Here is a 53,932-nt window from a genome sequence, read left to right on the forward strand (position 1 = left end):
CTGCGCGCCCGATGGCTGCTACGCCGGCGACATCGCCGCCCGGCTGGACGTGCCGCCGGCGACACTGTCGTTCCACCTGAAGCAGTTGGAGCAGGCCGGATTGGTCCGCAGCCGGCGGGAGAGCCGGCACATCGTCTATGCCGCCGACATCGCCGGCACGCGCGCGCTGCTCCGGTTCCTGACCGAGGACTGCTGCGGCGGCCGGCCAGAGATCTGTTCGGACCTGAAGACTGACCAGGACTGCGAAGTTCACCAGCAACGCTAGACAACCATCGTGTCAGACCGGAGCCCCGCCATGACCGAACGCGTCTTCAACGTGCTGTTCCTCTGCACGCACAACTCCGCCCGCTCGATCATGGCGGAGTGCATCCTGAATAAAACCGGCGCGGGGCGGTTCCAGGCCTTCTCCGCGGGCAGCCATCCGGCCGGCCAGATCAATCCAGAGGTTTTGGATCTGCTGCAGCGCGCCGACTTCGATACCTCTCGCGTCCACTCCAAAAGCTGGGATGTGTTCGCTGGCAACGACGCGCCCCGGCTCGACTTCGTGTTCACGCTGTGCGACGGGGCGGCCGGAGAGGTTTGCCCAGTCTGGCCCGGGCAGCCGATGACCGCCCACTGGCCGTTCCCGGACCCGTCCGGCGCCAACGGTTCGGCGGCGGAGAAGCGGGCGTTCGTGGCCGACGTCTTCCGGCAGATCAACACCCGTCTGGGCATCTTCATCAACCTGCCGATCAGCACACTCGATCGCATGTCTTTGCAGGCCGAAATCGACCGTCTGGGCCAAGGGACGGCCGAAACCTCCGCCGACAGCTGATCTGTCGACCACCCTGACCGGATCATACCGCCATGGCTTCCGACAGCCGTCCGCGTCTGGCCTTGCTGGACCGCTTCCTGACCGTTTGGATCTTCGCCGCGATGGCACTCGGCATCGCGCTTGGCAGCGCCGTCGAAGGGTTGCCGGCGCTGCTGGAAAGCGCGCGTGTGGGCAGTACCAACGTGCCGATCGCAATCGGCCTGATCGTGATGATGTACCCGCCGCTCGCCAACGTCCGCTACGAGGCACTGCCGCGGGTGTTCGCAGATTGGCGGGTGCTGCTCTTGTCGCTGGTGCAGAACTGGCTGATCGGGCCGGTATTGATGTTCGCGCTCGCCGTCGCCTTCCTGGCCGACCGGCCGGACTACATGACCGGCGTGATCCTGATCGGGTTGGCGCGCTGCATCGCGATGGTGCTGGTGTGGAACCGGCTGGCGCGCGGCAGCAGCGAGTACGCCGCCGGGCTGGTCGCCTTCAACAGCCTGTTCCAGCTCGCCTTCTTCTCCGTCTACGCCTGGCTGTTCCTAAGCGTGCTGCCGCCGCTGTTCGGACTTGAGGGGCGTGTGGTCGAGGTCGAATTCGCCACCATCGCACACGCGGTGGCGATCTACCTCGGCATCCCCTTCCTGCTCGGCGTGGTCTCGCGCTACGGCCTGATCGCGCTCAAGGGCCGGGACTGGTTCGATCGGGTCTACGCGCCGAAGATCGGCCCGCTGACGCTGGTCGCCCTGCTGTTCACTATTCTGGCAATGTTCTCGCTCAAAGGCGGGATGGTGTTGCAGTTGCCGGTGGATGTCCTGCGGATCGCGCTGCCGCTGGCGATCTACTTCCTGGTGATGTTCCTGATCTCGTTCGCCATGGGACGGCTGGTCGAGGCGGACTATCCGCGCACCGTCTCGATCGCCTTCACCGCCGCCAGCAACAACTTCGAGCTCGCCATCGCGGTCGCGGTGGCGACCTTCGGGCTCGGCTCGGCGGTCGCGTTCGCCACCGTGATCGGCCCGCTGATCGAGGTCCCGGTCTTGATCGCGCTGGTGAACGTCGCCCTCTGGCTCGGCCGGCGCTACTTCCCGGACGCGCCCTGGCTGTCCGGCGCCCAAGCCCGGAGGACGACCACGTGAGTTGTCTGCCCGGCAACCTGGACCCGCGCGCCTTCAAGGTGCCCGGCATCGACGCCGGCGCCGAGGGACCGACGCATCCTCCGCGCATCCTGCTGCTTTACGGCTCGCTCCGTGAACGGTCCTACAGCCGCTTCCTGACCTACGAAGCGCAGCGGCTGCTGCAGGCGATGGGCGCTGAGACGCACGTCTACCACGCAGACGGCCTACCGTTACCGGACGATGCGGACGCCGACCATCCCAAGGTTCAAGAACTGCGCGAGCTGTCGATGTGGTCCGAGGGGCAGGTCTGGTGCTCGCCCGAGCGGCACGGCAACCTGAGCGGGGTGATGAAAGCGCAGATCGACTGGCTGCCGCTGGCGCTCGGCTCCATCCGGCCGACCCAGGGGCGCACGTTGGCGTTGATGCAGGTCTCCGGCGGCTCGCAGTCGTTCAACGCGGTCAACAGCATGCGCCTGCTGGGACGCTGGATGCGGATGATCACCATCCCGAACCAGTCGAGCGTGCCCAAGGCCTGGCAGGAATTCGGCGACGACGGCCGGATGTGCGCCTCGCCACTCTACGACCGCGTGGTCGACGTGATGGAGGAACTGGTGAAGTTCACGCTGCTAACCCGTGGTCATGCGGAGCATCTGGTCGACCGCTATTCGGAACGACGCGAAAGCGCCGAGGCGCTCGAACAGCGCACCGATCTACGTTCCGTCTAGAGGCTCCGCGCGGCCGCCGGGCCCTCCCCCAAATACAGCAAATTTATAAAGAACCGGCTCTACAGGAACCAGTGTGGGCGCTGGTCAGACCGCACCATGCTGGTACGCGTCCATGATGGCGCGGGCGCTCTGGCGATGCAGCTCCGCATCGGTCATATCATGGCGATTGGCAATGTCGGCGAGCGGGCGCATGCGCTCCAGCAGGCCGGCGATCTTCGCCGGCTTGACCAGCCATTGCGCCTTCATTTCGGCCTGTTGCGCCTGCTGGTCGCGCATATCCTCCAGCAGGCTCATAAGGTGGCGTTCGTCCCCCGTCAGCTCGCAGGACTCGACGTCCGCGAACCGCATCGTCCGCCGGCTGTCGCGCCGCAGGTATTCGACGATCCGATCGACCGACCAATCCGCGACGCGCCCCTCGGCGCGCCCTGGGTTTTCCAGCAGCCGTTCCTGCACCTCCTGACGGCGTGCTGTGTCGCGCTGCCAAGCCGCACGCAAACCGCGCACGATGGACCGCCCGAACCCGCAATCTCCGATCATCGTATCCTCCTCCACGACACGGGATAATATTGAGAATGAACTGCAGTAGCGTCAAGCCGTTTGGCGACTCTCGGCGAGCGATGCGACAAAACATCCGAGCGAATGCACCGCTCCGCATGCCCGGAAGCTGAACGCTTAAAACCCGAGCGCCGGGTCCGGGCGACACCAGGCGTTAGTCGTGCGATGCCTGGGCCGAAAGCATCCAGACGCTCTTCTCCAACGTCCGGATCTGCTCTGCTAGGCGATCCGCCGTGCGGGCATCGATCGTCTGGGCGATGGCATGGGTCGTCCGGCAGCTGGCGATCAGATGCCCAATGTCGTCGCACAGGCTGCGCACCTGGGCATCATGATCGCCATCCACGGCCTCCAGGCTGATCGACGAGTTCGCGCGGTCCCCCGTCAGTCCGATCGGCACCGTGTATCCCAAAGTCCGGAGCCGTACCGCGGCTGTATTCAGCAGACGGCTCAATTCGCCCTCGCGCTCGATCAGCAGGTCCTCCAGCGCGCGGCGCTGCAAGCCCGCATACTGCCAGCGCAGAGCCTGGATCTTGAGCCGCACCACGGCCGCCTCGCCCGCCACCCGGCTCAGGGCTTGGGCGACCTGCGCGCCCGGGTCTTCATTGCCCGCGGTGTCCAAGCCACTCGCTGTATCCAACTGCGTAATGACCGTCATGTCGTCCTCTCCAACAATCGAGAGCCAAGCCTTTTGAGGGCCACCGAACCGCTGGGCGCTTACCTGAGCGAAAGGCTGAAGACGCCCGCGACGAGGGCGCTGGTCGCAACGAGCGCCAGCATCACGCCAGTTGCCCAGACGCCAACGGGGTTCACAGCGACACGGGCGACAAGGCGGCGCCGGGCCGCGCGGTAGCCCTGGATCGACTGGCCCGGGTCGTCCGCCATGCTCGTTGCCGGCGCGCGCTGCCGTGCGTTCACGCCGTCACCCCGCCCCATGTAGGCCACCCTGCTGGATGGCCGCGAAGTCGTTCGCCAAGTCCGCCATTGGCGGCAGAGCGGCTTCGTGATGGGCCAGTTCGAGCATCAACGCCGAACGCGCATCGCTGGTCATTCGCCCAGCGAGCGACATCTGCAGCCCACGCCAGACCAGCAACGGCAGGCATGCTTGCGGCGCAACCTTGCGCGGCAGTGTTTGGGCATAAGCGAGCCCGCCATCCGTCGCATGAACACGACGCTCGGCCGGAAAGGCGTTATCGTTGGACACGCGCAGGAAGCTGCAGGCCACCAGCGCTTCGACCCGGCCGCGGATGACTTCGGTACAGGGACTGAACCAACCCCCGCTCAGCTGACGCATGTGGCAGGGAATCTCCCGGAGCCGCGGCGCCGCCTCGTCCGCCAGGAAAACGATGGCGAAGTCGAGGATGTCGTTGGTCGACAGTCTCGCCATCTCGGCACCTCCTTCAGTGAACCAATACGCTTGAGGGGACAGCGGCAGAGGGCGCAGCGCGTCGATCCTCCGGATGACGGCGCTCCGTCACGCACGCTTGCGGCTCTACGAGATCGATCGGCAGTTCCGCCTGCGTCAGGGCGCTTGCGAACTTGGCCGCCGTCGGCGCGGCGTGGAGGCACGCCACCCGCGGCATGAAGCATCCGAGCAGCAGCCGCCCCGAGGCGGCGTCCTGACGCTGGAAAGCGGCCAGGGCCGCGAGCAACAGACCCTCGTCCGGGGAAACCCGGCCGCATTTCAGGTCCCCGAGCTGAATCGGACGGGTGGCATTCTGGGCCAGCCACTTGAACAGCACTTCAAAGTCGCGCATGGCCGAACGAATGCCGGCCAGTTCGAAGCCGTGACCAAGGTTCTCTTGCGGATCTTCGCCCTGTTTCAGGCAATAGACCCGCTTGCGTAGGCACCAGAGCGCGAACATGCCGCCGCTCGACAGGTCCGCCGTCTCCCGGTTCTCGAAGGCCGTGCTGGTCATCTCGCTCTCGCACGCAGCTGTTGCGGTCCGCGGCGGCACGACGCTTGGCAGGCCGATACCGCGCAGCCCCAGATTAGTGCAACTGCAAATCATTCGCAATAAGGAAACGCACGCCGGCGCGCTTGACCCTCACGTCCGCCCTATTCGCCATGCGGTGGCCGACAAGGCAGGCGGGCAGAAAAAAGGCCCGACGGGCGAACGCGCCGGGCCCAGGATTTGCACATGAGAGAGCCCGACGACCTATCTGCCGGCAGGCTCACCGGGATGCTGACAAATCGCACCCGTTATTGCAACTGCTTCTCATGTGCATCTGCGCTTTTCAGCCGCACCCCGCCTTACAGCCAGCGGCCCGAACGAACGCGGGACCCAACAGATGCAGATTACCCGCCGACCTCTGGGCTGGTGCGATGGACCATTCGGCCACCGGTCCAGGTCGCCGAGACCCGCGGCACGCCAGGCACACTATCGTCCACGGCCAGAAGGTCGGCACGCTGACCAACAGCGATCATCCCCCGATCACTCAACCCGGCCGCACGCGCTGGACCGCCGGAGACCAAATCCCACGCTGCGGCGAAGTCGCAAACACCGCCCGCGACCAGCTGGAAGGCGGCGAGCAGCGGGGCGGGATAGTAATAGTCGGTGGTCAGCACATCGCACAGACCGGCACGCACGGCATCCTCCGCCGTCAGACGGGCATCATGGCTGCCGCCGCGCACCACGTTCGGGCTGCCCAGGATCACGGAATCGCCGGTGGCGGCCGCCGCCTCGGCGGTTTCCAGATTGCAGGGAAACTCGCACAACCGCGCCCCCAAGGCGTGGAAGTGCGCGCAGGCTTCCGGAGTCTCATCGTCGTGGCTTGCGATCGGGACGTCGGCCGCGCGTGCCGCCGCACACACCCGGGCGACGCCATCCGGTACCTCCGATCCGCGCCGGGCGACCTGTTGGGCGAGTTCTTGGTACTGCTCGATCGAAAGGCCAGTACGCTCAGCATATTGCGCAAGCTTGTCCAACCGCTCAAGCCGGCCGACGATCATCTCCAGGTGGTCGTTCAGCGAGAGCAGATCGATCCGCCCGGCGTCCAGCCACGCGGCCACCTCGTCGACCGCGTCGACGTTGTGCAATTCGAAGCGCAGATGCACGCGCGGCTGACAGGCCAACTCGTGGCCCAGACGGTCCAATGCCGCCATCAATTCGACCACCGTGTCGCGCCCGCGCAGCCCCGGCTCCCAGCTGTAGGTCAAGCTGTGGAAGGCTGTCGTGATGCCGTTTGCGACCAGCTGCCGGTCGATCTCGGCCAGCGCCACCGCCATCGGGAACCGCACGCCGGAACGCGGCATCAATACGTGTTCGAACGCATCGCCATGCAGATCGACGATGCCCGGCAGCAACAGCCGACCGGCCAGGTCGATCCGGCGCGCTGTCGGCCTGCCCTCGTCCGCATGTACGGACGCGATCCGACCGTCGGCTAAGGTGACACACGCATCCTCGAGGGACCCGTCGGGCAGCAGGGTTCGCCCGCCGACCAGGGTCACCTCGGATGCCTGCAACACCGATTGCGATACGTCGTCTGCTTGAAGGCTGTTAGTCGCGGCGTCCTGACCCTTCGCATGCATCAAGCAATTCCCTTCTCACGCCTTCTCGATGGGCTCGGGATTTCTATATTCTCCTTTGCGCGAAAGGTCATATTACAGTTATGTTGAATGTATTTTCTTATACTTAAATGATTAGACGATTTCGTCATTGGTATATTCATGTAGATTTAACGTTCCTGACACCGTTTCTTGGTCTTCCCGTCACGCCTCTTCGGCCATGGTCTGGGGTGCGCGACGCGGAGGTCGCGCCCCTGAAGACGGCGCCATAGCCATGCGCGCGGCCAGCCACGTGCAAAGCCGCGCGCTGACCAAAGAACGGGAGGATACTCCGATGCGTTGGATCACCTATCTGTCGGCCGCGGCCGTCGCGCTCGGGCTCGCCGCGCCGACGACCACGCCGGCCGAGGCCGCCGACGACACGATCACCATGACCGTAACCGACGTCTCCGGCCTGGAGCAGCTGCGCCGGGACTGGGACGCCTTCTCCAGCCTGCTCAAGGAGAAGACCGGCTACGAGGTTGAGTTCGCGCCGGTGACGAGCCGCACCGCATCGGTCGAACTGCTGAAGAGCGAAAAGGTCGATTTCATCCTGACCGGTCCGGCCGAGTTCGTAGTCATGAACAAGCTGACCGACGCCAAGCCGGTGCTGGGCTTCAGCCGGCCGGACTACTTCTCCGCCATCATCACGATGGCCGATAGCGGCATCACCTCGGTGCGCGACCTGAAAGGCAAGAAGGTCGCCGTGGGCGACGTCGGCTCGACCTCCTCGCACCTCGGCCCGTCGCAGCTGCTGATGGACTACGGCATTGACCCGATGGAGGACGTCGAGCTGGTGCACACCACCCAGAAGATCGGGCTGGAAAGCCTGCGCCGCGGCGACATCGCCGCCTGGGGCACCAACTACATGGACGACTACCTGCGCCTGCGCGCGAAGTCCGACCTGGCCCCGGGCGCCTTCCGTGTGATCGCGCGCGGCCCGGACCTGCCGAACGACGTCCTGCTCGCCGGCACCCATGTCGACGCGGAGATGGTCGACGCCGTCCGCACGGCGATCACCGAGAACTCCGATGCCTTCGTCAAGGCCGTGGTGCAGGACGGCGGCGAAGAGAACAAGAAGTACGGCGGCATGAAGTTCATCGCCAACGTGGACTCCAGCGACTACGAATACGTCCGCGAGGCGTATCGCACGATCGACCGGCCGAAGTTCGCCGAGTTCGTGGGCAACTGATGTCGGTTCAACCGGCCGAGACAGTGGCCGTCCCGGGTGCGCACGCACCGGGGGCGGCTGCTTCCGTGCCCCACGCCGAACGCGCGGCCCACCTGAACGTTCGCGGCCTGCGCAAGCGCTATGGCACGGACGAAGCCGACGTTCTGCAGAATGCCGGCTTCCTGCTGCACGAGGGCGAGAGCCTAGCCGTGATCGGCGCCAACGGCAGCGGCAAGTCAACCATGCTGCGCTGCTGCCTGCGCCTGATCGAGCCCGACGCGGGCGACATACACCTGCTTGGTCAGGATGTGATGGCCGCACGCGGTCCCAACCTGCGTCGGCTGCGCGCGCAGGTCGGCTTCGTTTTCCAGCGGCACAATCTGGTCCCTCGTCTGTCGGTGCTGTCCAACGTGCTGCACGGCGCTCAGGCCCGATTGTCGAGCCCGCGCAACTGGTTCCAGGCAACCGCGCCCGCGCGGCTGCGCGTGGAGGCGCTGGCCTGTCTGGACCGCGTCGGCCTGGCGGACCTTGCGGGCCGGCGGGCGGACCGCCTGTCGGGCGGGCAGTCGCAGCGCGTCGCGATCGCACGCACGCTGATGCAGCGCCCGCGCCTGGTGTTCGCCGACGAGCCCGCCGCCTCGCTCGACCCCACGGCCGGGGAGGAGGTGATGGAGCTGTTCGCCCAATTGATGCGCGACGAGGGAATCGGCGTGCTGTTCACCTGCCACGACCTCACCCACGCGCAGCGCTACGGCGACCGCGTGCTCGCGTTAAAGCGTGGACAGGTGATGTTCGACCGCCGGGTTGGGGAGGTCGACTTCGACCAACTGCGCGACCTCTACGCCCCGTCCCCATCCGCCGACCCGGCACAGCCGCAAGAGCCAAGACATGTCTGACCCGACCCGCGAAACCCGGCATACACGCGACCTGCCCGACCGTCTGGCGCGTCCGGACGCGCTGTCGTTCACACTCTACGTCGCCGTCGCGGCGTTCGTGATCTGGTGCTTCCAGGCCGCCGAGATGTCGGTCACCACCTTCGTCGAGGGCATCCCCTCGATGGGCCGGCTGGCCGGCGAGATGTTCCCACCAGCCTTCGGGCGTATGGAGTCGATCGGCGCCACCATGCTGGAGACCTTCCAGATGGCCGTCGTCGGCACGGTCCTGGGCGTGGCGCTGTCGATCCCCTTCGCGGTCATGGCCGCGCGCAACCAGACGCCCAATAAGGCGGTGTATTACCTGGCACGCGGGGTGATCACCTTCATGCGGACCGTGCCGGATCTGATCTGGGCGATCTTCTTCGTGATCACGGTCGGGCTCGGCCCGTTCGCCGGCGTGCTCGCGCTGACAGTCGACACGCTCGGCTTCTGCGGGCGCTTTTTCGCGGAAACGATGGAAGAAGCCGACCCCGGCCCCCAGGAAGCGCTGAGCGCACTCGGCGCCCGGCGCAGCGGCATCATCCTGGGCGCGGTGCTGCCGGCGGCGATGCCCTCGATGGTCGCCACCTCGCTGTTCGCGCTGGAGAAGGCGACCCGCTCCTCGGTCGTGCTGGGCCTGGTCGGCGCGGGGGGCATCGGCATCGAACTCAAGGCCGCGATGGACATGTTCGACTATAACGAAGCGGCGACGATCATCCTGTCGATCTTCGCCCTGGTGATCGTGGTCGAACGCACCAGCGCCGCCCTGCGCGCCCGGCTGATCTGAAGGTCTGAATCAATACCGTACGGCGGGGGTGGTCACGTTGGCGCCCCCGCCCTACAGGCCCATTGGGAACAGCGGGATCAGGCGACCCGGCGGCCGGCGCGCCAGACGGTGCAGACGACCGGGGCGTCGCCCTGGTCGCGTACGCGCAGCAGGTCCGCGCGCTGGCCGGCGGCGATCTCGCCGCGGTCGGTCAGACCGACCATGCGCGCCGGGTTACGGGTGACCAGCGCGAACACGTCCGACAGATCCCGCCCGGTCTGCCGATGCAGGACGAACACCGAATGCAGCAGGCTGACCGGCACATAGTCGCTGGAGAGGCAGTCCAGCACCCCGGCATCGACCAGTTCGTCGGCGGCAACGTTGCCAGAGTGGGAACCGCCGCGCACCACATTGGGCGCGCCGGCAACGGTGGCGATCCCCGCGCGATGTGCGGCCTTCCCGGCCGCCAGCGTGGTCGGAAACTCACAGACGCTCACACCGAGTTCTGCGGCTTCGGCGACGTGCTCTTCGGTCGTGTCGTCGTGGCTGGCAAGCGGGATGTAACGGTCGACGCAGAGCTTGGCGAGCGCCTTACGATTGTGCGTGCCGTGCCGGGCAGCGCGCTCCTGCAATTCCACGGCCAGCGTCGCCAGCTGCGCCTCGGTATAGCCGTGCTTGCCCTGGTAATAGGTTTTCCAGACATCGAGGTCCTGGAACTGCCGCTGACCGGGCGAATGATCCATCAGCGAGACGAGCCGCAGGCTGGGGTTCAAGGTGAACGGCTCGACGGTCTCCGCCAGGTTCGGCACCGGCAGCTCGGCGCGAAGGTGCAGCAGGTGTTCCGCGCGCAGTATGTTGCGCCGGCCGGCTTCCGCGATCGCGTCGACCAACTGGGCGGAATGGCCCGCCGCCCCGCCGACCTCGTCGTCATCCAGACGCAGCGCGTCGAGGATGGTGGTGATGCCGGCCCCGCAGATCTGCGCGTCGTGCGCCATGATCGCGGGCAGGAACGGCCAGCGCACCTTCGGCCGCGGTTGGACGTGATGCTCCAGGTTGTCGGAATGCAGTTCGACCAACCCCGGGGTCAGCAGATCACCTTCCAGATCCACCGCGCCGGGCATACGGACGTCGCCTTCGCCGAACTCGGCGATGGTTCCTTCGCGGACCACGACGTGGCCATGCCACACGCCGGTCGGCCCGACCACGCGGGCGTTGGTCAGGATCAGTTCGTCGTTGCCGCCGCGCCCGGCGATGCCGGCCGGCGCGTTACGGTTCGCTGGGGCTTTGGGGACGGTCATGCGGCCTCCGCCTTGCCGGGCAGATCGAAAATCCGGGTCGCGACGGCTTCGCGCACGCCTGGATCGTGGAAGATGCCAACGATCGCCGCCCCGCGTTCGCGGGCTGCGTTGATCAACGCAACCACCACATCGCGGTTGGCCGCGTCGAGCGAGGCGGTCGGCTCGTCCAGCAGCAGGATCGGGAAGTCGCGCGCGAACGCGCGGGCGACGTTGACCCGCTGCTGCTCGCCGCCGGAGAAGGTCGCCGGCGGCAGATGCCACAGGTTCTCGGGGATGTTCAGACGGGCCAGCATCGCCCGCGCGCGGTCGCGGGCCTGGTCGGGCGGCATCCCGGCGTCGATCGCCGGCTGGGCGACCACCTGCTCGGCCGGCACACGCGGGATCGCACGCAGGAACTGGCTGACGTAGCCGAGGTGCGTGCGCCGCAACTCCAGGATCCGGCGCGCCGGCGCCCTGGCCACGTCAACCCAACCGTCGGCCCCACGCACCTGAATCGTTCCGGACTGTGCCAGGTAGTTGCCGTAAAGACAGCGCAGCAGCGAGGATTTGCCGGCCCCCGAGGGCCCGCGCAGCACCACGCACTCCCCAGCGGCAACCTGGAAGTCGGTTGCGTCCAGAACCGGCAGGCGCACCCCGCCTTGATGGTGCAACGTGAACGCCTTGGACAGGCCGCGCACCTCGATCATCGGGCCGGCTGGCGCTTGAACAGTCGTGTCTTGGCTCATGGGTCTACACCGGCAGGATCGAGGAGACGAGAAGCTGCGAATAGGCCGCCTGCGGGTCGTCCAGCACCTGATCGGTCAGCCCGGTTTCGACCACCTTCCCGTGCTGCATCACCATCAACCGGTGCGCCAGCAGGCGCGCCACACCGAGGTCGTGCGTCACCAGCACGACCGCCAGCCCCAACTCGGCGACCAGCCCGCGCAACAGGTCGAGCAGCCGCGCCTGGACCGACACGTCGAGACCGCCGGTCGGCTCGTCCATGAACACCAACCTCGGCTCCGACACCAGGTTGCGGGCGATCTGCAGGCGCTGCTGCATACCCCCCGACAGCTTGGCCGGCGGATCGTCCAGGCGCGCCGTGTCGACCTCGACCCGCGCAAGCCAGTCGTGCGCGCTCTGCCGGATCGTGCCGTAGTGCCGCTGGCCGAGCGCCATCAACCGCTCGCCCACGTTGGCGCCGGCCGAAACGCCCATGCGCAGGCCGTCGCGCGGGTTCTGCTGCACCAGCCCCAGGTCGGTGCGGTGCAGCCGACGCCGCCGGCCTTCCGGCAGGGCGTGCAGATCCACGAGCGCGCCCCAGCGGTCGCGATACAGCACCGCACCGCTGTCCGGCGTCTCCTGCCCGGCGATCGTGCGCACCAGGGTCGTCTTGCCGGAACCGCTTTCGCCGACGATGCCCAGCACCTCGCCCGGAAACAGGTCGAAGGAGACGTCGTCGACCGCCTGCACGCGCCCGAAACGCTTACCGACATGGTGCACCGACAGGATCGGCTCATCCGCGTTGCAGGCGTCGTGCGCGCTCATGCCGTCTCTCCCGAAGCGCCGTCCTGGCGGCGCTGTGCGCAATAGTCGCTGTCGGAGCAGACGAAGCGCCGCCCCCCCTGATCGTCGGTCACGATCTCGTCGAGATAGCTGTCGGTGGCCCCGCACAGTGCACAGGGCGTGCTCCAATCCTCGACATCGAAGGGGTAGTCGTCGAAGTCGAGGCTGCGCACCTCCGTGTAGGGCGGCACCGCATAGATGCGCTTCTCCCGCCCGGCGCCGAACAGCTGCAGCGCCGGGTTGCGGTGCATCTTCGGGTTGTCGAACTTGGGGATCGGGCTGGGCGCCATGATGTAGCCATCCGCGACCTGGACCGGATAGTTGTAGGTCTTCGCGATTCGCCCGTGCTGGGCGATGTCCTCGTAGAGCGAAACCTGCATCAGGCCGTATTCGCCCAGCGCATGCAGCGTGCGCGTCTCCCGCTCGCGCGGTTCCAGCCAACGCAGCGGCTCCGGAATCGGCACCTGGTAGACCAGGATCTGCTGGTCGGTCAGCGGCGTTTCCGGAATCCGGTGGCGGGTCTGGATCACGCTCGCCTCCGTGGTCGCGGTGGTGGTCGCGACCCCGGCCGTGCGGGCGAAGAAGGAACGGATGTTGACCGCGTTCGTGGTGTCGTCCGCCCCCTGGTCGATCACCTTCAGCGTATCGTCCGCGCCCAGGATACTGGCGGTGACCTGGATACCGCCGGTGCCCCAGCCGTAAGGCAGCGGCATCTCCCGACTGGCAAACGGCACCTGATAGCCCGGGATCGCGACGGCTTTGAGCAGGGCACGGCGGATCATCCGCTTGGTCTGCTCATCGAGATAGGCGAAGTTGTAGCCTTCGACCGTCTGTTCGGTCGTGGCGGTTTCGGCATGCGCGGTCATTCCGCCGCCTCCCGCGTCGCCTGCTTGTCGTGAAAGCGTCGTCGCAGCTCCCGCAGCATCACCAGTTCCGACTGGAAGTCGACGTAGTGCGGCAGCTTCAGGTGCTGGACGAAACCGGACGCCTCGACGTTGTCGCTGTGCGAGAGCACGAACTCCTGGTCCTGCGCCGGTGCGACCAGTTGCTCGCCGAGTTCCTGTGACCTGAGCGCCCGGTCGACCAACGACATCGACATCGCCTTGCGCTCGTTATGGCCGAAGGTCAGGCCGTAACCGCGCGTGAACTGCGGCGGGCTGCTTTCCGACCCCTTGAACTGGTTGATCATCTGACACTCGGTGAGGGTGATCTCCGCGATCTCGATCTCGAAGCCGAGCTCTTCCGGTATGAAACCGACCGCAACCTCACCCAGCCGGATCTCCCCGGCAAAAGGGTGTGCGTTGCCGTAACCGCGCTGGGTGGAATAAGCGAGCGAGAGCAGATAGCCCTCGTCGCCACGCGCCAGCATCTGCAGCCAGGTGTCACGGTCGGCGGGATAGGTCACCGGTTCCCGGGTGATATCGGCCGGGCTCTCCGTACCGTCGTCGGCCGGAGATGGCTCGATCAAGCCGTCGCGGTCGAGGTGCTGCAGCACGCCCGGCATCTCCTCGGCAACCGGGTCCTGCGCGTCTTCCGGCGCCTGGGGAATCTGGCCATCGGCCAACAACTGGAAGTCCAGCAGGCGCTGGGTGTAATCGAAGCTGGGTCCGAGCACCTGCCCACCCGGCACGTCCTTGTACGTCGCGGAGATCCGACGGCGCACCGCCATCGCCTGGGTATCGACCGCGCGGGCGTAGCCGAAACGCGGCAGCGTGGTGCGATAGGCGCGCAGCAAGAACACCGCCTCCTGCACATCGCCGCAGGCCTGCTTCAGGGCGAGCGCGGCCAGCGCGCGGTCGTAGAGCGCGCCTTCCGCCATCACCCGGTCGACGGCCAGACCCAACTGCTCGCGGATCTGGTCGACGCCCAGGTCGGAGACCGTCCGGTCGCCGCGCCGCGTCTCGGCCAGCAACTGTAGGGAATTGGCGATCGCTTCCGCCCCGCCTTTAACGGCCACGTACATCGCCTTACCCCTCCTGCGCGTCGGTAATGCGAGTGGTGCGCGGCAGCGCCGCCAGGCGGCTGCCGTGGGTCAGGATCAGGTCGACCCCACAGGGAAAGGCCGCCCCGTTGTCCCGCCAACGGTCGACGAAGTCGCCGGGCAGCCCCTCGGTCGCCAGCCTGGCCGTGTCCTCGATCCCCGGGCCCGCCAGCGTCCAGGCGTCGGGCCCCTCGGCCTCTAGGCGCGGCACCTCGATAACCAGGGTGGCGCTGCGGTCCGGATAGCGATCGAGCCCCTGCGCACAAGCATCCAGCGCGGGCAAACCAGCAGCGTCCGTCAGGACGAAGGCCGCCTGCCCAACGTCGTCCAGCACCGGCGCGTTGCAGTGGAACTTCAGATAGCCAACCGCAGCCTCCGTCGCGATCGCCGGGGCCAGCCATAGCGGTGCGTCGGCATCGGCCAACGTTAGGCAAACGGCAGCCATCGCCGGCGACAGGCCGGTTGGGGGCGCCAGCTCCTGACCGCAGGTCTGGAGCGTCCCCGGCCGGGCCATCGCTTGCAGGAGACCACGGAAGGCCTGCTGCGCGCCGTGAACAGGATCGGCGAAGCCAGGCTGCAGGCCGGCATCTCCGGTGATTTGGAACGCGGGCGCCATGGTGTCAGTCATCTCCGCGGGTAACGGTGGTGAAGTTGACCTTGGTGGCGCCCGCCTTGCGGGCCGCCGCGGCGCGACGGGCGGCGGCAGCGTCCAACAGCGGGCGGATCACGACGGCCTCCAGCCGGTCGGCCCAGGCCGGGTCCTGTAGCAACGCGTCCAGCACCGCAGCGCGCTCGGCGTGCGTCTTGTCGCGCCCCATGACGTAGGCGTGTCCGGCGATGCCGTCGGCCGTCCCGTCGACGATCCGGACCGTGCAGCGGGTGATCGTGATCTCGCCCAGGTTGAAGCGGCGGCCATCGCCACCGATCCGCCCGCGGGTCATCACCATCCCCGTCTCCGGTGCGCGCAGCCGCTGCCAGTCCGGCAACGCGGGCAGGTTTGACCAACAGCCGGCTAGTTGACCCGGATCGGCTTTCGCCAACGCCCCCATCCAACGCTGCCGACGGGCGACAGGATCGGACGACGGCACACCGGGGTCGGCTATGCCCGCATCGTGGGCATGGGTATCAGGAGACGCGCTCACGGGCTCGACAACTCGCAGATTTGTCTAGATGTCTATATGACTAAATGCTAGCCTGCGGCGAACCGGTCCGGGTGTAAAGACCGGGGGTATGAAGCTTTCGTGAAGCCTTTCCCATCAAGAACTTAACGGGGATCATCTTGGCCGATCTGGAACGCCGCGGCGGGCTTGCGATCTGGCGACAGATCGCCCAAGAGCTGGAGGCCCAAATCGACGCGGGCGCCCTGCGACCGGGCGCTCAACTGCCAACCGAGGCGGCGTTGGCCCAGCGCTATGGCGTCAACCGCCACACCGCGCGCCGGGCAGTAGCCGATCTCGAGGATCGCGGCCTGGTCACGGTCGCGCAGGGCCGCGGGACCTTCGTGTGCACCGAACTGATCGACTACCGCCTATCCCGGCGTACCCGTTTTTCCGAGAATATCCGCCGCAACAAGCAAACGCCGGGCGGCAAGCTGCTCGCCGCTGCGGTAGTGCAAGCCGACCGGGCGATCGCCGAGCGTCTACAGATCCCGATTGGGGCCAACGTGCAGCGGTTGGACTCGCTGCGCACCGCCGACGGTGTCCCGATCAACCTGTCGCACCAACACTTCCCCGGCGATCGCTTTCCCGGACTGGCCGACGCGGTCGAACGCCACGGCGCGATCACGCCGGCACTCGCGGAGTACGGGGTGGGCGATTACACCCGCCGGGAAACCCGCCTGTCCGCCCGTCCCGCCAGCCGACGCGAGGCGCGCCTGCTCGCGCTGGCCGAAGGCGCACCGGTACTGGTTGCGGAGAATCTCAACGTCGACCCCGACGGCCGGCCGGTCGAGGTCAGCCAGACCCTTTACGCCGCCGACCGGGTGCAGCTGACGGTCGAGCCGTAGCGCCTACGGCTGCGCGCCCCGTGCCAGGGCGACCTCGATCGCGTCGAGCGCCGCCGGCAGGTCCGCGATCGTGTCGACCACCTGGTGGGCACCCGCACGCGCCAGCCGGGTGGCAGCAACCTCACGCAGCGCCGCCTGCCGCTCGGTGGGCAGCCCCTGCCAGTCGGCCAACGACAGCCCAACCTCGTTGCCGGAGATGGCAAGCGAGACGGTCCACATCCCGGCGTTCAGCCCTTCCTCAACGTCGCTCACCGTGTCACCGACCTTGACGCAGGCGGCGGCCGGCCAGACGTCCAAGGCTTCCATCGCCCGCTGCGCCATGAACGGGGCCGGGCGGCCGCGTGCGACCTCGTCGACCGCGACGACGACATCCGGCACGTACCCTTCTGCCGCCGCGCTGTCGCGCACGCGGTCCATCATCTCGCGGGTGTAGCCGCTGGTGGAGCCAAGCGCGATACCGCGCCGGCGCAGTTCCGCCGCCGTTTCCACCGCGCCCGGAATCAGCGCCCTGTGAATCTCCAACGCCGCGAGCTGCTGTGGGACAAAGGCGTCGAACAGACGGTCAACGTCCGCGGCTTCGGGCGCGCGGCCGTGCACTGCTTCCCAGCGCTGGCCGATCGCGGAGGTCCCCAGCATCGCCTCGATGTGGTCGCGCTTGTGCCGGCCCATGAAAGCACGCGCTTCTTCCACCGAGACCGCGACGCCCGCATCCTCGAAGATACGCTGGAACACCGCTGCCGGTGCCAGGCAGCCGAAGTCCACCGTGGTGCCCGCCCAGTCAAGCACCACGGCACGCACGGGCCCGGTGTAGCGGCGTTGATAGGCGAACATGGGGCCTCCCGTTGTCTCTTGGACTGCCCAGCGGCCGCGCCCTGCCCTCACACCGGCAGGGGGGACGCGCTGGGATCGCGATCGAACAGCTCGCCAACGCTTTCCTCGGCGAGCGCGAAAGCGGTGGACATGCCGGTGCCGGAGGTGATCACCACCTGCCGAACGTCGGGGCGCGGCCGGTCGATCAGATTCTCCCGCCCGGCGCAGGCGGCGTAGACCCCGGTCCAGCGCTCGGTCACGCGGACATCGTCCAGCGCCAGCGTGGCGCGCGCGACGTTCAGGATCGCGTCGTCGACCTCCGCCGGCTGGAAGGGATCGGGCGCGTCCGCGTAGGCGTGGCTGTCGCCCAGGACCAGCGAGCCATCGGCGCTTTGCACCGCGATCAGGTGGATGCCGTGGGCAAGCGCATGGCCAGCACTCGGCTCCGCTTCCAACCGCTCGGTCAGATCGGCGGCCTCCGCTAAATCGGCATAGCCCGGGTAGCGGACCAGCGACAGGTCGCCCATCACCGCCGCCGTCTGCCGGTAGGTGCCGGGCAACGGGGCGGCACGCAGCATGTGCAGCTTGCACTTGGACAGGCCATAATCCGCCAGCCGCTCAGCGAACGGGCCGGTGGCATCGCTGCCGGGGCAAATCGCGATCGCACCGGCCTCCACCGGTCCAGCGCTGGTCTCGACCCGGGGCGGATCGACCGCGCGCACGTTGACGCCGAAGGCGAACGTGACGCCCAACGCCTCGGCCAGCCAATGCGTCAGACGCGCGATCGCCTGCCTCGCTTCTACCCGGCGCTCGTGCGGACTTTCCAACACGCCTTGCAGCGCCTCAGGATTCAGATGCGGATAGCGCGCCAGCGCCGTGTCGGGATCGAGCAGCCGGCAATCCGCGCCCATTTCCGTGGCGAGGAAACTCTCGACCACCGCCAGACCTTCTTCCGTCTGCACCGCGAGCGTCAGGCCGGAATGCAGGTTGGCGATCCCGGCCGGACCGGCAAGTTCGTCCCAGACGTCACGGCTGCGCAGCGCCCGACACCACTGCGCGCCGCGTTCCTGGCCGGTAACAGTGACGAAACCGAAGTTGCGGATCGACGCGCCGACGTTGGCAGCCTCGCGGTCCAGCACGATCACCCGCTTGCCCAGCCGTCGCGCAGCCAGGGCATGCGCCAGCCCGACGATGCCCGCGCCGACGACTGCCAGGTCGTAGGGTCCCTGGCTCATGCCGCGCCCTGCTCCCGTTGCGCCGCCCGGCGCGGACCGCGGTAGATCGTGGGCCCGCCCTCGCTCAACAGGGTGTTCGTCCAGGTTCGGTCGGCGTGCAGAAGGCGCTTGGATAACAGCGCCTGGGCGCAATCCCGCTCGATCGCCGCATAGGCTGGATCGCCTGCCAGGTTCCGGCTTTCGTGGGGATCGACCTCCAGGTCGAACAGCAGTGGCGGCAGACCAGCACAGTGCACGTATTTCCAGCGCGACCCGCGCAGCGCGGCAAGCGCGCATTCGTCCGGCGCCAGCCCCAGATGCCGTTCAGCTTCCAGCTTGGCCACATCGCGGAAATCGAACTCGAACATTGCCGTCTCGCGCCAACCGGCCGGCGTGCGCCCCTGCCGAACGAAAGGACGCAGGCTGCAGCCGTCACACACCTCAGGGACGACGCCGCCAAGGGTATCCAGGATCGTCGGCACGACGTCCACCGCCTCGGTGATCGCCGCGACCTCTGTACCGCGGGTGGTCTCCGCATCAGGGTCGCGAATGATCAACGGTACATGGAAAGCGCTGTCGAAATAGCCTTCCTTGCCGAACAGCCAACGTTCGCCAAGCAGCTCACCATGATCGCCGGTGACCACGACAAGGGTCTCGTCAAGCTCGCCGGTCGCCCGTAGTTGGTCGAGAATCCGGCCGAGGTGATGATCGACTTCCGCCAGCAGGCCGAAGTATGTCGCAATCATCTGGCGCAATTCGGCCGCGCCCAGCGCGCACAAAGTCGTATCGTGGCCGGTGTAGATGTCGGGCGCATCGTGCTTGGCGTGCAACCAGTCGTGCAGCGGATGCGCCGCCCGCTCCGCAGGCAGGGACCGCGGGCGCGCGGGCAACGGCACGCTCTCAGGATCGATCAGGCTGGCCCAAGGCTCTGGCGCGATCAGCGGCGGATGCGGACGCAGGTAGCTGAGATGGATGAACCAGCCTTGACCCGTCCGCGGCCCCAGCCACTCCAGCACGCGATCGGTCAGGAAGGCCGTATCGCTATCCTCCGCCGTGTAAATGGGGCGCGGCGGGTGCCGCTCCGGTCCCGCGAAGCCGGCACCGCCGTCGACCGGCCGGTAGATGTCCGACGGTCGCGCCGGCAGGTCGTAGCCTTTGGCCTGAAGGTGGGCGAGCCAGGGCCAGGACACCTCGTTCATGGGGCAGCCGATATCGAAGCCTGGCAGCACCCCCGCATAGGATTGCAGCGCCGGGTCGCCTGCGGGCCGCGTGCGTGGGTCGGGCGTGGTGTCGGTGTACCCGAACAAGGTTGGCTGAAAACCGAGCCGGCGCGCCTCCAGCGCCAAGTTGGTGAACCGGCTGTCCAGCGGGACACCGTTGCGGACCGACCGGTGAACCATGGCGTACAGGCCGGTCATCAAGGAGGCCCGTGCTGGACCACACGGGCTCGCCTGAGCGAAGTGGTTGCGGAAACTCACCCCCTCGCCCGCCAGCCGGTCCAGGTTAGGGGTGCGCGCACACGGGTGACCATGCGCCGCCAGCGCGTCCGCGCGCCACTGGTCCAGGGTCACGAACAGAACTTTTTTCACACTCACGTCGCCTGTCTCAGCTCCCTTCCGCCGACCCGATCAGGCGCTTGCGCAGCCAGCCCGAGACCGAGTCCATCGCGATCACGACCAGCACGATGATCAGCACGATGTAGGCCGTGTTCTCCCAATCCTGACGGGTCTTGATCGTCTCCATCAGCTTCAGCCCGATGCCACCGGCGCCGAGCGCGCCGACGATGGTCGCCGAGCGGGTATTGGACTCGAAGAAGTAGAGGAGCTGCGAAACGAACACCGGCAGGATCTGCGGCAGCACGCCGAAGCGGTACTTCTGCAGCCGGCTGGCGCCGGTGGCCTGCACACCCTCCGGTTCCCGCCGGTCGATGTTCTCGATCGCCTCCGAGAACAGCTTCCCGAAGGTGCCGGTCTCGGTGAACATGAAGGCGAAGATGCCGGACAGCGGTCCGAGCCCGAAGGCGCGGATGAAGATCAGCGACCAGATCAGGTGGTCGACCGCGCGCAAACTGTCGAACAGCCGCTTGACGCCGAAGCGCACGCCGCCCAGCGGATTGACGTTGTAAGCTGCGGCGAAGGACAGCGGCAGCGCAATCAGGGCGGCGCACAACGTCCCCACGATCGCCATGACCAGCGTCTGCACCATGGCCCAGAAGATCACGCCATGTTGCCACTCCGGGTTCTCCCAGAACTCCGCCAGGATGAACTGCCAGTTCGGCATGTCGAAGGAGAGCTGTTCGTCGGAGAAGAAGGCCAGGTCGATCAACTCGCCCAGCGACTTGCCCTTCAGCTCGCTGTCGAAGGTGTAGAAGAAGTTCTCCCAGCCGAGGAAGTAGCGGTGGACCTCCACCTTCGACTTAGTGATCTGCACCCGCGCCCAGGTATCCAGCCGGCCATCGACCTTGGCCTCGCTGATCTGCAGCCAGTCCGGCACGTCGGCGGAGAGCACCTTGACGCCATCTTCGCGTGCACGCACCCGGATCGGCTCGCCACCGGCCGGGCGGATCGTCACCAGCCCCGGCTCCATCACAACCGAGCCACTATCGCCCAGGTCGACCGTCTGGCTGGCACCGGACAGGCTCACCCACTCGGGCGGCGTATCGTACTCGTTGAAGCGGCTGCCCTCGAGCTGGACCGTGACCTCCTCGGGCGCGCCGACCTCCTTGGTCACGTGCACCTTGTGGGCATACATGTCGAGCGCGTAGAGGCCGATCAGATCGCCGCGTGCCTCCCGCACGACCCGCGGCACCTCGAAGTAGAAAACCGAGAACACGAGGTAGGCGATGGCCGCAACCACCGCGCCGATCGGGATCAGACGCTGGCGCCAGCTGGTCTGGATCGCATGCGGCTGACTGGCTTCAAGCGCGCGCAGCCGGTCCTGATCGGGTGCTCCCGGGGCGGCGTGCGCGCTGTTGGTGCTGACGGTCATGGGAGACGTTTCCGCGCGGCCTAGATCACGCCCGCGCTGCCGGTAAGTTGCCGGCGCGCCCAGGTCGAGAAGTAATCGATGGCGATGATGGTTGCGATCAGCAGGAACATGATCGCGGCGACGTCGGCGCCGTGCTTCCAGCCGACGTTGGTCTTGAGCGCCTGCCCCAGGCCGCCGGCGCCGACGAAGCCGACGATCGCCGAAGCGCGCACGTTGATCTCCAGACGCAGCAGGCCATAGGACAGGAAGTTCGGCAGCACCGTCGGCAACACGCCGAAGCGCATCCGTTGGACCCAGCTGCCGCCGGCCGCCTGCAGGCCGTGCACCGGACGCATGTCGGCGTTCTCGTTCACCTCGGAAAACAGCTTGGCGAGCGCGCCGGTGGTATGAAAAGCGATCGCGAACACCGCGGCCAAGGCTTCCGGCCCGATCACCAGCACCGCGAACAGCGCCAGCACCAGTTCCGGCAGCGCGCGGGTGATGTCCATCACCCGGCGCATCGCCCAGACCAAGGGTTTGCTGCCGACCAGATTGCGGCTGGCGACGAAGCTGAGCAGCCCGCCGCCGACGAAGCCGATCAGGGTCGACAGGATTGCGATGTTGATCGTCTCGATCAGGGCAGGCACGTACTTCCAGACCACCGCGAACCAGCCCCAGCCGCGCGCCACCGCCTCGCCGATGATATCGGCGGGGTAGTCGAAGAAGGCGGTGATGCCGCCCCAGAAGGTGCCGCTATTGGCCTCTTCGGCCGTCTGGAAACCGCCGACGATGATCACCGTGCAGACCACAACCATCAGCAGGGTATAGAGGTTGCGGCGACGGACGACGCTGGCGTAGCTGGCCTCGATCTGATCGAGCCGCTGGTCGCTCAGCGTCCGCGCGGCGCTACCGGACAGCCCGCTGCCTGTCGCGGAGGAATCGCTGGCCATTAATTGGTGGCTCCGGGTGCGCGGATATCGGCTATTCGAAAAAGGGCGCCGGGAAGCCGACGGGGCACGGGATCGGACCGCGTCCCGCCGCGCTGACCGGCGAGCGGCGTTCAGTCGAGACTGATTAGTTCGCCTCGGCCTGCTCGATCTCCTTCCGCCGGGCGTTGACGATGCCCTGGTAGAAGTCGTGGTTGACCTCGAAGAAGCCGGCGTAATTGCCGCCGAAGGTCTGGTAGAAGCACTCCGGGTCATCCCAGGGCATGGTCATCAGCGAGCCCTTCACGGCCACCTTGACCTGCTGCGGCAGGGTGGTGCGCAGCACCGCCGGGCCGTTCGGGATCAGGTCGGACATCCAAACCTGCTGGACCTCGGACATGTCGAGCATGCCCTTGTCGACCATCTTGCGCAGGTTGCCGGAGGTGAAACCGTTCTCCCATTCGCCAACGCCGGAGGTCCAGGTCACGGCGACGTCGACGTCGCCGTTCAGCAACGCCAGGACGTTCTGCTCGTGACCGCCGGAGAAGGTGGTCTTGGCGAAGTAGTCGTCCGGATTGATCCCCATCTCGTCGAACGCGCTGACCGGGATCAGGTAGCCGGAGGTGGAGTTCGGATCGGCGTAGCCGAGCAGCTTGCCCTTGGCGTCCTCGATCGTCTCGATGCCGGAGCCCTTCCGGCTCAGCATGATCGAGTGGTAGCCCTTGGCGCCGTTGGTCTGGATGCGGCTCAGCACCGGCTCGACCGCGTCCGGGTCCTCGATGTGGATGCCGGCATAGCCGCTGGAGCCCAGGAAGGCGTAATCCAGAGTGCCGCCGAGCAGGCCTTCCATCGTGCCGGCATAGTCGGACGATGGGAACAGCTTGGTGTCGACGCCCAGCAGGCTCTCGAACCGGTCCTCCATGCACTGGTACTTGCGCAGGCGGTCCTGCTCGTTCTCGCCGCCGATGATGCTGACGCGGAAGCTATCGATGCCGGCTTCGGGACGCTCCTGAGCCTGTGCCACGCTCGCGCCGGTTACACCGATGACGGCAGCCGCAGCGGCCAGGCTGATCTTCTTCCAGGCGTTCATATGCCTCTCCTTGGGATGAAGCGGGGGGTACGTTCGTGGTTTTGGCGGGAAGGGTATTGTTATCGTCGCTGGGGGCGACGTGACGGGTCCGACGGCCGCGGCCGGCGCGGGCCCTCCTCCCGACCGGCGCCCCCTTTGTTCACGGCGTTCGCCGTCCCCGATTGCGGCTGGCGCGACAGTTCAGGCGGTGCCGAGCGCCGGCTCTCGCTCGAACGCCCCCGCGCGGCCGGGCTCTGCCTCTGGCATCGCGGTCCCTGGCATCGCGGTCCCTGGCATCGCGGTCGAGGTCGTGGCCTCGTCGAGCTCGCTGTCGGCGCCATAGATCTCGCGCACCTTGGCGTCGGTCAGTTCGGCGACCGGGCCATCGAACACCACGCGGCCATCAGCCATGCCGATCACCCGCTCGCAGTAGCTGCGGGCGGTATCCAAGGTGTGCAGGTTGCAAACGACCGTGATGCCGTCCTGGTCGTAGATACTGCGCAGCGCCTGCATCACGATCTGCGCGTTCAGCGGGTCCAGCGAGGCAATCGGCTCGTCCGCCAGCACCATGCGCGGGCGCTGCATCAGGGCACGGGCGATCGCGACGCGCTGCTGCTGTCCGCCGGACAGCGTCTCGGCGCGTTGCAGCGCGGTTTCGGCGATCCCCAGACGGTCGAGCGCCAGCAATGCCTCGCGCCGCTCGTCGGCGTCGAACAGCTTGAACAGGCTCTTCGGCGTCGCGGTGGTGTTCAGCCGGCCCAGCAACACGTTGGTCATCACATCCAGGCGCGGGACCAGGTTGAACTGCTGGAACACCATGGCGCAGTCGCGCTGCCAAGCGCGCTTGTCCCGACCGGTCAGACGGCTGACCTCAACGCCGTCGAACGTGATCGACCCTTCGGTGGCGTCGGTCAGGCGGTTGATGCAACGCAACAGGGTCGACTTGCCGGCACCGGAGCGTCCGATCACGCCGACCATACCGACACCATCGACCCGCAGACTGACATCGTCGACGGCGGTCACATTGGCGTAGCGCTTGGTCAGATTGCGCACGTCCAGCATTTTCGGCCCCCTCCCTTGGTGGCGGCAACAACCGATCCCTCAGCAGCGGCCCCTGGCCGCGCCGGATACGGCAGCGTTTCGCGTTGAGATGAGGTGCTACAGCCCGGGTGCGACAGCCCGCTTGCGGTTCGGTTAACCTTCTTTGACAGCCCGCTAGCTGTGTTGCAGCGCGATGACAGCGCTGCGGCCAAAACCGGACGAAAGTGGGCGCGGCAAACGGAAACATCGACGCCTGTCATCGAGGTTTCACCGCCGGCGGGCTAGAGAGGCGGGCCATGAACACACAATACGACGACCTGACCTACATCGCCGCGGCCGGTGATACGCAGGACCGGCAGCCGCCATTGCGCGGCGACGGCCCATCGATCCATCCCGACGCGGTCGTGCGGGAGTCGCACATGGGGTCCTGGACCCTGGTCGCCGCGCGGACGCTCGTCTCCGAAACGCGGTTCGGCGCCTACAGCTACGTCATGGACAACGCCGCGATCGAGCGGGCAACCGTCGGCCCCTTCTGCTCGATCGCCGCGCACACCTGGATCAATCCCGGTAACCACCCGACTTGGCGCGCCTCGCAGCACCATTTCCAGTACCGCGCCGACCAGTATGGCCTGGGGGAGCGGGAAGAAGCGTTCTTCGACTGGCGGCGCGACCATCCGGTGACCCTGGGGCCCGACGTCTGGATGGGCTTCGGCGCGGTCGTGCTGCCGGGTGTCACGGTCGGCACCGGCGCGGTGCTCGCGGCGGGCGCGGTCGTGACCCGCGACGTCGCGCCTTACCAGATCGTCGGCGGCACCCCTGCCAAGCCGATTGGCGAACGCTTTCCCGCCGACATCGCCGACGCCCTGCAGAGGATCGCGTGGTGGGACTGGCCGCACGAGCAGTTGAAGTCCGCCTTGCCCGACTTCCGCGCCCTCGACGTGCGTGCGTTCATCGCAAAGTACGGCGGGTAGCGGCAGGCCTTCTCCGATGGCAAGGCCATCTATGGCGTTGAGACCGACTTGACGAGCGGCTTACAACTGCCCGATTCATAAGGCGATGTGGGTTCGGTGTAGGAAGATACGCCACCACTACGCGCACGTGTATTGGCACGCCCATGAATGGCGTCCTACTAAGTCCACTTGCCTACTTTCGGAGCACTTGCGTCTATTCTTGACCAAGATGCTCAGTTTTTCCGCACGCCGCATACCGCATCGCAGCACACCTACACAGAATCCATAACCCAAGGTCTTGGCACACGCCTTGCGTCGACCCGATGGGTACAAAAACCACCCATCGGAGGCTTGGGACGATGCAACGTCGGGACTTCTTGAAGAATTCGATCGCCGGCGGGGCGGCGGTCAGCGTCGCCGCGCCCGCCATCGTACGGGCGCAGGAAAGCTTCACCTGGCGGATGACCAACGCCTATCCGCCGAACTCCCCGTTCTACGTCACCGGCCCCGGCAGCCCCGAGGACTTCTGCGCCAAGGTCGACGCGATGTCGGGCGGTCGGCTGAAGATCCAGCACTTCGCCGCCGGCGAGCTGATCCCGGCGATGGAGGGGTTCGACGCCGTCTCCCAGGGCACCGTGCAGGCCAACGCCGCCAACGCCTACTTCTGGGCAGGCAAGAAGTTCGCCGCGCAGTATTTCACCACCGTGCCGTTCGGCCTCAACTTCCAGGGCATGAACGCCTGGCTGTACCACGGCGGCGGCCTGGAGCTGTGGCACGAGATCTACGAACCGTTCGGCGTGGTCGCCTTCCCGATGGGCAACACCGGCGTGCAGATGACCGGGTGGTTCCGCGATCCGATCGAGAGCGTCGACGACTTCGACGGCCTGAAGATGCGCATCCCGGGCCTTGCGGGCCAGGTCTACAAGGAACTCGGCGTCGACGTCCGCCTGCTGCCCGGCGGCGAAATCTTCCCGGCGCTGGAGCGTGGGGTGATCGACGCGGCGGAGTTCGTCGGCCCTTACCAGGACCGCCGGATCGGCCTGCAGAACGCAGCCAAGTACTACTACACGACCGGCTGGCACGAGCCGTCCAACGCCACCGAACTGCTGATCAACAAGGGCGCGTGGGACGAACTGCCGGACGATCTCAAGGCGATCGTGCGCACCGCCGCGATGGCCTGCAACCTGGAGAGCCACGCCTGGTGCGAGGCGAACAACGCCGACGCGCTCAAAGACCTGGTGGAGAACCACGGCACGGTCGCCCAGACGCTACCGGATGAGGTCGTGCTGCGGCTCAAGGAGATCACCGCCGACGTGCTCGCCAGCAAGGCGAGCGAGGACCCGGAGACCAAGAAGGTGCACGACGCCTTCATGGCGTTCCGGGATAAGCACCGCTCCTGGGCGGCGATCAGCGAGAAGCCGTACCACAACCTGATCTCCAGCTGACCGGCCGGTCACGATGGGGACCGCCGCACGCACCGCCATCCGCGCCAGCCGGGTGCTGGGCCGGACGATCGACCATCTCGGCCAGGCGGTCGCCTGGCTGATGCTGGCGCTCGTCCTGCTGGTCGCGGGCAACGTGTTGGGCCGCTATCTGCTGGGCTTCTCCAGCGTGGCGGCGCAGGAGCTGGAGTGGCACCTGCTGGTCCCCATCGCCCTCTTGGGTATGGCCTACGGCATCCGCCGCGGCGGCCACGTGCGCGTCGACGTGTTCTACGAGCACTTCGGCGCGCGCAAGCAAGCGGCCGTGGACCTGCTGACGGCGGTGCTCACCGTCCTGTTGGCCGTCGTCGCGATCCAGCTTTCGATCCCCTACGTCGAGCAGGCCTACCGGATCGGTGAAGGCTCGCCCGACCCCGGGGGCCTGGCGAACCGCTTTATCATCAAGGCCTGCCTGCCGCTCGGGTTCCTATTGCTCGCCTTGCAAGGCGTCGAACTGGCGATCGAAAGCGCACTGCGCGTCGCCGGCCACAGGGTTGAGACGCGCTGACCGGCCGGCCCTTTCGCTCCTTCTCCCCGCCAACCACACGCGGACCTTCATGCTCACCGGCGAGATCCTGTCGCTCCTGATGATCGGCGGCTTTTTCGGGCTGCTGCTGCTCGGCGTGCCGGTCGGCATCGGCATCGCGGTGTCGGGCCTGGTGTTCGGCTACATCGGCTTCGGCCCGATGCTGTTCGGCCTGGTGCCCTCACGGATCTACGGCGTGGTGACCAACTACACGCTGATGGCGCTGCCGCTGTTCGTCTTCATGGGCGTGATGCTCGAGAAGTCGCGGATGGCGGAGGAACTGCTCGACGTGATTGGGCACGCCATGGGCGGCCTGCGCGGCGGCATGGGCTTGGCGATCATCGTGGTCGGGGTGCTGATGGGCGCGGCTTCCGGCATCGTCGGCGCGACCGTGGTCACCACCGGGCTGCTGGCGCTGGCCCCGCTGGTGCGCCGCGGCTACGACAAGCGGATCGCCTGCGGCACGATCTGCGCGTCCGGCACGCTGGGACAGATCATTCCGCCCAGCCTGGTGCTGATCCTGCTCGCCGACATCCTGGGCGAGAGTGTCGGTACGCTATTCGCCGCCGCGATGGTGCCGGGCCTGACGCTGGCGGTGATCTTCTGCGCCTTCCTCCTGATCATCGGGCTGCTGCGCCCGGAAAGCCTGCCGCCGATCCCCGCGGAAGAGCGCAACCAGCTCACCCGCGCGCAGCTATCGGTCAAGCTGTTCAAGGTCGTGCTGCCGCCGATGGCGCTGGTGATCGCCGTGCTCGGCTCGATCATCGCCGGCATCGCCGCGCCGACCGAAGCGGCCTCCATGGGCGCCTTCGGCAGTCTGCTGCTGGCGCTGGTGAGCGGCCGGCTGAATATGACGGTGATGCGGGAGGTCGTGCGCGCCTCGCTCACCACCTCCGCGATGGTCTATTTCATCCTGATCTGCGCCCAGCCGTTCGGCCTCGCCTTCCGGGGATTGGGCGGCGACGGCTTGGTGGAGAGCCTGTTCGCCGCCATTCCGGGCGGGGTCGAGGGGCAGCTGATCTTCATGATGCTGCTGCTGTTCGTGCTCGGCTTCTTCCTGGAGTGGATCGAGATCACCTACATCGCCCTGCCCCTGTTCCTGCCGATCTTCCAGAACGCCGGGATTGACATGGTCTGGCTCGGGGTGTTGGTGGCAATGAACCTGCAAACCTCCTTCCTGACGCCGCCCTTCGGGTGGGCGCTGTTCTTTCTGAAGGGCGTGGCACCGCCGGGCGTCACCACGGGCGACATTTACCGTGGCGTGCTGCCCTTCATCGGCCTGCAGATTCTGGGACTCGCCTGCCTGTTCTTCTTCCCCAGCCTGGCGACCTGGTTGCCCGACGCGATCGGCTGGTAACAGCTTCACAGGACCCTGAGACGCATGGAACTCGGCTACCTCGCCGCCTTCGCCGGCGGCCTGCTGGCAACCGGGGCGCTGGCCGGCATCCTTGCGGGCCTGCTGGGAGTGGGCGGCGGCATCGTGATCGTGCCCGTGCTCTACCAGGGCCTGACCTGGCTCGGCATCGACGCCGACGTGCGCATGCACCTCACCGTCGGCACCTCGCTGCTGACCATCGTGGCGACCTCGCTTGCCTCCGCCCGGGCGCACCGGCGGCGCGGCTCACTCGATACCGACCTGTTGAAGACACTGGCGGGCGGGGTACTGCTGGGCGCGCTCGTAGGCGTCGTCGTAGGTACGCGCGTCACCGGCGAAGTCCTGACGGCCGTATTCGCGGTCGTGGCGCTGCTGGTCGCGCTCAACATGGCGCTGCGCCCCGGGAACACGCAAATTGCCCAGGAACTGCCACGCGGCGCGGCGCGCTGGGCCGTGGGCGGCGTGATCGGGGCCTTCTCCGTGGTCATGGGGATCGGCGGCGGCACGCTGTCGGTACCGATCCTGAGCGCCTTCGCCGTGCCGATCCGCCGGGCGGTCGGCACCGCCTCGGCGATCGGCTTCCTGATCGCGGTGCCGGGCGCGCTGGGCTTCGCGCTCTCGGGCTGGGGCACGCCGGACCTGCCGCCGGCCAGCATTGGCTACGTCAACCTGATCGGCTTTGCCCTGATCACCCCGATGTCGGTGCTGTGCGCGCCGCTGGGCGCCAAGCTGGCGCACACGCTGCCCCCGAACGGCGTGCGCCTGGCGTTCGCCGCCTTCCTGCTGGCCACAGCCGTCCGGATGGGCTGGGGCGTGCTCGGCTAATAGGCCGCCACCCCGCCGTCGCTGCGCGGGTCGGTGGCGCCTTCCAACCGCCCGTCGGAATGGCGGACGACCGCGCCCGCGTGCCCCATCGTGCTGCTGAACGGCGCCAGCAGCTCGACCGCGTGGCCAGCCGCCCGCAGGTCAGCGACCACCTGCTCGTCGAACCGGCTTTCCAGCTTCAGCGTCGTGCTCTCCGCGCCCCAGGTCCGACCCAACAGCCAGCGCGGCGCGGTAACCGCCTGCTGCAGCCCCTGGCCGTAGCGGGCGTAGCGCGCGAACACCGCACCCATCGTCTGCGGCTGCCCCTCGCCACCCATGGTGCCGTAGACCAGCCGCCGGCCATCGTCGAACTCGGCGTAGCCTGGCACCAGCGTGTGAAACGGCTTGCGCCCCGGGGCCAGGCGGTTCTTGTTCGCGGGATCGAGCGAGAAGCTGGCCCCCCGGTTTTGCAGCAGCACGCCGGTCGACGGCGACACCACGCCGCTGCCGAACTCCCAGTAGATCGACTGGATGAAGCTGACGGCCGTGCCCTCGGCGTCGACCGCGCCCATCCAGATGGTATCGCCGACCTGCCCCGGCCGTTCCCAAGGCAACGCCCGAGCCAGATCGATCTGCGCCGCCAGCCCATCCAGACAGTCGGGAGCCAGGAAACCTTGCGCGGATTGGCGCATGATCGCTGGATCGCGCACCTCGGCGTTGCGAACCAGGAAGGCCTGCTTGGTCGCCTCCACCAGGCGATGGACGAAGGCGAAATCGTCCGCCGTCTCAGGGCGCACGCGATCGAACAGCCCCAGAATCATTAACTGCGCCAGGCCCTGGGTTGGCGGCGTCATGTTGTAGGCGGTGACCCCGTCGAGCCGGACTTGGAGCGGACTGCCCTGCTCGGCGGTGTAGCTGGCCAGGTCGTCGGCGCCGAGCGGGCTGCCCGCCATGGCCAGATCGGCCGCGAGATCGCGCGCCACCTGGCCACGGTAGAAGTCGTCCAACCCCGCAGCGGCCAGCCGCTCCAGCGTGCGCGCCAGGGCCGGCTGCCGGAACCAATCGCCAGGCGCCGGGACGTCGCCGTCCGGCAGGAACAGCTCAGCAAAGCCCGGGACGTCGCGCAGTTCGTCCAGCTTCGCCCGGCCAAATTCGGCCTGCCCCGTCGTGACCGGCACGCCGTCGCGGGCATAGCCGATCGCATCCGCCAGCAGACGCGCCAACGGCGTGCGCCCACCGGACAGGCTCAGCGCCGTCTGCCAACCGCCAACCGTGCCCGGAACGGTCAACGCTGCGCCCGGCCCGCGCGACGGGATCGCGGCCCGATCCGCGTAAGCCTCCGGCGTCGCGGCAGCCGCAGCCGGACCGCAGGCATCGATCGCCACCGGCGCCTGACCCGGACGCGAGACGATCCAGAAGCCATCGCCGCCGAGACCGTTCATGTGCGGGTAAGCCACCGCGATGGTCGCCGCCGCGGCCACCATCGCCTCGATCGCGTCGCCGCCGTCACGCAACACGGCAAGCCCGCTCTGCGCGGCCAAATGGTGCGGCGCGGTGACCATCCCGCGCGTCCCGGAAGGGGTGTTCAGCATCGCCGCGCATCTCCAATCGGTTCAAAAGGCTTTGCCGGCATTCGAGCACTTCCGCAGCGCGGAAGCGAGCATCGCGCCGCCACGCCCTGGGAAAAGCGGCCAATGCGCGGCCCCAATCCCCCAAACGCCAAGGGGCCAAACGCCGAGAGAGGGTCTAGCCGTACAGCTCGGGACGGCGATCGCGCAGGTAGGGGTTGGTCGAACGGGCCCTGTCGATCTGCGAGCGCGACAGGTCCGCGAACAGCAAGTCGGGGTCGCCGCCGGCAGCAGTCAGAACGGTCCCGTCGGGGCCGCAGATCACGCTGCCGCCGACGTACGTCAGCGTCCCTTCCTGACCGCAGCGATTCGCGTACGCGAGATAGACGCCGTTCTCACATGCGCGCACCGGCACCAGGGTGCGCGCGACGAAATCGAACGGCTGGAACAGCGCGGTCGGCACCAGCACGGCATCCGCCCCTTGGAGGGCGGCGGCGCGCACCATTTCGGGAAACTCGACATCGTAGCAGATCAGAATCGCCAGACGCAGGCCGTCCAGCATGCAATGCGCCGCGCCCGACGCGCCGGGGGCGAACTGGGCCCGCTCTGCCTCGCCGAACAGATGCGCCTTGCGGTAGCAGACGCGCGCAGCCCCATCCGGGGTGATCAGTTGCGCAGCGTTATAGATCGCGCCATCCGCCCGTTCGGGAAAGCCATAGAGGATCGCCAGATCGTGCTGGCAGGCAACCGCCGCGACCGCACGGGCGGCGTCGCCATCGGCCGGTTCCGCAAGCGCCGCCGTACGCCCGGCGATGTTGTAGCCGGTCAGCCACATCTCCGGCAGGACCAGCAGCCGTGCGCCTTGCGCGCGCGCCTGTCCGGCGATTTCCGGGAGCTGCGCCAAGGTCGCTTGCGGATCGCCCGAGACGCCAGCGGTTTGGGCGACGGCTAGGCGCATGTCCGGGCCTCCGCGCTCTCCTGCAAGCGCGCGGTCAGATCCGGGAAAGCGTCCGCCTGGAGGTTCGCGAACGCCAGACGCAGGTAGGCGCCCTGCCCGGGCCCGAACATATCCCCCGGCAGCGCCAGAACGCCGTGCCGGCGCACCAGCGTGCGCGCCACCTCGTGCGCGTCCACACCGTCGAAGGGGTGGCGCAGATAGGCGAAATAGGCACCGGCGCTGACCAGCGCGTAGCCGCATTCGGGACGCGCGGCAAACGCGGCGCGCAACGCATCGACGCGTTCTGCCATCTGCACACGCCGTCGGCGACGGTGCGCCTGCAAGTGCGACAGCGCATAGAGGCCAGCCGCCTGCGCCCCCACGGGCGGGCAAATCGCCACGCAGTCCGCCATCTTGGCCACCGCGCCCAACGTGTCGGGATGTGCCAGCATGGCGCCCAGCCGGTGCCCGGTCAGGCTGTAGGTCTTCGAAAAGCTGTACAACTGGATCAACGCCTTCGGCCAGTCGGACCGGGCCAGCAGGCCATGCGGCGCCCGGTCCGAGGGCAGGAAATCCTTGTAGGTCTCGTCGACGATCAGGGCGAGATCGTGGCGCTTGGCCAGTTCGAAGAACGCGTCGATCACCTCGGGGGGATAGACCGCGCCCGTGGGATTGTTGGGCGTAACCAGAACGATCGCGCGACTGCCCGGGCCGATCAGCGCCTCCGCCTGTGCGGGATCGGGGCACGCGCCCGCATCCATGTCGCACGGCAGGTGGACCGGCCGGATCCCCTGCATCTCCAGCCACATTTGATGGTTGAAGTAATAGGGGACGGGCAGGATCACCTCGTCGCCCGGCCCTGCAACCGCATCGACGGCGTAGCAGAAGGCCTGGTTGCAGCCGGCCGTGATGGCGACGTTTTCCGCTGCCACCTCGCCCGCGTACTGGTCCGCCATGTGGCGGGCGACCGCCGCGCGCAGATCGGCACGTCCCAGGATCGGAGTGTAGCCATGGCCGGCCGGCTCGCTCACCGTCCGCGCCAGATGTCGACGCAGCCCCTCCGGTGGCGGATCGGACGGGACCGCCTGGGCGAGGTCAAGCAGTGGACGGCCATCGTCCACCCGCTCGGCCAGCCACCCCTGCGCCTCGGCGATCGGCGGCGGCGTCACAGCATCCATGACGGGATTGAGCCGATAAGCCATGCGCCCCTACTCCCCCGACCAGCGGCCGAGCAGCCGCGGCAGGTTGCCGAACCGACCGATCACCCCGAATACCACCACCGCCGTCACCACGAACAGCACGGCCACCGCCGCCATCACCGGCGAATAGCCGTAACGCAGGGCATTGAAGATCTTGATCGGCAAGGTCTCCACCGTGAAGCCGGCGACCATATAGGCGATGATGTATTCGTTCAGCGAGAGGACGAAGGCGAACGCGTAGCCCGAGAGGATATAGGGGCGGATCAGCGGCAGCACGATCGTGAAGAAGATCGTGCGTTCGTCCGCCCCCATGGTCTCCGCCGCCTCAACCATTTCCGGGTCGATTGCGTCCAGCCCGAGCGACACGGTCAGCACCGGCAGCGTCACCAGGAAAATCCCATGCGCGATCACGACGTTCTCGAACTGACCGTAGTTCCCCACGGCCGCCCAGAACACCATGAAACCAAGCGCGGTGATCACCGGCGGCAGCATGAACGGTGCCACGCCAAGGGTATAGAGCAGCTTGGCGAGCCGGAGACGGTAACGCCACAGCACGTAAGCCAGCGGCAGCGCGACCGACACCGCCACCACGCCCGCGAGCAGCGCGATCGTCAGGCTGTTCAGGATCGGCCCGCGCCAGGCCGCCTCGGCAACCATGTCGCCGTACCACCTGAGCGAGACGCCGTCCGGCGGGAAGAACAGCCGCTTCTCCGCGTTCAGCGACACGCCCAGCACGACCACCATCGGCGCGGCCAAAAACAGCGCGATCGCGGCCAGGAACAGGCGACGGGCCAATGTCGTCATGACGTGCGCCCCACGGATTGCCGGCCACCCAAGGCAAATGTCAGCACGATCAGCGTCAGGCTGGTCAGCAGCAGGAAGACCGCCAGTGCCGCCGCGAACGGGACGTTCGATTGATAGATCGCCTGGTCGGTGATCAGCACCGACAGCGTCCAGTGCTGCGGCTGTCCCAGAATTTGCGGGATCAGGTAGATCCCCAGCGTGAAGACGAACACCAGGATCAGCGCCGCGACGATCGGTCGGCGCATCACCGGCACCAGCACATTGAAGAAGGCGCGCTGCGGGCTCGCGCCCATCGTGCGCGCGGCCTCCATCAATTCCGGGTCCAGGCGCGACATCTGCGGGTAGAGCATCAGCACCGTGTAGGGCAACGTCAGGTAGCCGTAACCGAACACCTCCGCGATGAAGCCCGGCGTGTAGGATTCCGGCTGGTCGAGCAGGCCTAGCCAGACGAACACGTTGGACACGCCGGCCGTCTTCGACAGCAGCACCGACCAGCTGAACGCGACGATCACCTCCGACAGCGACAGCACCGACAGCAGGAACACCAGCCAGAAGGTCTGCCAGCGCAGGCTGAGACGCGTCAGCAGATAGGTGAACGGGAACGCGAGCGAGACGCTGACGACCGCGACCAGCATGGACAGCGACAACGAGAACACGAGGTTGCTGAGGAACAGGTCGGAGAACAACCGGGCGTAGTTCGACAGCACGAACGCGGGCTCGTAGAACGCGTTCTCCACCCGCTGGAAGAAGCTGACGGCCAGCATGATGCCGAACGGGCCCAGGAAGAACACGCCCAGCATGGCCCCCGGATAGGCCAGCAGCAGATGGCGCGCACGCGCGGTGCCACGGGCGCTCATGGGCCAAGCACCCGGCATGCGGCCGCGGGCAACTCGACCGCGACCCGGTCACCCTGCCCGACATCGGGCTTATCGCGCGGCGGCACGTGACTGCTCAGGCGCAGATCGCCGCAATCGATGTAGAGCTCGACGCTCTGTCCAACATCGCGGATGAACGCCACCGTGCCATCCAGACACCCAGCCCCGCGATCCGGCAGGCCCCCGTCGCCCGTGGGCGCATGCACGCGCACATCTTCCGGCCGGATCGAGACGCTGGCCGCGGCGCCCGGCGCCAGTCCGTCGGGCAACTCCGCCACCGCCAGGGTATGGCCGTGCGCGCGGACGTGATGCGAGTCCACGACCTCGCAGTCGATCAGGTTGCTGGTGCCGATGAAGTCGGCGACGAACGCGTTCGCCGGACGCCGATAGATCTCCAGCGGCGTCCCCACCTGTTGCACCTCGCCGCCGTTCAGCACGACCACGCGGTCGGCCATGGTCATCGCTTCGCGCTGATCGTGGGTCACCAGGATCGTGGTAATGCCCAGGCGTTGCTGCAGCAGCTTGAACTCGACCTGCATCTCCTCGCGCAGCTTGGCGTCCAGGGCGGACAGCGGCTCGTCGAGCAGGAACAGGTCAGGCTCCAGCGCCAAGGCCCGCGCGATCGCGACGCGCTGACGCTGGCCGCCTGAAAGCTGGGAGATGTGCCGATCGGCCACATCCGGCATCTGCACGAGTTCCAGCAACTGCTGCGCCTTCTGCCGCCGCTCCGCCTTCGCGTGACCGCGCACACGTAGGGCGTAGCTGACGTTCTCCGCCACACTGAGGTGAGGAAACAGGGCCAGCGACTGAAACACCATGCCGAGCTGGCGTTTGTGCGCAGGCTGGTCGGTGATGTCCTGCCCGCTAAGGCGGATGCGGCCCGAGGTGGGCGCTTCCAGGCCGGCGATCAGGCGCAGCAGCGTGGTCTTGCCGCAGCCTGAAGGGCCGAGGAAGCAAGTCATCTCCCCGCGGGGCAGGTGCAGATCGACCGACGCCAGCGCCGTGAAGTCGCCGAAGCGCTTGGTAACCGCTTCTAGGCTGAGCGCGTCGTTCGCCAAATCGGTGCCTTCCGAATATACCTGGATCGCTGCACGCGGCCGGCCGGCGGCGGAGGCAAGCCCCGCCGCACGCGCCGCGCCCGCCCGTGCGTTTACGCCGACTAAGACGACCGCGGACTCAGCCCGTGATCATCGAAGTCCACTGGTCGGAGACCCAGTCTCCGCGATCGAGATACATTGCGTAGAAAGGCTGGATCGGCGTCCCTTCGCTCGCCACCGCGGCGAATTCCTGGTCGCTCAGATCCGTGTGCTTGCGCGGCATCGTTGGCGCGGTGCCGACCTTGCGGGCCAGCTTTGCCTGGATTTCCGGCTGGCACATGTAGTCGATGAAGACGTGCGCCTCGTCCAGCTTGTCCGACGCTTTCGAGACGCTCCAAGAGCCGGAATCCTGGACGCCGCCTTCCTTCGGGAAGGTGGAGCGCACCGGGAAGCCGTCCTGCGCGGCCAGCGTCGCGACGTCGTGGTAGTACTGGCCCATTGGGATCTCGCCACTCTGGAGCGCCTGCTGGAACTGCCCCTCGTCGCGATACCAAAGCTTCACGTTCGGCTTCACCTCGGCCAGCTTGTCCAGGACCTTCTTGATGCCCGCCTCGCTCTGCAGCGTCTTATGACCGTCGAAGAAGGTAGCCGCGGTGATCTCCAGCAGGAAGGAGTTCGATGACAGCGCCAGCAGGCCTAGGCTGTCCTCCTTCTCCGGATCCCACAAATCGGCCCAGCTGGTCGGCGCGTCCGGGTAGACGTCGGTGTTGGACACCAGTGTGATGTACCAACTGACCGCACCGATGCCGGAAATGCCGCCATCGTCGTAGGTGTGCACGAAACGGTCGAACAGGTAGTCACTGTTCTCCAGCTTGCTCTTGTCGAGCGGCGCCCACAGCCCGGCGTTCTGCCCCTTCATGCGCGGCACCTGGGCCATCATCGACACATCGGCCGCGGCCTGGCCGGCCCGGGCGGCGTTCTGAAGCTGTACCAGCCACGCTTCGCCTGTCGGCTCGGCGATCGACTGGACCTCGATCCCCGTTGCCTCTGTGAAGTCGGGGAAGATGTGCTTGTCGAAGGAATCCTTAAAGTAGCCGCCGTAAACGCCGATCTTCAGGCTACGCGCGGCGCGCGGCGCGCGCGGCAACACCGTGAAAGCGGCGCCGGCGGCTGCGGTGGCGCTGGCGCCGGCCAGAAAACGCCGGCGTGTCGTGGTGCGGAAATCGGTCATGGTCGAAGTCTCCCTGTTCGCGACTGGAACGCCCCCCGTGTTTTCGCGCGGGTGCGCCCCTTTCTTGCTTGCCGGTCCCGGCATCTCCGGCCGCGACCGCGTCTGGGGCGTCTTCCTCCAGCCATGCGCAGCGCCGTTCCCCGCAATCCCGCAAATGGGGCCCGCCGGCTGCTCTATTCTTGATTTCCGGGAAGTTTGAAAGCCGCCATGGTTTCTGTAAAGCTGGAAAAATCGAAGCCAACTTAGAAAATCATCTAACCAAAGAAATGCAATGGCGACCTCGATTGGCGATGCGGAAATCCGTCTTCTGCGGGTCTTCGCCACAGTTGCGCGATTCCAGGGCCTGGCGGCAGCGCAGCACGAACTGAATCTGAGCCTGCCGACGATTTCCGCGCACATCGCCAAACTGGAGGAGCGCGTGGGCGTGCGCCTGTGCGAGCGCGGCCGACGCGGTTTCCGGCTGACCGAGGAAGGTCGGCGCGTGGTCGAGTTGTCCCAGGGCCTGCTGGGCGCGGTGGAAGACTTCGCAAGCGAGGTCGACGCGCTGAAGGATCGCCTGACCGGCAACCTGCGCATCGCGATCATCGACAACATCGCCAACAATCCCGGATGCGCGCTGCCACAGACGCTGGCGGAACTGGAACAACGCTGCGATGCGGTCGACGTGCACGTCGAGGTGATCGCGCCCAACCAACTGGAAAGTGCGATCAGCGAGGAACGATTTCATCTCGGCATCGGACCGGCGATGAAGGAGTTGCCCAGTCTGTCCTACGCCCCGCTGTTCACCGAACAGCAGCGTTTGTACTGCGGCCCCGGCCACCCGCTGTTCGACCGACCCGACGCCGAGGTCGGCGAGGCAGACCTCGCGGCCTGTCGCTACGCCGCCCACCTTTTCCCGATCCCGCAATTCCACGCCTGCGGGCGACCGCTGCCGGAAGCGGCGAAAAGCCAGTACATGGAAAGCATCGCCATGCTGGTGCGCTCGGGCGGCTATATTGGCTTCCTGCCCGTGCACTATGCGGAGGAGTGGGTGCGCAGTGGCGGGCTGCGGGCGCTCTGCCCGGACACCTACCGCTACACCAACACCTTCTACGCCATCACACGCACCCACCGTCAAACGACCCGGCTGATGGCTTTGTTCGGGGAAATCCTACGCCGCCACCACACGGCATCCGCCGGACCGGTGACCAGGGCGCGTTAGTCAATCGGTTCGTCTGGCTTAGAACCCAAGTTCGACGCGTCGCCACTTGAAAGCCCCACCGCGAGGTCGCATCGTTCGCGGACGCCAGACACGGTGTTCGCTTTCGGGGGGAAGGGTGTGATGGATCGTAACGGTGGTGGCGGGAGCGACCCCGCAGACGTGCAAGGCCAGGCCAAGGATGCGGCGTTCCGTCCGCGCTTTATGGAGGTCCCCACGTTCCTGCGCCTGCCCTTGGCGGAGACCGCCGCCGGGCTGGACATCGCCCTATCGGGGATTCCGTTCGACCTGGGGGTCACCAACCGTCCCGGCACCCGCCACGGCCCGCGTCAGGTCCGGGACCTGTCCAGCCTGCAGCGCACGCGCCACCCCACCATGAACGTGGAGCCGGAGGCGCAGTGCCGGCTGGCCGATCTGGGCGACGTCAAGATCAACCCCTTCTCGATTGAAGACAGCGTGGCGCGCATCCAGGCGTTCTACGACGCCGTCCGTGGGCATGGCGCGCGGCCGCTAACGGTGGGCGGCGATCACCTAACCACCCTGCCTGTCCTGCGCGCGCTCAAGCCCGATGCGCCGATGGGTCTGATCCAGTTCGACGCGCACTGCGATACCGGCGGCCCCTACATGGGCCAGCCGCTGCACCATGGCGCAACCTTCAAACTGGCGGTCGAGGAAGGCCTGCTGGACCCCAAGCGCTGCGTCCAGATCGGCATACGCGGCTCGTTGAGCGAGGCCGGCCAGTGGCGTTTTTCCTACGACAGCGGCATGACCGTCGTGCCGATCGAGGCCTACTTCGACCGTGGCTGGCGTGATGTCATCCAGGAGGCGCGTGCGGTTGTCGGCGACGGGCCGGTCTACGTCAGCTTCGACGTCGACGGGCTCGACCCGATCTACACCCCCGGCACCGGAACCCCGGAGCCGGGCGGTCTGCCCATGCACGAAGCCCAGCGCATGATCCGCGCACTGCAAGGCCTGGATGTCGTGGGCGCCGATGTGGTCGAGGTATCCCCGCCGTTCGATCCGACCGGCAACACCGCGATGGTGGCCGGCACGATCCTGTTCGAGTTGCTATGCATCATGGCGGATCGCCTGAACCCTGCCCCCTGATGCCACCCGGCGCATCGCTTCCACGCAACCGAAACGAGACTCAATCCCGTGACGCCCTGGCGTATCGATAGCGAAACCGCACCGCTCACCGACGTCCTGGTTTGCCCGCCCGAGCACTACGCCTGGCAGGCCGTGAACAGCGTCGCCCAGCGTACGTTGAGCGCGGGCACCCGCCAGCCGGAAACCGCTGACTTCATGGCGCAGTACGGCGCGCTGACCCAGGCGCTTTCAGACAACGGCGTGCGCGTCCATGAACTGCCCGGACGGGAGCCGCACCTGCCCTACCAGACCTATACCCGCGATAGTTCGCAGGTGACCCCGTGGGGACCGGTGATCACGCAGTGTTACCGCCGGCAGCGCCGGGGCGAGTACGCGGCCGTGATCGAGTTCTATCGAGACACGGGCGGCGGGCTTTGGCGGTATTCGACCGCAGGGACGCTGGAAGGCGGCGACATCCACATCATCCGCCCCGGCCTGCTGCTGCTGGGCTATTCCGGGGAACGCACCGACGAAGCGGGCGCGCGCCAGTTCGCAGGCTGGTTCGAGGACGCCGGCTGGGAGGTGCGTCTGCAGCCTTTTCCCAACCACTTCCTGCACCTGGACGTGCTGTTCTGCATGGTTGCCGACGGCTTGGCCGTGGGCTGCGTCGATGTGCTCGACGACGACCTGCTGGAATGGCTCGATGCCCGCGGCATCCGGCTGATCCCGGTGACCTACAAGGAGGTGATGCAGCTCTGCTGCAACGCCCTGGCACTTGGCAACGAGCGTGTCATCTCCGCCGCGCACGCCCAACGGGTCAACGCCGCACTGCGCGCTGAAGGGCTGCAGGTCCACGAGGTGCCGCTCGATCTGTTCACCGCGGGCGGCGGCGGCGTACACTGCATGACGATGCCGCTGGCCCGCGAGCTAAGCGGGCGCGCTTAATCGACCCAGCTGGAGTCCTCGCCACACGCGTCGGCGGCTGTGCCCGAAGCCTTGCGCGCGCTATATCCGCATCGCGAAGGCAGCCTCTTCCGGGCGCATTTCATTGGGGATGCGGCTGCGGATCGTCGGATCGATCCGCTCGTCGTCCACGTCGTAAAGGCCGCACTGGCCGAGGGCCCAGCGCAGATCAACCTCGCGGCCGAGCCGGTGCAGGATCACCCGGTAACAGGCGATGTCGCGCGCGGAACTGTTGGTGACCCCGACCGTCAGACCCGGCAGCAGCGAGGGCTGGTCGCGGTCGTAGGGGTAGAGCACGGTGAGCCAAAGCATCTTGCCGACCGTCGCCTCGCGTTCGAACATCACCACCCGCTCGCCGGAATGCATGAACAGGCCATTATATTTGCGGGTGCTGCGGTAGGGGTCGTGCGGATAGCGTTCGATGTTGCGGCTGAACACCATGCCGCCGTCCTCGAACACCTGCACCAGGCCGCGTAGGATCTTGCCGGGAAATTCCGCCGGGCAGAAGTAGTTGTGATAATAGCCCGTGTGCGTATGTAGCTGCTCGACGCTCTGCGGCGTCAGCAGCAGAATTTCCCGCGCACGGTCCGAGAGGTGCGTCAGCTGTTCGGTCAGCGGCCGCTTGATCGCGATGATCCGGCGAAACGAGGCATGGTCGAACAGCAGTTCGGACTCATCCAGGCCGAAATGGTCGGCAATCCGTCGCAGATTCTGTAACGACGGCTCCGAGCGCCCGGCCAGGTATTTGTTGAATTGCTGGCGGTTGATGCCGATGCGCCGGCAGACGTCGGATACCGATCGACTGTAGCTACACAGCAGCCTGAGGTTGTCGGAAAGATCCTGTATCGCCATGTACGCGCACTCCTGAAGCGAATTGAAGCGCACTGTCGCTCAACTCGCTTCAGGAACCAACCGTTCGGGTGCCTGACGCGACCTGCATCGCCTCGCTACGCTTAGGCTCAACGAAGCGCACCAGATGCGCAGAACCGCTCAGCAGGGAGGCACTGACATGAGCACACCCCGGACCCCCGGGCGGTTGACCCGCCTGTCCGCTATCGCATGCGTCGCGGCCATCACATCGGTCGGCTGCTCGACGTCCCTGGCGGCTAAGGAACTCCGCATCCTGACCTGGGAAGGCCTGGCCGACGACGCCTGGGTCGAGCCTTTCGAACAGGCTCACGACGTTGAGGTGAAGCGGACCTACGTCGGTTCCAACGACGAGTACATGGCCGCGCTCGCCGCCGGCGACACGCAGTACGACACCGTGGTGATCGTCAGCTCGCTGGCGCAGGCGGCAATCAAGTCGGGCTTCGTCGAACCGGTCGACCTCGATCGCTTGCCCAATTTCGCGAAGATCTATCCCGAGTTCCGCGACAGGGACTTTCTCCAAGCCGACGGCGAGCAATACGGCGTGCCGACCTTCTGGGACATCCAGCCGGTCACGATCAACGCCGACGAGGTCTCGGACTGCAGCTTCGACGTGCTGTTCGACCCGCAGTACAAGGGCCGGATCGCCATGTGGGACGACGTTTCCACGATCGGCGACGTCGCCAGCTACATGGGCTTCGACAACATCTGGACGCTAAGCGACGCGCAGCTTGAGCAGGTGAAGCAGAAGATGATCGAGCAGAAGCCGCTGGTGCGCCGCTACTGGTCCACCGGGGGCGAGGTCATCGAACTGTTCGTCAGCGGCGAGGTGGTTGCCACCAACTCGTGGAGCTACGTCACCGAGGCGCTGCGCGACGAGGGAATGAACGCCACCCAGTGCGCACCCGAGCGCCCGACGGCCTGGCTCGATTCCCACTTCATCGTCGAAGGCACCGAGCACCGGGAACTGGCGCACCAGTTCATCAACTACATGCTGAGCGCGGACGTGCTGGCCCAGATCTACGAGGGCAGCGGCTTCGGCGTCACCAACGCCGAGGTGACCGACACGCGGCCGGCGGAGGCCTTCGAAGGGTCGGTGATGGCCGAGGATGCGGATTTCCGCGAGAGCATCCGCTTCTGGCAGGAAATCCCGCGCCGGGGCAAGTACCTCGAGGTCTGGAACGAAGTCAAAGCGGCCTCCGCAGAATGACGAACGATGCCGTCGTCCGCCTGACGGGCGTCCACAAACGCTTTGGGGATTTCGTCGCGCTGGAGAAGCTGGATCTGGAGATCCAGCGCGGCGAATTCCTGACGCTGCTCGGCGAGAGCGGGTGCGGCAAGACCACCACCTTGCGGATCGTCAGTGGCTTCGAGGAGCCGACGGAGGGGGCGGTCTATCTGAACGGCGAGCTCGCGAACGGCGTCCCGCCGCATCGGCGCCGGGTGAACACCGTGTTCCAGAACTACGCGCTGTTCCCGCACATGAGCGTGGGCGACAACGTCGGTTACGGCCTGCGGTTCGACGGGGTCGGACGTCGCGAACGCCGGCGGCGTGCGGCGGAGATGCTGGCGCGCGTTGGGCTGGAGGACAAGATCGACAACGCGCCCGACGCCCTCTCCGGCGGCCAGATGCAGCGCGCCGCGCTGGCCCGGGCGTTGATCAAGGAGCCGGAGGTGCTGCTGCTCGACGAGCCGCTGTCGGCGCTCGACGCGAAGCTGCGCAAGGAACTGCAGCTGGAGCTCAAGCGGGTGCAGCGGCAGACCGGAATCACCTTCATCTACGTCACGCATGACCAGGAAGAGGCGCTGGTCATGAGCGACCGGATCGCGGTCATGGAGAGCGGCAAGATCCGTCAGCTCGGCAGTCCGGATGACATCTTCGAACGCCCGCACTCACGCTTCGTCGCCGAGTTCGTCGGTGCCTCCAACAAGCTGGACGGCGTCGTCCGGGAAACCGCCGGAAACACTGTCCAGGTGGCCCTGCCGAGCGGCGAGCGGCTGTCCGCCATGGCGCCACCGACCGGCACCCTCGACGTCGGAACCGCCGTGCGGCTGGTCATCCGCACCCAACAGCTGCGGATCGAGGACGACGCGGTTGCGCCGGCCGAGAACCTGCTGAACGCCACGCTGGCCGACGTCATCTACCTGGGGGTCGACCGCAAGCTGGAACTGCATCTCGCGGATGGCCAGCGTATCGAGCTGGAGGAGCGCGGCGACCGGCTGCCGGCCGATCTGTCGGAACGCATCGGCCGCTCGATCCGGCTGCAGGTGCCGCAAGACGCCGTGCACGCCTTCCCGAGCGGGGCCTAGCGATGAGGGTCTGGGGTTGGGTGCACCGCCATCGCATCGAGGCGCTCTGCCTGCTGGGCGCCGTCGCCTATCTCGCGATCTTCATCGTGCTGCCCTACGCGAACGTCGTGGTGTTCAGCTTCTGGGAAAAAGAGCTCTATTCGATCCAGCCGGCCTTCTCGCTGGACAATTTCGCCCGCGCGCTCGGCAACGACCTCTATCTCAGCGTGATCCTGAACTCGCTCCAGGTGGCGGCGGCCGTCACGCTGGCCTCCTCCCTGCTCGGCTATCTGCTGGCTTACTACCTGGCTGTGCATGCCCACCACTGGCGCAACCTGCTGTTCTTCCTGCTGATCGTGCCGCTATGGACCAGCTTCCTGCTGCGCGCCTACATCTGGAAGATCATCCTTGGCCGCAACGGCATCCTGAACTCGCTGCTGATGGAGGCGGGGCTGCTCGACCAGCCGGCCTCCTTCCTGCTCTACAATAAGTTCTCGATCGCGCTGGCGCTCACCTACATCTTCCTGCCGTTCGTGGCGCTTCCGGTCTACGCGGCGCTGGAGAAGATCCCCCAGCGCTACCTGGAGGCCAGCGCCGACCTGGGCGCGCCGGCGTTCGCCACCTTCCGCCATGTCGTCTTCCCGCTGACGCTGCCGGGACTGATCGCCGGCGCGACGGTGGTCTTCTGCCTGGCGTTCGGCGATTTCATCACCCCGGCCCTGCTGGGCGGCAGCGGGGACATCATGATCGCGAACGTAATCATCTCGCAGTTCGGCGCCGCCTACGACTGGCCGTTCGGCAGCGCGCTGGCGTTGCTGGTCGTCGCGATCGTGCTGGCGATCGTCGGGCTTTCCACGCGCCTCGCCAAGCTTGATGGGGGGCGCGCATGACCGGGCGACAACCAACGGGCGGACGCGTCTTCGCCGGCCTGGCCGCCGCGATTTTCCTGTTCCTCTACCTGCCGCTCGCGGTGCTGTTCGCCTTCTCCTTCCAGGAGAGCCGGGTGCTGTCGTGGCCGATCGAGGACTGGTCGCTGCGCTGGTACGCCTTGCTGCTGGAGGATAGCGAACTGCAAGGCGCGCTGCTGAACAGCGCGATCGTGGCCAGCGTCTGCGTCGTCGGCACGACCTTGCTGGGCGTGCCGCTCGCCCTGGTGTTGCGGCGCCTGGGCGGCCGGCTCGGGGCGCTACTTGAACGCACTTTCCTGCTGCCGCTGATCATCCCGCAATTGATCACCGGCCTGGCGCTGCTGCTGGTGCTGAACCGGAGCGGCATCGGGCTGTCGCTGGGGACCGTGATCCTCGGCCAGACGATCGTCTGGACGCCGATCGTGATGACCCAGGTCTACGCCCGCCTGCAGCGGGTCGACGCCAACCTGGAGCAGGCCAGCATGGACCTCGGCGCCAACCGGCTGCAGACCTTCTTCCTGATCACGCTGCCGAACATCCGCACCGCGGTGGTCGGCAGTGCGCTGCTCGTCTTCACGCTGTCGTTCGACGAGCTGCCCGTCACCTTCTTCCTCACCGGCGCGCAGAACACCCTGCCGATGCACATCTGGTCGATGCTGCGCATCGGCATCACGCCGGAAATCAACGCCATCGCCAGCCTGACCGTCGGGGTCTCGATCGTGCTGATCCTGATCGGCCTTCGCCTGCTGGCGCGCAACCGGGAGACCTGAGCTCATGCACGATGGCGTCAAGCAGTTCACCGACATGGTGCCCAAGGTCGACCTGTCCGACCGGGATGCCCTGGCGCTGCTGCTCGTCGACCTGCAGTACCACGACGCCTCGCCCGACCATGGCCTGACGCGGGCGTGGGAGCGCGCGGCCCCCGGGTCGATGCGCTACTACGCCGAGCGGCTGGAGACCACCGCCGTGCCGGCGGCCACCAAGCTGCTCGAAGCCTTCCGCCGGGAACGGTTGCAGGTCATACACCTCGTGCTCGGGTCCGACTACCGGGACCTGCGGGACTGTCCGCCGCGCTTCCGCGCCTGGACCCGCAACCTGGAAGCCGCCACCGGGGTCGCGGACGTCTGGTGGTCCGGCAACCCGAACTTCCGCATCCTGGACCCGCTGACGCCGGCGGCGGACGAGACGGTCGTGCAGAAGACCACCAACGGGGCGTTCAACGGCAGCTCGCTCGACAGCGTGCTGAGCCGGATGGGGATCACCACGCTGGTGATCGCCGGGGTGGTGACCAGCGCCTGTGTCGAGACCACCGCACGCGATGCCGCCGACCGCGGCTACCACTGCGTGCTGGTGTCGGAGGCAATGGCCGACTACGACCCGCAGATGCACGCCGCCACCTTGCGCGCCTTCGCGCTCAATTTCGGCCGTGTGGCCGAGACCGCAGACGAGGTGACGGCGGCGGTTCGGCAGAGGGAAGCGATCTAAAACAAGGCCGGGATGGTTCACGCTGAAGATAAATTAACCATCAGCGATTGAGCCGGCCGGCGGTTGGGTGGGTTGCCTGGAAAGCCCCCATGCAATTCAAAGAATACACGTATGCTCTCATCACATGATATTTCACTTTATATTTATACCGCGACCCAAGTATTAGGCATCTGGGGCGCTGGCGACCGGCCCCCGAATCCGATCAATCCTGTATTCTCTGGAGAGACGATGCCTAAGAAATTGCTGCTGGCCGGCGCGGCCGCCTTATTAATCGCTGGCGGTGCTGGCGGCTATCTGGTGTACACCAACCAGGCACGCGCCGAGGTCCGCGCTGCGCTGGACCGCTACCAAGCGCAGCTGCCGGAGGGTCAGATGTTCCGGTACGCGCACGTCGATGTCGGGCTATCGGGCGCAACGCTGAGCGATGTCGAGCACAGCTGGCAGACCCCGTCCGGGACCGTGACGCTGGACGCCGAGGAAGTGACCGTCAGCGATCCGGTCACCGAGGAGAACGGCCGCCTGGTCCGTCTTGGCTCGGTGTCCTGGCGCAACGCCGTCTTGATCGACGGCACGGGACTCCGAATCGAGACGGCCACGGGCTCTGCCGAAGATGTCATCCAGCCAGATACGCTCCGCCCCGGTCATCTGCCCGTCAGCGCGCTGTCGTTCAGCGACATGACCTTGAGCCGGGAAAACGACGACCAACGACTGACGGTCGCCAGCTTCGAGGCGAGCGGCGTTGCCGAGCAGGTCGTCGAGAGCGCAGAGGCGACGGATATCCGCGGCAATTTCGATGAGTCGTTCAGCATCGGCGAAGTCACCGCCTCCGCGATCGACTTCACCGAGCTCGGCAAGCTCGGGCAGAACCCGTCGCTTGCGGAGGTCACCACTGCGCTTTCCGAACGCAGCGCCGGCACCCTCACCTTAAACGACGTGTCGTTCACCAAGCACGAACGCGGAACGAAGCAAACGGCGACCTTCGATAGCCTCAAGCTGAGTCACGAAGCCTCCGACACCGGTGGCATCCTGCTGTCGATCGAAAACCGCGGCTTCACCCTGCCCGTCGCCCCAGACCAAGGATTGGCGGAACTCGATATCGACCAGATCACGGGCGACTTCTCGGCCGCCTACAACTATGACCCCGAAACCGGCGACCTCGCGGTGCGCGATTTCAACCTCGCGGTCAAAGAGCTGGGGACCCTCTCGGGCACGATCGAGGTGAGCGATATGCCCGACCTGCGGACGCTGGACCAGCGCCGGGGCGGCCCCGACTGGAGCGCCTCGCTGCGCGAGGCCAACCTGAGCTGGACCGACGCGGGCCTGCTTCAGAAGACCTATGCCCGGGTGGCCGAGGAGCGCAACGTTGACGTCGAGACCATCCGGCAGGAGGCCGTCCAAGACGTCGACCGGATGCTCGACCCGAAGACCGCCGATCCGATGCGCACCTTCCTGCGCGATGGCGGCACGCTCGAAATCACCGCCCAGCCGCCGAAGCCGGTGCCCTTCCAGGGCATCGTCATGTCCGCGATGATGCGCCCGCAAGCCTTGCAGAAGGGCCTCAATCTACAGGTGTCGGCGCACTGATACCTGAGACGCCCCGCCTCTGAAACACGCCTAAAGCGCCCGGTGGTCCCCCGCCGGGCGCTTTTCGGTGGTCCCGCCGATCAGACAGCCACGTGCCGGCAAAGCCTCCGCCGTGACGCTGGAGGGAATGGCTGCACGAAACAGGGTCATGCAGGTCGTAGCCGCGATCCCTACCATTCTGAGGCCGAGAATCTGTTCGGCCGCGTCATGCAGCATCAGCGCGCGAAGCCCTGCGGTGACGTCGAGCTCGCTCTGATCGAAGATCGAAAACATTCCGCACCTAACCTAATGGTGCAAAGGTAGCAGCGAGATCGAGGTCGCCGGCGAGCCCTACGCGGCCCAAGAGTTCGCGCAAATCAACATCGTGACCATGTCCGAGCACCTCAGCGCCAGCCGTCTATTCGAGATCCGGCGTCTGCGGGAGCCCGCGGTCGACTAGCGCGCGCCGGCGCATGCCCTTCCCCGGCGACGCATAAGACCCCGTCAGGCTGCTCAACCTGGCGGGGTCCTTGCGTTGGCCCTAATCGTCGCCGGCTTTATCAGCCAAGAGACGCCTCACTTCATCATCATCAAGTGAAACCACATTTTCTTGAATGTCTTTCAATCTGTCTTGAAAAAACTTCGCCAAACTCACAAAAGAGTCTAATGACATCGCAAGACGACATGCCACCTCACGACGCTGACCTTCTGTGTCGCTAAACCCCACAGTGTACAAATTCAACTTTACGCCGTTAGGCCCTGCCATAAAGCCGTGAACACCCTCAATGTAGTATTCTGGGTCGCCGCCCGGATGTCCGTAAAGCCTAATCGTCTCTCCGTTTTCTGAGGTTTTCTCATATATAAGCCGATCTGATACCATTGCTAAATCGCCCCTACTTAATCTGCTCAGGTTGACGCGTCGATTTTGACAAATCTCTTTTCACTACCCTGCGATGAAGTATTCGCTGTAAGATTCGCGGTTTGCCTCTGAGCAGATGGGACCGTCGGTTGCTTGGAGTTAGCGTTCTCTCGCGCCAAATCCTCGCATGGCGTAAGGACCAAATTAGGTCGGAAATTCATTGCACGAGCCATGTCAGATACAACTTCCAGCGTTAAATTACTGTTTCCATTCAGCCGCTGCGAGATTACTGATTTATTCAAGCCTAACCGATCAGCTAACTCGGTCTTAGTCAGCCCCTCTCTGCTTTCAGCCCTCTTCTGAAACGCGCATACTAACTGCCGATGCGCATCCATGAGAAAGCGCTGACGCCAAGTCGCGTAGTCTCCGCTATCAGACCTGGACAAGCGAGGCATAGTCGTTCTCCCGGGTGACCTTCGGTTCATCGAGATTAAGGTTGCTCCGATACCTTAGAATAAATTCAATTTCGTCTTTGCAGCCTGCCGATACGTCATTTTTGAATTTCGCTAAGACAATCAGAATGATCTTTGGCTGAACAAACCAACCAAAAAGGCGAACGCTATGACGTTCTGGCTTCGTTTTTAGTTCCCATATGCCGTTTTTCTTGGGCGCCAACCGTCGTACGTGCGCTCCCTCAAAGAGTAACGAGCCTGCAGACCATTCATCTAACAACGCCCTAACGTTCTGGAACGAGTGCTCGTTCGGTCCGTCTTTTCCAAGTTCCTGGGACGAGAAACACCACTCGTAGGCGGATGGGTCCATGTATGCGATCCGGTGTATCTGTTCATCCGGATCCAACCTGGGCTCAAACCGCTCTAGCGTGCCCTCGTCCCATAGATCATAGAGTGTTGGCACAAGTGTCAACCGCCAAAGTTGAAGTTTGGTAAAAACGCAACTGTCAAATTATAGTCGGCGTTCACGCGCCAACCAGTCCGGCAGCCTCACCCAGATCACCCCGGCGCCGACCAGCGCAGCCATGAAAAGCACGGCGTTGATGGCCTCGCTCCCCGTGACCTGCATGAGCGCGTACACAGCTGCGAACCATGCCACGTACACCCCAGCATCACCCATATCGCCGCTTGCTGGCTCAGCCCCATGTCGTCCCCCCGCCGAACTCATTTCGTCCGACAAAGCTACCACCTCAACGCCTAGCTCGCGACCATCGTTCGCGCTGCGCCGGACCGGACAAGCCCGTAAGCTCAAGCACCGCGCTGGTACCCACGGCGCCCGCGGAAACTCAAAATTTAGCAGTTTTCCGGGAAGTAAGCGTGGCGTCCCCTAGGGGATTCGAACCCCTGTTACTGCCGTGAGAGGGCAGCGTCCTAGGCCACTAGACGAAGGGGACACCGGGCGAACGACCACCAACGGGCGGGCTCGTGTCTAGCTGGGCCGTCTCATAACGAAAAGCCCGGGGGCTTTGCAAGATGTATCTGCAAGCGGGCGACAGTTTGTCCGCGCGCTGGCCGGATTGGCCGGCGCACCCACGGCGTCCGGCCTCGGCTGTGCGGGCGCCAGCGCGCGCTTAGGCCGCCTGGGCGGCGTGCCGGCCGGCGGCGTTGAGCAGGGCGTCGACGTGGCCGGGCTCGCTGTTCCAGGACACGACGAGCCGTGCGGTCACACGCGCGCTGCCCGAGTCGCCGCCCCCCCAGTAATAGAAGGTGAACCCCTCCGCGCTCAGCGCGTCCGCGACGCTCACGGGCAGCTCGCAGAACACCTCGTTCGCCTGCACCGGGTGGACCAGCGCGCAGCCCGGCAAAGCGTCCAGGCCGTCGCCCAAGCGGCGCGCCAGATCGTTGGCGTGGCCGGCGTTGAGCAGCCAGACGTCGTCGGCCAGGTAGGCCTCCAGCTGGGCGGAGATGTAGCGCATCTTGGAGAACAGATGCCCGGCCCGCTTGCGCCGGTATTCAAAGCCACGCGCCAGCTCGGGATCGAAGAACACGGCCGCTTCCGCCGCCAGGGCGCCGTTCTTGGTCGCGCCGAACGAGAGCACGTCGACGCCCGCCTTCCAGGTCAGCTCGGCCGGCGTGCAGCCGAGCGTGACCAGCGCGTTGGCGAAGCGGGCGCCGTCCATCTGCACCTTCAGGCCGTGGGCGTGCGCCACCCGCGCCAGCGCGGCAACCTCGTCGGGCGTGTAGACCGTCCCCGCCTCCGTCGCCTGGGTCAGCGCCAGCACGTGTGGCTGCACCGCATGCACGAAGCCCGGGGTGTAGTCGGCGAGCGCTGCTTCCACCGCTTCGGGCGTCAGCTTGCCGTGTTCGCCCGCCAGCGGGATCAGCTTGGCGCCGTCGGCGAACATCTCCGGGGCGCCGCACTCGTCGGTGTTGATATGGCTCTCGCGGTGGCAATAGACCGCGCCCCAGGGCGGCGTCAGGCAGGCCAGCGTGAGTGCGTTCGTCGCCGTACCGGTCGCGACCGGGTAGGCCAGCAGGTGCGCATGCTCGAACACCGCGCGCAGGCGCGCTTGCGCGCGGTCGGTGACGGGATCGTGGCCGTAGGACATCGCCGAACCGGCATCCGCCTGGCTCAACGCCTGCAGCACCTTGGGGTGCGCACCGGAGGTGTTGTCGCTGGCGAAGTTCATTGCGCGTCCTCTCGCTTTCCACCGGGGCGGATCCGACCCAATACCTGGCCGGCGACCGGGTCGACCACGACCAGCTGGTCGCAGCCATCCTGGCTGGGCCCGTCCAACCGGATCGCCAGCGTGCCGCCGCTTGGCACCGCGTCCACGATCCGGCAACTGGCGGCCATGTCCAGGTTCAGGTCACCGAATGCCTGCGTGCCCGCAGCCGAAGCCGGCCGCGGGGTCATCCCGCTGCCACCGGCCGGCGCGGCCGTCTCCTCGGCACTCTCGGGCCCGGTCAGGCGCATGGCGATCGTGACCACCACGACCGTAAGCCCGACCGCGATCAGCACGCCCATGCCGATGACCAGCCCCTTGAGCGCGCGCATGTTGGTATCTTGCTTCGCCATGATTCCCGTGGCTGTACCTGGATAGGGCGTGAATGCCTGTTGCGTGATCGCCTGGAACAGCGGACAGTCCGCGCCCAATCCCTTGGACCCGTGAAGCCGACCGCAATGACCGCCCCTCACCCTGCCGATTTCGACGCGCCAGCCGACGACACTGCAGAGCACGGCCCAGAATCTCCGGACGCGCCGGCGGCGCCCAGTGCGGTGCACAGCGTCGAGGTCGATCCGGAAGCGGACGGCCAGCGCATCGATCGGGTGCTGACGGCCGCCCTGCCCCAGCTGTCGCGCAGCCGGCTGCAGGCGCTGATCCAGGCGGGATGCGTCAGCGCCGATGCGCGGACGATAGCCGAGCCCAAAACCCGCGTAAAGGCGGGCCAGCGGCTGGCCGTGACCGTCCCCCCGGCCGCGCCGGCGGCGCCGGAGGGTGAGGCCATCCCGCTCGACGTCGTCTACGAGGACGCCGCCCTGATCGTGGTCGACAAGCCTGCGGGCCTGGTCGTGCACCCCGCGCCCGGCAACGAGACCGGCACGCTGGTCAACGCCCTGATCGCGCACTGCGGCGATAGCCTGCAAGGAATCGGCGGCGAGCGGCGCCCCGGCATCGTGCACCGGCTGGATAAGGACACCAGCGGCCTGATGGTCGCCGCCAAGACGGACGTCGCGCACCAGGCCCTGGTGGCGCAGTTCGCCGAACGCGAGATCGACCGCGCCTACCGCGCGCTGTGCTGGGGCGTACCCGATCCGGTGCGCGGCCGCCTGACCGGCGACATCGGCCGATCACCGCAGAACCGGAAGAAGATGGCCGTGGTCGAACGCGGCGGCCGGCCCGCGGCCACGCAGTACCAGGTGCTCCGCACGCTGGCCCGCGGGGCGGTTGCCGAGCTGACGTGCAAACTGGAAACCGGGCGCACCCATCAGGTCCGCGTGCACCTGGCAGAAGCCGGGCACGCCCTGCTGGGCGACCCGACCTATGGCCGCCAGCGCACCCGGGTGCTGCGTGAGTTGCCAGAGGCGGCGCAGCAGGCCGTACGAGGTTTCACCCGGCAGGCATTGCACGCCGAACGGCTGGGCTTCGCGCATCCGGACGACGGACGCTGGTGTGCCTTCGAGCGGTCGGTGCCCGAAGACTTGCAGCAAGTGATCGACGCCCTGTCCCGCGTGACTTGAAAGACGCGGCAGAGATTCACATATCTTGTATCCAATGCGTGGAAACACTCGGCGACGCAGGGACATTGACGCCGCGCTTTTTCCCAAAACAGCAATGCCATCAAACCCACACGACACCTAGGCGCGCACGTTGGCTCTGAGTCAACGCTGTGTTGAGCTGCATGTTCTGGACCTTGCCCGGCCATGGGTCGTTAATTGGGGTATAATGGTCTTATAGAGCGCCGCCCTTGGCTGCCTGCGCCAGCGCGCTACGCTTGGCGAACGGCAGTCTGGAGCGAACTACGGCTCCTAGCCGGCCATGGCCTGAGATACCAGTAGGTATTCCACGGTCAGGTCTGCGCCGGTCAACCTGCGGCGTCCGATGGCCTGTGGCCCAGGGCGTCGCGGACGATACTTGGACGAACGCGTGGAGGATCAGTCGGACGATGGCGCAACCCCAGCTTCCCACCGTTCCCAGCGAAGGCAACCTGTCGCGGTATCTCCAGGAGATCCGCAAGTTCCCGATGCTGGAGCAGAACGAAGAGTACATGCTGGCCAAGCGCTGGCGTGAGGACAACGATACCGAGGCCGCGCACAAGCTGGTGACCAGCCACCTGCGTCTGGTCGCCAAGATCGCCATGGGCTACCGCGGCTACGGCCTGCCGCTCTCCGAGCTGATCTCGGAAGGCAACGTGGGCATGATGCAGGCGGTCAAGCGCTTCGACCCGGAGCGCGGCTTCCGGCTGGCGACCTACGCCATGTGGTGGATCCGCGCGGCGATCCAGGAGTACATCCTGCACTCCTGGTCGCTGGTGAAGATGGGCACCACGGCGGCGCAGAAGAAGCTGTTCTTCAACCTGCGCAAGCTGAAGGGCCAGATGCAGGCGATCGACGAGGGCGACCTCAATCCCGAACAGGTCGAGACGATCTCCGAACGCCTGAACGTGCCGGAAAACGACGTCATCAACATGAACCGGCGCCTGGGCAGCCCGGACCATTCGCTGAACGCACCGCTGCGGCAAGACGGTGACGGCGAGTGGCAGGACTGGCTGGTCGATGACGGCGAGAACCAGGAAAGCCGGCTCGCCGACAGCGAGGAGATGACCCAGCGGCGGCAACTGCTGCAGGAGGCGATGGGCGCCCTGAACGAGCGCGAACGCCACATCCTGAACGAACGCCGCCTGAAGGAGAACCCGACCACGCTGGAGGACCTGAGCCAGGAGTACGGCATCAGCCGCGAGCGCGTGCGCCAGATCGAGGTGCGCGCCTTCGAGAAGCTGCAGAAGGCGATGCGCAACGCCGCCAAGGA

Annotated in this window: 58 protein-coding genes and 1 tRNA gene (2 of these 59 cut by a window edge); 24 read left to right on the top strand and 35 right to left on the bottom strand. The window is 66.6% G+C overall.

The window, feature by feature from the left end:
- The 4 genes in view from RHOSA_RS0116290 to arsH are tightly spaced (at most 32 nt apart) and all read left to right on the top strand, a layout consistent with a single transcriptional unit that may run on beyond the window.
- Positions 1–265: the 3' portion of an ArsR/SmtB family transcription factor gene (locus RHOSA_RS0116290; RefSeq protein WP_027289517.1), read on the top strand. 80 nt of this gene lie to the left of the window's left edge; only the last 265 of its 345 coding nucleotides appear in the window; its start codon lies off the left edge, out of view; its stop codon occupies positions 263–265.
- Positions 266–295: 30 nt separating this feature from the next.
- Positions 296–814 carry an arsenate reductase ArsC gene (locus RHOSA_RS0116295; protein WP_027289518.1) on the top strand — a complete coding sequence of 173 codons (519 nt, stop codon included), beginning with the start codon at positions 296–298 and terminating at the stop codon, positions 812–814.
- Between the two features lie 32 nt (positions 815–846).
- Positions 847–1,935, top strand: coding sequence for an ACR3 family arsenite efflux transporter (gene arsB / locus RHOSA_RS23045; RefSeq protein ID WP_037256508.1), 1,089 nt, complete (start codon positions 847–849; stop codon positions 1,933–1,935).
- The gene (gene arsH, locus RHOSA_RS0116305; protein WP_027289519.1) at positions 1,932–2,639 is read left to right on the top strand and encodes an arsenical resistance protein ArsH; all 708 of its coding nucleotides are present in this window, start codon (positions 1,932–1,934) and stop codon (positions 2,637–2,639) included. The genes arsB and arsH overlap by 4 nt, the downstream gene beginning before the upstream one ends.
- An 84-nt stretch (positions 2,640–2,723) precedes the next feature.
- Here arsH and RHOSA_RS0116310 read toward each other — a convergent pair whose 3' ends face one another.
- From RHOSA_RS0116310 to RHOSA_RS23050, 6 genes are all read right to left on the bottom strand, one after another.
- Complete coding sequence (locus RHOSA_RS0116310; RefSeq protein ID WP_027289520.1) at positions 2,724–3,176, bottom strand: hypothetical protein; 453 nt, start codon at positions 3,174–3,176, stop codon at positions 2,724–2,726.
- Positions 3,177–3,348: 172 nt separating this feature from the next.
- Positions 3,349–3,849 (bottom strand): ferritin-like domain-containing protein, encoded by a 501-nt coding sequence (locus RHOSA_RS0116315; protein ID WP_027289521.1) that lies wholly within the window; start codon positions 3,847–3,849, stop codon positions 3,349–3,351.
- A 59-nt stretch (positions 3,850–3,908) separates the two neighbouring features.
- The gene (locus RHOSA_RS0116320; RefSeq protein ID WP_156092778.1) at positions 3,909–4,076 is read right to left on the bottom strand and encodes a hypothetical protein; all 168 of its coding nucleotides are present in this window, start codon (positions 4,074–4,076) and stop codon (positions 3,909–3,911) included.
- Between the two features lie 37 nt (positions 4,077–4,113).
- The gene (locus RHOSA_RS0116325) at positions 4,114–4,578 is read right to left on the bottom strand and encodes a hypothetical protein (RefSeq protein WP_027289523.1); all 465 of its coding nucleotides are present in this window, start codon (positions 4,576–4,578) and stop codon (positions 4,114–4,116) included.
- A 13-nt stretch (positions 4,579–4,591) separates the two neighbouring features.
- On the bottom strand, positions 4,592–5,110 hold the full coding sequence (locus tag RHOSA_RS0116330) for a hypothetical protein (protein WP_027289524.1): 519 nt from the start codon (positions 5,108–5,110) through the stop codon (positions 4,592–4,594).
- A 380-nt stretch (positions 5,111–5,490) separates the two neighbouring features.
- On the bottom strand, positions 5,491–6,723 hold the full coding sequence (locus RHOSA_RS23050; protein ID WP_081728778.1) for an alpha-D-ribose 1-methylphosphonate 5-triphosphate diphosphatase: 1,233 nt from the start codon (positions 6,721–6,723) through the stop codon (positions 5,491–5,493).
- 310 nt (positions 6,724–7,033) lie between these two features.
- Between RHOSA_RS23050 and RHOSA_RS0116340 the strand changes: the two genes are divergently transcribed.
- The 3 genes from RHOSA_RS0116340 to phnE (RHOSA_RS0116350) are packed head-to-tail and all read left to right on the top strand — an operon-like array spanning position 7,034 to position 9,610.
- On the top strand, positions 7,034–7,930 hold the full coding sequence (locus RHOSA_RS0116340) for a PhnD/SsuA/transferrin family substrate-binding protein (protein WP_027289525.1): 897 nt from the start codon (positions 7,034–7,036) through the stop codon (positions 7,928–7,930).
- Positions 7,930–8,805, top strand: a complete 876-nt coding sequence (locus RHOSA_RS23055) for a phosphonate ABC transporter ATP-binding protein (RefSeq protein WP_051432228.1) — start codon at positions 7,930–7,932, stop codon at positions 8,803–8,805. The genes RHOSA_RS0116340 and RHOSA_RS23055 overlap by 1 nt, the downstream gene beginning before the upstream one ends.
- On the top strand, positions 8,798–9,610 hold the full coding sequence (gene phnE / locus RHOSA_RS0116350; protein ID WP_027289526.1) for a phosphonate ABC transporter, permease protein PhnE: 813 nt from the start codon (positions 8,798–8,800) through the stop codon (positions 9,608–9,610). Before RHOSA_RS23055 ends, phnE (RHOSA_RS0116350) begins: the two co-directional genes overlap by 8 nt.
- Positions 9,611–9,687: 77 nt before the next feature.
- On the opposite strand, the gene RHOSA_RS0116355 is transcribed toward phnE (RHOSA_RS0116350), so the two are convergent.
- The 7 genes from RHOSA_RS0116355 to phnG are packed head-to-tail and all read right to left on the bottom strand — an operon-like array spanning position 9,688 to position 15,555.
- Positions 9,688–10,887, bottom strand: coding sequence for an alpha-D-ribose 1-methylphosphonate 5-triphosphate diphosphatase (locus RHOSA_RS0116355; RefSeq protein ID WP_081728779.1), 1,200 nt, complete (start codon positions 10,885–10,887; stop codon positions 9,688–9,690).
- Positions 10,884–11,612: a phosphonate C-P lyase system protein PhnL gene (gene phnL, locus RHOSA_RS0116360; RefSeq protein ID WP_051432229.1), complete on the bottom strand. Its 729-nt coding sequence runs from the start codon at positions 11,610–11,612 to the stop codon at positions 10,884–10,886. The genes RHOSA_RS0116355 and phnL overlap by 4 nt, the downstream gene beginning before the upstream one ends.
- Before the next feature lie 4 nt (positions 11,613–11,616).
- Positions 11,617–12,414 (bottom strand): phosphonate C-P lyase system protein PhnK, encoded by a 798-nt coding sequence (gene phnK / locus RHOSA_RS0116365; RefSeq protein ID WP_027289529.1) that lies wholly within the window; start codon positions 12,412–12,414, stop codon positions 11,617–11,619.
- Positions 12,411–13,298, bottom strand: coding sequence for an alpha-D-ribose 1-methylphosphonate 5-phosphate C-P-lyase PhnJ (locus RHOSA_RS0116370; protein WP_027289530.1), 888 nt, complete (start codon positions 13,296–13,298; stop codon positions 12,411–12,413). Before RHOSA_RS0116370 ends, phnK begins: the two co-directional genes overlap by 4 nt.
- Complete coding sequence (locus RHOSA_RS0116375) at positions 13,295–14,395, bottom strand: carbon-phosphorus lyase complex subunit (protein WP_027289531.1); 1,101 nt, start codon at positions 14,393–14,395, stop codon at positions 13,295–13,297. The genes RHOSA_RS0116370 and RHOSA_RS0116375 overlap by 4 nt, the downstream gene beginning before the upstream one ends.
- A 4-nt stretch (positions 14,396–14,399) precedes the next feature.
- Positions 14,400–15,029, bottom strand: a complete 630-nt coding sequence (phnH, locus tag RHOSA_RS0116380; RefSeq protein ID WP_156092780.1) for a phosphonate C-P lyase system protein PhnH — start codon at positions 15,027–15,029, stop codon at positions 14,400–14,402.
- A gap of 4 nt (positions 15,030–15,033) precedes the next feature.
- The gene (phnG, locus tag RHOSA_RS0116385) at positions 15,034–15,555 is read right to left on the bottom strand and encodes a phosphonate C-P lyase system protein PhnG (protein ID WP_244880662.1); all 522 of its coding nucleotides are present in this window, start codon (positions 15,553–15,555) and stop codon (positions 15,034–15,036) included.
- A gap of 137 nt (positions 15,556–15,692) precedes the next feature.
- On the opposite strand from phnG, the gene phnF reads away from it, so the two are divergent.
- Positions 15,693–16,418, top strand: a complete 726-nt coding sequence (gene phnF / locus RHOSA_RS0116390; RefSeq protein WP_027289534.1) for a phosphonate metabolism transcriptional regulator PhnF — start codon at positions 15,693–15,695, stop codon at positions 16,416–16,418.
- Between the two features lie 3 nt (positions 16,419–16,421).
- Here the strand turns inward: phnF and phnX are convergent, their stop codons facing one another.
- The 7 genes from phnX to phnC all read right to left on the bottom strand — a co-directional run bounded on the left by phnX (position 16,422) and on the right by phnC (position 24,466).
- Positions 16,422–17,249, bottom strand: coding sequence for a phosphonoacetaldehyde hydrolase (gene phnX, locus RHOSA_RS0116395; protein ID WP_027289535.1), 828 nt, complete (start codon positions 17,247–17,249; stop codon positions 16,422–16,424).
- A gap of 47 nt (positions 17,250–17,296) precedes the next feature.
- Complete coding sequence (locus RHOSA_RS0116400; protein ID WP_027289536.1) at positions 17,297–18,463, bottom strand: TIGR03364 family FAD-dependent oxidoreductase; 1,167 nt, start codon at positions 18,461–18,463, stop codon at positions 17,297–17,299.
- The gene (locus RHOSA_RS0116405) at positions 18,460–20,037 is read right to left on the bottom strand and encodes an alkaline phosphatase family protein (RefSeq protein ID WP_027289537.1); all 1,578 of its coding nucleotides are present in this window, start codon (positions 20,035–20,037) and stop codon (positions 18,460–18,462) included. The genes RHOSA_RS0116400 and RHOSA_RS0116405 overlap by 4 nt, the downstream gene beginning before the upstream one ends.
- A 10-nt stretch (positions 20,038–20,047) precedes the next feature.
- Positions 20,048–21,430, bottom strand: a complete 1,383-nt coding sequence (gene phnE, locus RHOSA_RS0116410; RefSeq protein WP_051432232.1) for a phosphonate ABC transporter, permease protein PhnE — start codon at positions 21,428–21,430, stop codon at positions 20,048–20,050.
- A gap of 20 nt (positions 21,431–21,450) precedes the next feature.
- On the bottom strand, positions 21,451–22,359 hold the full coding sequence (gene phnE, locus RHOSA_RS0116415; protein ID WP_081728780.1) for a phosphonate ABC transporter, permease protein PhnE: 909 nt from the start codon (positions 22,357–22,359) through the stop codon (positions 21,451–21,453).
- A gap of 124 nt (positions 22,360–22,483) precedes the next feature.
- Positions 22,484–23,425, bottom strand: coding sequence for a phosphonate ABC transporter substrate-binding protein (gene phnD, locus RHOSA_RS0116420; RefSeq protein ID WP_037256515.1), 942 nt, complete (start codon positions 23,423–23,425; stop codon positions 22,484–22,486).
- Positions 23,426–23,605: 180 nt separating this feature from the next.
- Positions 23,606–24,466, bottom strand: a complete 861-nt coding sequence (phnC, locus tag RHOSA_RS23060; protein WP_081728781.1) for a phosphonate ABC transporter ATP-binding protein — start codon at positions 24,464–24,466, stop codon at positions 23,606–23,608.
- A 275-nt stretch (positions 24,467–24,741) separates the two neighbouring features.
- Between phnC and RHOSA_RS0116430 the strand changes: the two genes are divergently transcribed.
- The 5 genes from RHOSA_RS0116430 (at position 24,742) to RHOSA_RS0116450 (ending at position 29,602) form a co-directional block, all read left to right on the top strand.
- Positions 24,742–25,416 carry an LbetaH domain-containing protein gene (locus RHOSA_RS0116430; RefSeq protein ID WP_081728782.1) on the top strand — a complete coding sequence of 225 codons (675 nt, stop codon included), beginning with the start codon at positions 24,742–24,744 and terminating at the stop codon, positions 25,414–25,416.
- Between the two features lie 338 nt (positions 25,417–25,754).
- Positions 25,755–26,840 carry a TRAP transporter substrate-binding protein gene (locus tag RHOSA_RS0116435; protein ID WP_027289542.1) on the top strand — a complete coding sequence of 362 codons (1,086 nt, stop codon included), beginning with the start codon at positions 25,755–25,757 and terminating at the stop codon, positions 26,838–26,840.
- 13 nt (positions 26,841–26,853) lie between these two features.
- Positions 26,854–27,384 (top strand): TRAP transporter small permease subunit, encoded by a 531-nt coding sequence (locus RHOSA_RS0116440; protein ID WP_037256517.1) that lies wholly within the window; start codon positions 26,854–26,856, stop codon positions 27,382–27,384.
- A 49-nt stretch (positions 27,385–27,433) separates the two neighbouring features.
- Positions 27,434–28,759, top strand: coding sequence for a TRAP transporter large permease (locus RHOSA_RS0116445; protein WP_027289544.1), 1,326 nt, complete (start codon positions 27,434–27,436; stop codon positions 28,757–28,759).
- Positions 28,760–28,783: 24 nt separating this feature from the next.
- Positions 28,784–29,602, top strand: a complete 819-nt coding sequence (locus RHOSA_RS0116450; RefSeq protein WP_027289545.1) for a sulfite exporter TauE/SafE family protein — start codon at positions 28,784–28,786, stop codon at positions 29,600–29,602.
- On the opposite strand, the gene RHOSA_RS0116455 is transcribed toward RHOSA_RS0116450, so the two are convergent.
- From RHOSA_RS0116455 to RHOSA_RS0116485, 7 genes are all read right to left on the bottom strand, one after another.
- On the bottom strand, positions 29,599–31,173 hold the full coding sequence (locus RHOSA_RS0116455; protein ID WP_027289546.1) for a gamma-glutamyltransferase family protein: 1,575 nt from the start codon (positions 31,171–31,173) through the stop codon (positions 29,599–29,601). The two genes, RHOSA_RS0116450 and RHOSA_RS0116455, sit on opposite strands and share 4 nt — an antisense overlap.
- A 154-nt stretch (positions 31,174–31,327) precedes the next feature.
- On the bottom strand, positions 31,328–32,107 hold the full coding sequence (locus RHOSA_RS0116460) for a carbon-nitrogen hydrolase family protein (protein WP_027289547.1): 780 nt from the start codon (positions 32,105–32,107) through the stop codon (positions 31,328–31,330).
- Positions 32,098–33,288, bottom strand: coding sequence for an aminotransferase (locus RHOSA_RS0116465; protein ID WP_027289548.1), 1,191 nt, complete (start codon positions 33,286–33,288; stop codon positions 32,098–32,100). The genes RHOSA_RS0116460 and RHOSA_RS0116465 overlap by 10 nt, the downstream gene beginning before the upstream one ends.
- Before the next feature lie 6 nt (positions 33,289–33,294).
- A complete protein-coding gene (locus RHOSA_RS0116470) occupies positions 33,295–34,089 on the bottom strand; it encodes an ABC transporter permease (protein ID WP_027289549.1) in 795 nt (264 codons plus the stop codon).
- Positions 34,086–34,946: an ABC transporter permease gene (locus RHOSA_RS0116475; RefSeq protein WP_027289550.1), complete on the bottom strand. Its 861-nt coding sequence runs from the start codon at positions 34,944–34,946 to the stop codon at positions 34,086–34,088. Before RHOSA_RS0116475 ends, RHOSA_RS0116470 begins: the two co-directional genes overlap by 4 nt.
- On the bottom strand, positions 34,943–36,022 hold the full coding sequence (locus RHOSA_RS0116480; protein WP_027289551.1) for an ABC transporter ATP-binding protein: 1,080 nt from the start codon (positions 36,020–36,022) through the stop codon (positions 34,943–34,945). The genes RHOSA_RS0116475 and RHOSA_RS0116480 overlap by 4 nt, the downstream gene beginning before the upstream one ends.
- 118 nt (positions 36,023–36,140) lie before the next feature.
- Positions 36,141–37,232, bottom strand: a complete 1,092-nt coding sequence (locus RHOSA_RS0116485; protein ID WP_027289552.1) for an ABC transporter substrate-binding protein — start codon at positions 37,230–37,232, stop codon at positions 36,141–36,143.
- Between the two features lie 271 nt (positions 37,233–37,503).
- Here RHOSA_RS0116485 and RHOSA_RS23065 point away from each other — a divergent pair, with 271 nt between their 5' ends.
- The 3 genes from RHOSA_RS23065 (at position 37,504) to RHOSA_RS0116500 (ending at position 40,461) form a co-directional block, all read left to right on the top strand.
- A complete protein-coding gene (locus tag RHOSA_RS23065) occupies positions 37,504–38,433 on the top strand; it encodes a LysR family transcriptional regulator (protein WP_051432233.1) in 930 nt (309 codons plus the stop codon).
- Between the two features lie 120 nt (positions 38,434–38,553).
- Positions 38,554–39,537, top strand: a complete 984-nt coding sequence (speB, locus tag RHOSA_RS0116495) for an agmatinase (protein WP_051432234.1) — start codon at positions 38,554–38,556, stop codon at positions 39,535–39,537.
- A gap of 48 nt (positions 39,538–39,585) precedes the next feature.
- A complete protein-coding gene (locus RHOSA_RS0116500; protein ID WP_027289554.1) occupies positions 39,586–40,461 on the top strand; it encodes a dimethylarginine dimethylaminohydrolase family protein in 876 nt (291 codons plus the stop codon).
- A 60-nt stretch (positions 40,462–40,521) separates the two neighbouring features.
- Here the strand turns inward: RHOSA_RS0116500 and RHOSA_RS0116505 are convergent, their stop codons facing one another.
- On the bottom strand, positions 40,522–41,331 hold the full coding sequence (locus tag RHOSA_RS0116505) for a helix-turn-helix domain-containing protein (protein ID WP_027289555.1): 810 nt from the start codon (positions 41,329–41,331) through the stop codon (positions 40,522–40,524).
- A gap of 157 nt (positions 41,332–41,488) precedes the next feature.
- Between RHOSA_RS0116505 and RHOSA_RS0116510 the strand changes: the two genes are divergently transcribed.
- From RHOSA_RS0116510 to RHOSA_RS0116535, 6 genes are all read left to right on the top strand, one after another.
- Positions 41,489–42,556: an ABC transporter substrate-binding protein gene (locus RHOSA_RS0116510; protein WP_081728784.1), complete on the top strand. Its 1,068-nt coding sequence runs from the start codon at positions 41,489–41,491 to the stop codon at positions 42,554–42,556.
- Complete coding sequence (locus RHOSA_RS0116515) at positions 42,553–43,656, top strand: ABC transporter ATP-binding protein (RefSeq protein WP_027289557.1); 1,104 nt, start codon at positions 42,553–42,555, stop codon at positions 43,654–43,656. Before RHOSA_RS0116510 ends, RHOSA_RS0116515 begins: the two co-directional genes overlap by 4 nt.
- Before the next feature lie 2 nt (positions 43,657–43,658).
- A complete protein-coding gene (locus RHOSA_RS0116520; RefSeq protein WP_051432235.1) occupies positions 43,659–44,525 on the top strand; it encodes an ABC transporter permease in 867 nt (288 codons plus the stop codon).
- Positions 44,522–45,313, top strand: coding sequence for an ABC transporter permease (locus RHOSA_RS0116525; RefSeq protein ID WP_027289559.1), 792 nt, complete (start codon positions 44,522–44,524; stop codon positions 45,311–45,313). The genes RHOSA_RS0116520 and RHOSA_RS0116525 overlap by 4 nt, the downstream gene beginning before the upstream one ends.
- A 4-nt stretch (positions 45,314–45,317) precedes the next feature.
- Complete coding sequence (locus RHOSA_RS0116530) at positions 45,318–46,028, top strand: cysteine hydrolase family protein (RefSeq protein ID WP_027289560.1); 711 nt, start codon at positions 45,318–45,320, stop codon at positions 46,026–46,028.
- A 228-nt stretch (positions 46,029–46,256) separates the two neighbouring features.
- A complete protein-coding gene (locus tag RHOSA_RS0116535; RefSeq protein WP_037256522.1) occupies positions 46,257–47,612 on the top strand; it encodes an aq_1923 C-terminal domain in 1,356 nt (451 codons plus the stop codon).
- A gap of 30 nt (positions 47,613–47,642) precedes the next feature.
- Here RHOSA_RS0116535 and RHOSA_RS0116540 read toward each other — a convergent pair whose 3' ends face one another.
- From RHOSA_RS0116540 to RHOSA_RS0116560, 7 genes are all read right to left on the bottom strand, one after another.
- A complete protein-coding gene (locus RHOSA_RS0116540; protein ID WP_027289562.1) occupies positions 47,643–47,885 on the bottom strand; it encodes a hypothetical protein in 243 nt (80 codons plus the stop codon).
- Positions 47,886–48,132: 247 nt separating this feature from the next.
- A complete protein-coding gene (locus tag RHOSA_RS25240; RefSeq protein WP_156092782.1) occupies positions 48,133–48,471 on the bottom strand; it encodes a hypothetical protein in 339 nt (112 codons plus the stop codon).
- Between the two features lie 26 nt (positions 48,472–48,497).
- The gene (locus tag RHOSA_RS25995) at positions 48,498–48,935 is read right to left on the bottom strand and encodes a helix-turn-helix domain-containing protein (RefSeq protein WP_081728785.1); all 438 of its coding nucleotides are present in this window, start codon (positions 48,933–48,935) and stop codon (positions 48,498–48,500) included.
- Complete coding sequence (locus RHOSA_RS25440) at positions 48,883–49,272, bottom strand: hypothetical protein (protein ID WP_169816644.1); 390 nt, start codon at positions 49,270–49,272, stop codon at positions 48,883–48,885. The genes RHOSA_RS25995 and RHOSA_RS25440 overlap by 53 nt, the downstream gene beginning before the upstream one ends.
- Before the next feature lie 507 nt (positions 49,273–49,779).
- Positions 49,780–49,855, bottom strand: a tRNA-Glu gene (locus RHOSA_RS0116550).
- 177 nt (positions 49,856–50,032) lie between these two features.
- The gene (locus RHOSA_RS0116555; RefSeq protein WP_027289563.1) at positions 50,033–51,091 is read right to left on the bottom strand and encodes a threonine aldolase family protein; all 1,059 of its coding nucleotides are present in this window, start codon (positions 51,089–51,091) and stop codon (positions 50,033–50,035) included.
- Positions 51,088–51,480 carry a hypothetical protein gene (locus tag RHOSA_RS0116560; RefSeq protein WP_027289564.1) on the bottom strand — a complete coding sequence of 131 codons (393 nt, stop codon included), beginning with the start codon at positions 51,478–51,480 and terminating at the stop codon, positions 51,088–51,090. Before RHOSA_RS0116560 ends, RHOSA_RS0116555 begins: the two co-directional genes overlap by 4 nt.
- Positions 51,481–51,585: 105 nt before the next feature.
- On the opposite strand from RHOSA_RS0116560, the gene RHOSA_RS0116565 reads away from it, so the two are divergent.
- Together RHOSA_RS0116565 and rpoH are read left to right on the top strand one after the other, a co-directional pair.
- Entirely contained in the window at positions 51,586–52,644 is a 1,059-nt protein-coding gene (locus tag RHOSA_RS0116565) for an RluA family pseudouridine synthase (protein ID WP_027289565.1), read from the top strand.
- 425 nt (positions 52,645–53,069) lie between these two features.
- Positions 53,070–53,932: the 5' portion of an RNA polymerase sigma factor RpoH gene (gene rpoH / locus RHOSA_RS0116570; RefSeq protein ID WP_027289566.1), read on the top strand. 52 nt of this gene lie beyond the right edge of the window; the window shows 863 of its 915 coding nt (coding positions 1–863); it begins with the start codon at positions 53,070–53,072; its stop codon lies off the right edge, out of view.

It is taken from the genome of Rhodovibrio salinarum DSM 9154 (assembly GCF_000515255.1).
Lineage (GTDB): Bacteria > Pseudomonadota > Alphaproteobacteria > Kiloniellales > Rhodovibrionaceae > Rhodovibrio > Rhodovibrio salinarum.

Excerpts from the sequence above, each read along its gene's own strand:
- RHOSA_RS0116295 (WP_027289518.1), top strand. The coding sequence starts at position 296 with ATGACCGAACGCGTCTTCAACGTGCTGTTCCTCTGCACGCACAACTCC.
- arsB (WP_037256508.1), top strand. The coding sequence starts at position 847 with ATGGCTTCCGACAGCCGTCCGCGTCTGGCCTTGCTGGACCGCTTCCTG.
- RHOSA_RS0116310 (WP_027289520.1), bottom strand. The coding sequence starts at position 3,176 with ATGATCGGAGATTGCGGGTTCGGGCGGTCCATCGTGCGCGGTTTGCGT.
- RHOSA_RS0116315 (WP_027289521.1), bottom strand. The coding sequence starts at position 3,849 with ATGACGGTCATTACGCAGTTGGATACAGCGAGTGGCTTGGACACCGCG.
- RHOSA_RS0116320 (WP_156092778.1), bottom strand. The coding sequence starts at position 4,076 with ATGGCGGACGACCCGGGCCAGTCGATCCAGGGCTACCGCGCGGCCCGG.
- RHOSA_RS0116325 (WP_027289523.1), bottom strand. The coding sequence starts at position 4,578 with ATGGCGAGACTGTCGACCAACGACATCCTCGACTTCGCCATCGTTTTC.
- RHOSA_RS0116330 (WP_027289524.1), bottom strand. The coding sequence starts at position 5,110 with ATGACCAGCACGGCCTTCGAGAACCGGGAGACGGCGGACCTGTCGAGC.
- RHOSA_RS23050 (WP_081728778.1), bottom strand. The coding sequence starts at position 6,723 with ATGCATGCGAAGGGTCAGGACGCCGCGACTAACAGCCTTCAAGCAGAC.
- RHOSA_RS0116340 (WP_027289525.1), top strand. The coding sequence starts at position 7,034 with ATGCGTTGGATCACCTATCTGTCGGCCGCGGCCGTCGCGCTCGGGCTC.
- RHOSA_RS23055 (WP_051432228.1), top strand. The coding sequence starts at position 7,930 with ATGTCGGTTCAACCGGCCGAGACAGTGGCCGTCCCGGGTGCGCACGCA.
- phnE (WP_027289526.1), top strand. The coding sequence starts at position 8,798 with ATGTCTGACCCGACCCGCGAAACCCGGCATACACGCGACCTGCCCGAC.
- RHOSA_RS0116355 (WP_081728779.1), bottom strand. The coding sequence starts at position 10,887 with ATGACCGTCCCCAAAGCCCCAGCGAACCGTAACGCGCCGGCCGGCATC.
- phnL (WP_051432229.1), bottom strand. The coding sequence starts at position 11,612 with ATGAGCCAAGACACGACTGTTCAAGCGCCAGCCGGCCCGATGATCGAG.
- phnK (WP_027289529.1), bottom strand. The coding sequence starts at position 12,414 with ATGAGCGCGCACGACGCCTGCAACGCGGATGAGCCGATCCTGTCGGTG.
- RHOSA_RS0116370 (WP_027289530.1), bottom strand. The coding sequence starts at position 13,298 with ATGACCGCGCATGCCGAAACCGCCACGACCGAACAGACGGTCGAAGGC.
- RHOSA_RS0116375 (WP_027289531.1), bottom strand. The coding sequence starts at position 14,395 with ATGTACGTGGCCGTTAAAGGCGGGGCGGAAGCGATCGCCAATTCCCTA.
- phnH (WP_156092780.1), bottom strand. The coding sequence starts at position 15,029 with ATGGCGCCCGCGTTCCAAATCACCGGAGATGCCGGCCTGCAGCCTGGC.
- phnX (WP_027289535.1), bottom strand. The coding sequence starts at position 17,249 with ATGTTCGCCTATCAACGCCGCTACACCGGGCCCGTGCGTGCCGTGGTG.
- RHOSA_RS0116400 (WP_027289536.1), bottom strand. The coding sequence starts at position 18,463 with ATGAGCCAGGGACCCTACGACCTGGCAGTCGTCGGCGCGGGCATCGTC.
- phnE (WP_051432232.1), bottom strand. The coding sequence starts at position 21,430 with ATGACCGTCAGCACCAACAGCGCGCACGCCGCCCCGGGAGCACCCGAT.
- phnE (WP_081728780.1), bottom strand. The coding sequence starts at position 22,359 with ATGGCCAGCGATTCCTCCGCGACAGGCAGCGGGCTGTCCGGTAGCGCC.
- phnD (WP_037256515.1), bottom strand. The coding sequence starts at position 23,425 with ATGAACGCCTGGAAGAAGATCAGCCTGGCCGCTGCGGCTGCCGTCATC.
- phnC (WP_081728781.1), bottom strand. The coding sequence starts at position 24,466 with ATGCTGGACGTGCGCAATCTGACCAAGCGCTACGCCAATGTGACCGCC.
- RHOSA_RS0116430 (WP_081728782.1), top strand. The coding sequence starts at position 24,742 with ATGAACACACAATACGACGACCTGACCTACATCGCCGCGGCCGGTGAT.
- RHOSA_RS0116435 (WP_027289542.1), top strand. The coding sequence starts at position 25,755 with ATGCAACGTCGGGACTTCTTGAAGAATTCGATCGCCGGCGGGGCGGCG.
- RHOSA_RS0116440 (WP_037256517.1), top strand. The coding sequence starts at position 26,854 with ATGGGGACCGCCGCACGCACCGCCATCCGCGCCAGCCGGGTGCTGGGC.
- RHOSA_RS0116445 (WP_027289544.1), top strand. The coding sequence starts at position 27,434 with ATGCTCACCGGCGAGATCCTGTCGCTCCTGATGATCGGCGGCTTTTTC.
- RHOSA_RS0116450 (WP_027289545.1), top strand. The coding sequence starts at position 28,784 with ATGGAACTCGGCTACCTCGCCGCCTTCGCCGGCGGCCTGCTGGCAACC.
- RHOSA_RS0116455 (WP_027289546.1), bottom strand. The coding sequence starts at position 31,173 with ATGCTGAACACCCCTTCCGGGACGCGCGGGATGGTCACCGCGCCGCAC.
- RHOSA_RS0116460 (WP_027289547.1), bottom strand. The coding sequence starts at position 32,107 with ATGCGCCTAGCCGTCGCCCAAACCGCTGGCGTCTCGGGCGATCCGCAA.
- RHOSA_RS0116465 (WP_027289548.1), bottom strand. The coding sequence starts at position 33,288 with ATGGCTTATCGGCTCAATCCCGTCATGGATGCTGTGACGCCGCCGCCG.
- RHOSA_RS0116470 (WP_027289549.1), bottom strand. The coding sequence starts at position 34,089 with ATGACGACATTGGCCCGTCGCCTGTTCCTGGCCGCGATCGCGCTGTTT.
- RHOSA_RS0116475 (WP_027289550.1), bottom strand. The coding sequence starts at position 34,946 with ATGAGCGCCCGTGGCACCGCGCGTGCGCGCCATCTGCTGCTGGCCTAT.
- RHOSA_RS0116485 (WP_027289552.1), bottom strand. The coding sequence starts at position 37,232 with ATGACCGATTTCCGCACCACGACACGCCGGCGTTTTCTGGCCGGCGCC.
- RHOSA_RS23065 (WP_051432233.1), top strand. The coding sequence starts at position 37,504 with ATGGCGACCTCGATTGGCGATGCGGAAATCCGTCTTCTGCGGGTCTTC.
- speB (WP_051432234.1), top strand. The coding sequence starts at position 38,554 with ATGGATCGTAACGGTGGTGGCGGGAGCGACCCCGCAGACGTGCAAGGC.
- RHOSA_RS0116505 (WP_027289555.1), bottom strand. The coding sequence starts at position 41,331 with ATGGCGATACAGGATCTTTCCGACAACCTCAGGCTGCTGTGTAGCTAC.
- RHOSA_RS0116510 (WP_081728784.1), top strand. The coding sequence starts at position 41,489 with ATGAGCACACCCCGGACCCCCGGGCGGTTGACCCGCCTGTCCGCTATC.
- RHOSA_RS0116515 (WP_027289557.1), top strand. The coding sequence starts at position 42,553 with ATGACGAACGATGCCGTCGTCCGCCTGACGGGCGTCCACAAACGCTTT.
- RHOSA_RS0116520 (WP_051432235.1), top strand. The coding sequence starts at position 43,659 with ATGAGGGTCTGGGGTTGGGTGCACCGCCATCGCATCGAGGCGCTCTGC.
- RHOSA_RS0116525 (WP_027289559.1), top strand. The coding sequence starts at position 44,522 with ATGACCGGGCGACAACCAACGGGCGGACGCGTCTTCGCCGGCCTGGCC.
- RHOSA_RS0116530 (WP_027289560.1), top strand. The coding sequence starts at position 45,318 with ATGCACGATGGCGTCAAGCAGTTCACCGACATGGTGCCCAAGGTCGAC.
- RHOSA_RS0116535 (WP_037256522.1), top strand. The coding sequence starts at position 46,257 with ATGCCTAAGAAATTGCTGCTGGCCGGCGCGGCCGCCTTATTAATCGCT.
- RHOSA_RS0116540 (WP_027289562.1), bottom strand. The coding sequence starts at position 47,885 with ATGTTTTCGATCTTCGATCAGAGCGAGCTCGACGTCACCGCAGGGCTT.
- RHOSA_RS25240 (WP_156092782.1), bottom strand. The coding sequence starts at position 48,471 with ATGGTATCAGATCGGCTTATATATGAGAAAACCTCAGAAAACGGAGAG.
- RHOSA_RS25995 (WP_081728785.1), bottom strand. The coding sequence starts at position 48,935 with ATGAACCGAAGGTCACCCGGGAGAACGACTATGCCTCGCTTGTCCAGG.
- RHOSA_RS25440 (WP_169816644.1), bottom strand. The coding sequence starts at position 49,272 with ATGGACCCATCCGCCTACGAGTGGTGTTTCTCGTCCCAGGAACTTGGA.
- RHOSA_RS0116555 (WP_027289563.1), bottom strand. The coding sequence starts at position 51,091 with ATGAACTTCGCCAGCGACAACACCTCCGGTGCGCACCCCAAGGTGCTG.
- RHOSA_RS0116560 (WP_027289564.1), bottom strand. The coding sequence starts at position 51,480 with ATGGCGAAGCAAGATACCAACATGCGCGCGCTCAAGGGGCTGGTCATC.
- RHOSA_RS0116565 (WP_027289565.1), top strand. The coding sequence starts at position 51,586 with ATGACCGCCCCTCACCCTGCCGATTTCGACGCGCCAGCCGACGACACT.